At 51.1% G+C, this 50,222-nt stretch carries 89 protein-coding genes, 1 tRNA gene and 1 pseudogene (1 of these 91 running past the window's edge); 5 read left to right on the top strand and 86 right to left on the bottom strand.

Going from position 1 to position 50,222, the window contains the following annotated elements; genetic code table 11:
• The 74 genes and pseudogenes from NE547_RS07430 to NE547_RS07065 form a co-directional block, all read right to left on the bottom strand.
• Positions 1-353, bottom strand: the 5' portion of a protein-coding gene (locus NE547_RS07430; RefSeq protein ID WP_195328397.1) for a hypothetical protein. The gene continues 163 nt to the left of window position 1, outside the view; only the first 353 of its 516 coding nucleotides appear in the window; it begins with the start codon at positions 351-353; its stop codon lies off the left edge, out of view.
• The gene (locus NE547_RS07425; RefSeq protein WP_055178654.1) at positions 343-729 is read right to left on the bottom strand and encodes a hypothetical protein; all 387 of its coding nucleotides are present in this window, start codon (positions 727-729) and stop codon (positions 343-345) included. Before NE547_RS07425 ends, NE547_RS07430 begins: the two co-directional genes overlap by 11 nt.
• 10 nt (positions 730-739) lie before the next feature.
• Positions 740-952: an SH3 domain-containing protein gene (locus tag NE547_RS07420; protein WP_256175194.1), complete on the bottom strand. Its 213-nt coding sequence runs from the start codon at positions 950-952 to the stop codon at positions 740-742.
• Positions 953-965: 13 nt separating this feature from the next.
• Positions 966-1,382 carry a hypothetical protein gene (locus tag NE547_RS07415; protein ID WP_195328335.1) on the bottom strand — a complete coding sequence of 139 codons (417 nt, stop codon included), beginning with the start codon at positions 1,380-1,382 and terminating at the stop codon, positions 966-968.
• A complete protein-coding gene (locus NE547_RS07410; protein WP_009258513.1) occupies positions 1,372-1,713 on the bottom strand; it encodes a hypothetical protein in 342 nt (113 codons plus the stop codon). Before NE547_RS07410 ends, NE547_RS07415 begins: the two co-directional genes overlap by 11 nt.
• Before the next feature lie 449 nt (positions 1,714-2,162).
• Positions 2,163-2,426 (bottom strand): hypothetical protein, encoded by a 264-nt coding sequence (locus tag NE547_RS07405; protein ID WP_055178660.1) that lies wholly within the window; start codon positions 2,424-2,426, stop codon positions 2,163-2,165.
• A gap of 18 nt (positions 2,427-2,444) precedes the next feature.
• On the bottom strand, positions 2,445-5,165 hold the full coding sequence (locus tag NE547_RS07400) for a winged helix-turn-helix transcriptional regulator (protein WP_238068170.1): 2,721 nt from the start codon (positions 5,163-5,165) through the stop codon (positions 2,445-2,447).
• Between the two features lie 3 nt (positions 5,166-5,168).
• Entirely contained in the window at positions 5,169-5,726 is a 558-nt protein-coding gene (locus tag NE547_RS07395; RefSeq protein ID WP_195328338.1) for a DUF2800 domain-containing protein, read from the bottom strand.
• Complete coding sequence (locus NE547_RS07390) at positions 5,698-5,997, bottom strand: hypothetical protein (RefSeq protein ID WP_242957253.1); 300 nt, start codon at positions 5,995-5,997, stop codon at positions 5,698-5,700. Before NE547_RS07390 ends, NE547_RS07395 begins: the two co-directional genes overlap by 29 nt.
• A 156-nt stretch (positions 5,998-6,153) precedes the next feature.
• Complete coding sequence (locus NE547_RS07385; RefSeq protein ID WP_055178666.1) at positions 6,154-6,336, bottom strand: hypothetical protein; 183 nt, start codon at positions 6,334-6,336, stop codon at positions 6,154-6,156.
• 103 nt (positions 6,337-6,439) lie between these two features.
• Complete coding sequence (locus NE547_RS07380) at positions 6,440-6,565, bottom strand: hypothetical protein (protein WP_256175192.1); 126 nt, start codon at positions 6,563-6,565, stop codon at positions 6,440-6,442.
• The gene (locus tag NE547_RS07375; RefSeq protein ID WP_195328340.1) at positions 6,552-7,142 is read right to left on the bottom strand and encodes a hypothetical protein; all 591 of its coding nucleotides are present in this window, start codon (positions 7,140-7,142) and stop codon (positions 6,552-6,554) included. Before NE547_RS07375 ends, NE547_RS07380 begins: the two co-directional genes overlap by 14 nt.
• Positions 7,143-7,925: 783 nt before the next feature.
• Positions 7,926-8,192 carry a hypothetical protein gene (locus tag NE547_RS07370; protein WP_195328342.1) on the bottom strand — a complete coding sequence of 89 codons (267 nt, stop codon included), beginning with the start codon at positions 8,190-8,192 and terminating at the stop codon, positions 7,926-7,928.
• Between the two features lie 238 nt (positions 8,193-8,430).
• The gene (locus NE547_RS07365) at positions 8,431-8,559 is read right to left on the bottom strand and encodes a hypothetical protein (protein ID WP_256175190.1); all 129 of its coding nucleotides are present in this window, start codon (positions 8,557-8,559) and stop codon (positions 8,431-8,433) included.
• 5 nt (positions 8,560-8,564) lie between these two features.
• Complete coding sequence (locus tag NE547_RS07360; RefSeq protein WP_172694864.1) at positions 8,565-8,861, bottom strand: helix-turn-helix transcriptional regulator; 297 nt, start codon at positions 8,859-8,861, stop codon at positions 8,565-8,567.
• Positions 8,851-9,123, bottom strand: a complete 273-nt coding sequence (locus NE547_RS07355) for a hypothetical protein (RefSeq protein ID WP_238068172.1) — start codon at positions 9,121-9,123, stop codon at positions 8,851-8,853. Before NE547_RS07355 ends, NE547_RS07360 begins: the two co-directional genes overlap by 11 nt.
• 271 nt (positions 9,124-9,394) lie before the next feature.
• Entirely contained in the window at positions 9,395-9,607 is a 213-nt protein-coding gene (locus NE547_RS07350) for a hypothetical protein (protein ID WP_195328344.1), read from the bottom strand.
• Positions 9,608-9,627: 20 nt separating this feature from the next.
• Positions 9,628-9,981 (bottom strand): nucleotide modification associated domain-containing protein, encoded by a 354-nt coding sequence (locus NE547_RS07345; protein WP_195328346.1) that lies wholly within the window; start codon positions 9,979-9,981, stop codon positions 9,628-9,630.
• A gap of 24 nt (positions 9,982-10,005) precedes the next feature.
• Positions 10,006-10,257: a hypothetical protein gene (locus NE547_RS07340; protein WP_195309091.1), complete on the bottom strand. Its 252-nt coding sequence runs from the start codon at positions 10,255-10,257 to the stop codon at positions 10,006-10,008.
• Positions 10,258-10,280: 23 nt separating this feature from the next.
• Entirely contained in the window at positions 10,281-10,811 is a 531-nt protein-coding gene (locus NE547_RS07335) for a hypothetical protein (RefSeq protein ID WP_195328348.1), read from the bottom strand.
• Entirely contained in the window at positions 10,808-11,350 is a 543-nt protein-coding gene (locus NE547_RS07330; protein WP_195328350.1) for a hypothetical protein, read from the bottom strand. The genes NE547_RS07335 and NE547_RS07330 overlap by 4 nt, the downstream gene beginning before the upstream one ends.
• A 37-nt stretch (positions 11,351-11,387) precedes the next feature.
• Positions 11,388-11,669: a hypothetical protein gene (locus NE547_RS07325; RefSeq protein WP_195328351.1), complete on the bottom strand. Its 282-nt coding sequence runs from the start codon at positions 11,667-11,669 to the stop codon at positions 11,388-11,390.
• A gap of 22 nt (positions 11,670-11,691) precedes the next feature.
• Positions 11,692-12,087, bottom strand: a complete 396-nt coding sequence (locus NE547_RS07320) for a hypothetical protein (protein ID WP_195328353.1) — start codon at positions 12,085-12,087, stop codon at positions 11,692-11,694.
• Between the two features lie 22 nt (positions 12,088-12,109).
• A complete protein-coding gene (locus tag NE547_RS07315) occupies positions 12,110-12,436 on the bottom strand; it encodes a hypothetical protein (RefSeq protein ID WP_195328355.1) in 327 nt (108 codons plus the stop codon).
• 2 nt (positions 12,437-12,438) lie between these two features.
• The gene (locus NE547_RS07310; protein ID WP_195328357.1) at positions 12,439-12,603 is read right to left on the bottom strand and encodes a hypothetical protein; all 165 of its coding nucleotides are present in this window, start codon (positions 12,601-12,603) and stop codon (positions 12,439-12,441) included.
• Between the two features lie 112 nt (positions 12,604-12,715).
• Positions 12,716-13,750 carry a hypothetical protein gene (locus NE547_RS07305; protein ID WP_195328359.1) on the bottom strand — a complete coding sequence of 345 codons (1,035 nt, stop codon included), beginning with the start codon at positions 13,748-13,750 and terminating at the stop codon, positions 12,716-12,718.
• 23 nt (positions 13,751-13,773) lie between these two features.
• Positions 13,774-13,989, bottom strand: a complete 216-nt coding sequence (locus NE547_RS07300; RefSeq protein WP_195328360.1) for a hypothetical protein — start codon at positions 13,987-13,989, stop codon at positions 13,774-13,776.
• 78 nt (positions 13,990-14,067) lie between these two features.
• Complete coding sequence (locus NE547_RS07295) at positions 14,068-15,270, bottom strand: RtcB family protein (protein WP_195328362.1); 1,203 nt, start codon at positions 15,268-15,270, stop codon at positions 14,068-14,070.
• A gap of 24 nt (positions 15,271-15,294) precedes the next feature.
• On the bottom strand, positions 15,295-15,525 hold the full coding sequence (locus NE547_RS07290; protein ID WP_195328365.1) for a hypothetical protein: 231 nt from the start codon (positions 15,523-15,525) through the stop codon (positions 15,295-15,297).
• Positions 15,522-16,403: a DUF5662 family protein gene (locus NE547_RS07285; protein WP_225123358.1), complete on the bottom strand. Its 882-nt coding sequence runs from the start codon at positions 16,401-16,403 to the stop codon at positions 15,522-15,524. The genes NE547_RS07290 and NE547_RS07285 overlap by 4 nt, the downstream gene beginning before the upstream one ends.
• Before the next feature lie 9 nt (positions 16,404-16,412).
• Entirely contained in the window at positions 16,413-16,613 is a 201-nt protein-coding gene (locus NE547_RS07280; RefSeq protein WP_195328367.1) for a hypothetical protein, read from the bottom strand.
• Positions 16,614-16,624: 11 nt separating this feature from the next.
• Complete coding sequence (locus NE547_RS07275) at positions 16,625-16,822, bottom strand: hypothetical protein (RefSeq protein ID WP_195328369.1); 198 nt, start codon at positions 16,820-16,822, stop codon at positions 16,625-16,627.
• A 10-nt stretch (positions 16,823-16,832) separates the two neighbouring features.
• The gene (locus tag NE547_RS07270; protein ID WP_195328371.1) at positions 16,833-16,997 is read right to left on the bottom strand and encodes a hypothetical protein; all 165 of its coding nucleotides are present in this window, start codon (positions 16,995-16,997) and stop codon (positions 16,833-16,835) included.
• Between the two features lie 11 nt (positions 16,998-17,008).
• Positions 17,009-17,629, bottom strand: coding sequence for a hypothetical protein (locus NE547_RS07265; protein ID WP_195328373.1), 621 nt, complete (start codon positions 17,627-17,629; stop codon positions 17,009-17,011).
• 9 nt (positions 17,630-17,638) lie between these two features.
• On the bottom strand, positions 17,639-17,830 hold the full coding sequence (locus NE547_RS07260; RefSeq protein WP_225123359.1) for a hypothetical protein: 192 nt from the start codon (positions 17,828-17,830) through the stop codon (positions 17,639-17,641).
• A gap of 68 nt (positions 17,831-17,898) precedes the next feature.
• A complete protein-coding gene (locus NE547_RS07255) occupies positions 17,899-18,102 on the bottom strand; it encodes a hypothetical protein (RefSeq protein ID WP_009258481.1) in 204 nt (67 codons plus the stop codon).
• A 99-nt stretch (positions 18,103-18,201) separates the two neighbouring features.
• The gene (locus NE547_RS07250) at positions 18,202-18,432 is read right to left on the bottom strand and encodes a hypothetical protein (protein WP_195328376.1); all 231 of its coding nucleotides are present in this window, start codon (positions 18,430-18,432) and stop codon (positions 18,202-18,204) included.
• Positions 18,433-18,897: 465 nt separating this feature from the next.
• Positions 18,898-19,587: pseudogene (locus tag NE547_RS07245) on the bottom strand (hypothetical protein); the annotation flags it as partial.
• 174 nt (positions 19,588-19,761) lie between these two features.
• On the bottom strand, positions 19,762-19,932 hold the full coding sequence (locus NE547_RS07240; RefSeq protein WP_195328379.1) for a hypothetical protein: 171 nt from the start codon (positions 19,930-19,932) through the stop codon (positions 19,762-19,764).
• Positions 19,919-20,383, bottom strand: a complete 465-nt coding sequence (locus tag NE547_RS07235; protein WP_195328381.1) for a hypothetical protein — start codon at positions 20,381-20,383, stop codon at positions 19,919-19,921. The genes NE547_RS07240 and NE547_RS07235 overlap by 14 nt, the downstream gene beginning before the upstream one ends.
• Before the next feature lie 3 nt (positions 20,384-20,386).
• Positions 20,387-20,572 (bottom strand): hypothetical protein, encoded by a 186-nt coding sequence (locus tag NE547_RS07230; protein WP_195328383.1) that lies wholly within the window; start codon positions 20,570-20,572, stop codon positions 20,387-20,389.
• Positions 20,569-20,790: a hypothetical protein gene (locus NE547_RS07225; RefSeq protein ID WP_195328385.1), complete on the bottom strand. Its 222-nt coding sequence runs from the start codon at positions 20,788-20,790 to the stop codon at positions 20,569-20,571. The genes NE547_RS07230 and NE547_RS07225 overlap by 4 nt, the downstream gene beginning before the upstream one ends.
• 592 nt (positions 20,791-21,382) lie before the next feature.
• Positions 21,383-21,568 (bottom strand): hypothetical protein, encoded by a 186-nt coding sequence (locus tag NE547_RS07220; protein ID WP_195328387.1) that lies wholly within the window; start codon positions 21,566-21,568, stop codon positions 21,383-21,385.
• A 63-nt stretch (positions 21,569-21,631) separates the two neighbouring features.
• A complete protein-coding gene (locus NE547_RS07215; protein WP_195328389.1) occupies positions 21,632-22,417 on the bottom strand; it encodes an ADP-ribosylglycohydrolase family protein in 786 nt (261 codons plus the stop codon).
• 40 nt (positions 22,418-22,457) lie between these two features.
• On the bottom strand, positions 22,458-23,075 hold the full coding sequence (locus tag NE547_RS07210) for a hypothetical protein (RefSeq protein WP_238068174.1): 618 nt from the start codon (positions 23,073-23,075) through the stop codon (positions 22,458-22,460).
• 12 nt (positions 23,076-23,087) lie between these two features.
• Positions 23,088-23,417: a hypothetical protein gene (locus NE547_RS07205; RefSeq protein ID WP_238068176.1), complete on the bottom strand. Its 330-nt coding sequence runs from the start codon at positions 23,415-23,417 to the stop codon at positions 23,088-23,090.
• Complete coding sequence (locus NE547_RS07200) at positions 23,383-24,654, bottom strand: hypothetical protein (RefSeq protein WP_009258469.1); 1,272 nt, start codon at positions 24,652-24,654, stop codon at positions 23,383-23,385. Before NE547_RS07200 ends, NE547_RS07205 begins: the two co-directional genes overlap by 35 nt.
• A 6-nt stretch (positions 24,655-24,660) precedes the next feature.
• Positions 24,661-25,626, bottom strand: coding sequence for an N-6 DNA methylase (locus NE547_RS07195; protein WP_238068179.1), 966 nt, complete (start codon positions 25,624-25,626; stop codon positions 24,661-24,663).
• A gap of 74 nt (positions 25,627-25,700) precedes the next feature.
• Positions 25,701-26,060: a hypothetical protein gene (locus tag NE547_RS07190; protein ID WP_009258467.1), complete on the bottom strand. Its 360-nt coding sequence runs from the start codon at positions 26,058-26,060 to the stop codon at positions 25,701-25,703.
• Between the two features lie 78 nt (positions 26,061-26,138).
• Entirely contained in the window at positions 26,139-26,636 is a 498-nt protein-coding gene (locus NE547_RS07185) for a hypothetical protein (protein ID WP_009258466.1), read from the bottom strand.
• Positions 26,637-26,638: 2 nt separating this feature from the next.
• Entirely contained in the window at positions 26,639-26,839 is a 201-nt protein-coding gene (locus tag NE547_RS07180) for a hypothetical protein (RefSeq protein ID WP_009258465.1), read from the bottom strand.
• Positions 26,840-26,844: 5 nt separating this feature from the next.
• The gene (locus NE547_RS07175) at positions 26,845-31,047 is read right to left on the bottom strand and encodes a DUF5906 domain-containing protein (RefSeq protein WP_238068181.1); all 4,203 of its coding nucleotides are present in this window, start codon (positions 31,045-31,047) and stop codon (positions 26,845-26,847) included.
• Positions 31,048-31,055: 8 nt separating this feature from the next.
• Positions 31,056-31,304: a hypothetical protein gene (locus NE547_RS07170; protein WP_195328488.1), complete on the bottom strand. Its 249-nt coding sequence runs from the start codon at positions 31,302-31,304 to the stop codon at positions 31,056-31,058.
• A 1-nt stretch (position 31,305) separates the two neighbouring features.
• Entirely contained in the window at positions 31,306-31,863 is a 558-nt protein-coding gene (locus NE547_RS07165; RefSeq protein ID WP_195328490.1) for a hypothetical protein, read from the bottom strand.
• A 16-nt stretch (positions 31,864-31,879) separates the two neighbouring features.
• Positions 31,880-32,494, bottom strand: a complete 615-nt coding sequence (locus NE547_RS07160) for a hypothetical protein (protein WP_195328492.1) — start codon at positions 32,492-32,494, stop codon at positions 31,880-31,882.
• Complete coding sequence (locus tag NE547_RS07155; protein ID WP_009258460.1) at positions 32,487-32,651, bottom strand: hypothetical protein; 165 nt, start codon at positions 32,649-32,651, stop codon at positions 32,487-32,489. The genes NE547_RS07160 and NE547_RS07155 overlap by 8 nt, the downstream gene beginning before the upstream one ends.
• A gap of 118 nt (positions 32,652-32,769) precedes the next feature.
• A complete protein-coding gene (locus NE547_RS07150; protein ID WP_225123363.1) occupies positions 32,770-33,360 on the bottom strand; it encodes a cell wall hydrolase in 591 nt (196 codons plus the stop codon).
• A 10-nt stretch (positions 33,361-33,370) separates the two neighbouring features.
• Positions 33,371-34,336: a DUF6353 family protein gene (locus tag NE547_RS07145; RefSeq protein WP_256175178.1), complete on the bottom strand. Its 966-nt coding sequence runs from the start codon at positions 34,334-34,336 to the stop codon at positions 33,371-33,373.
• A gap of 2 nt (positions 34,337-34,338) precedes the next feature.
• The gene (locus NE547_RS07140; protein WP_195325145.1) at positions 34,339-34,863 is read right to left on the bottom strand and encodes a hypothetical protein; all 525 of its coding nucleotides are present in this window, start codon (positions 34,861-34,863) and stop codon (positions 34,339-34,341) included.
• 123 nt (positions 34,864-34,986) lie between these two features.
• A complete protein-coding gene (locus NE547_RS07135; protein ID WP_195325146.1) occupies positions 34,987-35,601 on the bottom strand; it encodes a hypothetical protein in 615 nt (204 codons plus the stop codon).
• Positions 35,602-35,616: 15 nt separating this feature from the next.
• Positions 35,617-35,979: a hypothetical protein gene (locus tag NE547_RS07130; protein WP_195325147.1), complete on the bottom strand. Its 363-nt coding sequence runs from the start codon at positions 35,977-35,979 to the stop codon at positions 35,617-35,619.
• A 78-nt stretch (positions 35,980-36,057) separates the two neighbouring features.
• Complete coding sequence (locus tag NE547_RS07125) at positions 36,058-36,339, bottom strand: hypothetical protein (protein ID WP_195325148.1); 282 nt, start codon at positions 36,337-36,339, stop codon at positions 36,058-36,060.
• A 72-nt stretch (positions 36,340-36,411) separates the two neighbouring features.
• Entirely contained in the window at positions 36,412-37,176 is a 765-nt protein-coding gene (locus NE547_RS07120) for a DUF6353 family protein (protein WP_195325149.1), read from the bottom strand.
• 30 nt (positions 37,177-37,206) lie between these two features.
• Complete coding sequence (locus tag NE547_RS07115) at positions 37,207-37,509, bottom strand: hypothetical protein (RefSeq protein WP_009258450.1); 303 nt, start codon at positions 37,507-37,509, stop codon at positions 37,207-37,209.
• A gap of 34 nt (positions 37,510-37,543) precedes the next feature.
• Positions 37,544-37,720 (bottom strand): hypothetical protein, encoded by a 177-nt coding sequence (locus NE547_RS07110; RefSeq protein WP_195325150.1) that lies wholly within the window; start codon positions 37,718-37,720, stop codon positions 37,544-37,546.
• Between the two features lie 62 nt (positions 37,721-37,782).
• Positions 37,783-38,613 carry a DUF6353 family protein gene (locus NE547_RS07105; RefSeq protein ID WP_195328496.1) on the bottom strand — a complete coding sequence of 277 codons (831 nt, stop codon included), beginning with the start codon at positions 38,611-38,613 and terminating at the stop codon, positions 37,783-37,785.
• Between the two features lie 13 nt (positions 38,614-38,626).
• Entirely contained in the window at positions 38,627-39,199 is a 573-nt protein-coding gene (locus NE547_RS07100) for a DUF1153 domain-containing protein (RefSeq protein ID WP_238068187.1), read from the bottom strand.
• A gap of 22 nt (positions 39,200-39,221) precedes the next feature.
• Positions 39,222-39,539, bottom strand: a complete 318-nt coding sequence (locus NE547_RS07095; protein ID WP_195325153.1) for a hypothetical protein — start codon at positions 39,537-39,539, stop codon at positions 39,222-39,224.
• 4 nt (positions 39,540-39,543) lie between these two features.
• Entirely contained in the window at positions 39,544-40,002 is a 459-nt protein-coding gene (locus NE547_RS07090; protein ID WP_195325154.1) for a Bro-N domain-containing protein, read from the bottom strand.
• A 29-nt stretch (positions 40,003-40,031) separates the two neighbouring features.
• Positions 40,032-40,106: transfer RNA gene (locus tag NE547_RS07085), tRNA-Phe, on the bottom strand.
• 64 nt (positions 40,107-40,170) lie between these two features.
• Entirely contained in the window at positions 40,171-40,386 is a 216-nt protein-coding gene (locus NE547_RS07080; protein WP_055178742.1) for a hypothetical protein, read from the bottom strand.
• 96 nt (positions 40,387-40,482) lie between these two features.
• Positions 40,483-40,632, bottom strand: coding sequence for a hypothetical protein (locus tag NE547_RS07075; RefSeq protein ID WP_172694868.1), 150 nt, complete (start codon positions 40,630-40,632; stop codon positions 40,483-40,485).
• A gap of 49 nt (positions 40,633-40,681) precedes the next feature.
• Entirely contained in the window at positions 40,682-41,041 is a 360-nt protein-coding gene (locus NE547_RS07070) for a hypothetical protein (protein WP_238068189.1), read from the bottom strand.
• Between the two features lie 65 nt (positions 41,042-41,106).
• On the bottom strand, positions 41,107-41,442 hold the full coding sequence (locus tag NE547_RS07065) for a DUF2321 domain-containing protein (RefSeq protein ID WP_238068191.1): 336 nt from the start codon (positions 41,440-41,442) through the stop codon (positions 41,107-41,109).
• 138 nt (positions 41,443-41,580) lie between these two features.
• Between NE547_RS07065 and NE547_RS07060 the strand changes: the two genes are divergently transcribed.
• Complete coding sequence (locus tag NE547_RS07060; protein ID WP_238068193.1) at positions 41,581-41,787, top strand: hypothetical protein; 207 nt, start codon at positions 41,581-41,583, stop codon at positions 41,785-41,787.
• Between the two features lie 270 nt (positions 41,788-42,057).
• On the opposite strand, the gene NE547_RS07055 is transcribed toward NE547_RS07060, so the two are convergent.
• From NE547_RS07055 to NE547_RS07000, 12 genes are all read right to left on the bottom strand, one after another.
• A complete protein-coding gene (locus tag NE547_RS07055; RefSeq protein WP_238068195.1) occupies positions 42,058-42,498 on the bottom strand; it encodes a hypothetical protein in 441 nt (146 codons plus the stop codon).
• Positions 42,499-42,546: 48 nt separating this feature from the next.
• Complete coding sequence (locus tag NE547_RS07050; RefSeq protein WP_238068197.1) at positions 42,547-42,780, bottom strand: hypothetical protein; 234 nt, start codon at positions 42,778-42,780, stop codon at positions 42,547-42,549.
• Positions 42,781-42,897: 117 nt separating this feature from the next.
• Positions 42,898-43,071, bottom strand: coding sequence for a hypothetical protein (locus NE547_RS07045; protein WP_238068199.1), 174 nt, complete (start codon positions 43,069-43,071; stop codon positions 42,898-42,900).
• An 85-nt stretch (positions 43,072-43,156) separates the two neighbouring features.
• Entirely contained in the window at positions 43,157-43,408 is a 252-nt protein-coding gene (locus tag NE547_RS07040; protein WP_238068201.1) for a helix-hairpin-helix domain-containing protein, read from the bottom strand.
• A gap of 26 nt (positions 43,409-43,434) precedes the next feature.
• Positions 43,435-43,632 (bottom strand): DNA-directed RNA polymerase, encoded by a 198-nt coding sequence (locus NE547_RS07035; protein ID WP_334261901.1) that lies wholly within the window; start codon positions 43,630-43,632, stop codon positions 43,435-43,437.
• Between the two features lie 11 nt (positions 43,633-43,643).
• Positions 43,644-44,066 carry a hypothetical protein gene (locus NE547_RS07030; RefSeq protein WP_238068205.1) on the bottom strand — a complete coding sequence of 141 codons (423 nt, stop codon included), beginning with the start codon at positions 44,064-44,066 and terminating at the stop codon, positions 43,644-43,646.
• Positions 44,066-44,317, bottom strand: a complete 252-nt coding sequence (locus tag NE547_RS07025) for a hypothetical protein (protein WP_238068207.1) — start codon at positions 44,315-44,317, stop codon at positions 44,066-44,068. Before NE547_RS07025 ends, NE547_RS07030 begins: the two co-directional genes overlap by 1 nt.
• A 110-nt stretch (positions 44,318-44,427) precedes the next feature.
• Complete coding sequence (locus NE547_RS07020) at positions 44,428-44,625, bottom strand: hypothetical protein (protein WP_238068209.1); 198 nt, start codon at positions 44,623-44,625, stop codon at positions 44,428-44,430.
• Positions 44,626-44,700: 75 nt separating this feature from the next.
• The gene (locus NE547_RS07015; protein WP_256175168.1) at positions 44,701-44,895 is read right to left on the bottom strand and encodes a hypothetical protein; all 195 of its coding nucleotides are present in this window, start codon (positions 44,893-44,895) and stop codon (positions 44,701-44,703) included.
• A gap of 321 nt (positions 44,896-45,216) precedes the next feature.
• Complete coding sequence (locus NE547_RS07010; protein ID WP_227123535.1) at positions 45,217-45,453, bottom strand: hypothetical protein; 237 nt, start codon at positions 45,451-45,453, stop codon at positions 45,217-45,219.
• Positions 45,454-45,473: 20 nt separating this feature from the next.
• On the bottom strand, positions 45,474-45,800 hold the full coding sequence (locus NE547_RS07005; protein ID WP_238068212.1) for a DUF6431 domain-containing protein: 327 nt from the start codon (positions 45,798-45,800) through the stop codon (positions 45,474-45,476).
• Positions 45,801-45,939: 139 nt separating this feature from the next.
• Positions 45,940-46,164 (bottom strand): hypothetical protein, encoded by a 225-nt coding sequence (locus tag NE547_RS07000; RefSeq protein WP_195325166.1) that lies wholly within the window; start codon positions 46,162-46,164, stop codon positions 45,940-45,942.
• Between the two features lie 36 nt (positions 46,165-46,200).
• Between NE547_RS07000 and NE547_RS06995 the strand changes: the two genes are divergently transcribed.
• The 4 genes from NE547_RS06995 to NE547_RS06980 form a co-directional block, all read left to right on the top strand.
• The gene (locus tag NE547_RS06995; RefSeq protein ID WP_370866829.1) at positions 46,201-47,481 is read left to right on the top strand and encodes a tyrosine-type recombinase/integrase; all 1,281 of its coding nucleotides are present in this window, start codon (positions 46,201-46,203) and stop codon (positions 47,479-47,481) included.
• Positions 47,482-47,577: 96 nt separating this feature from the next.
• On the top strand, positions 47,578-47,778 hold the full coding sequence (locus NE547_RS06990) for a hypothetical protein (RefSeq protein WP_009258422.1): 201 nt from the start codon (positions 47,578-47,580) through the stop codon (positions 47,776-47,778).
• A 552-nt stretch (positions 47,779-48,330) separates the two neighbouring features.
• Entirely contained in the window at positions 48,331-49,254 is a 924-nt protein-coding gene (locus tag NE547_RS06985; RefSeq protein WP_186908796.1) for a LysR family transcriptional regulator, read from the top strand.
• 110 nt (positions 49,255-49,364) lie between these two features.
• A partial coding sequence (locus NE547_RS06980; RefSeq protein ID WP_256175162.1) for an IS256 family transposase occupies positions 49,365-50,222 on the top strand: 858 nt, incomplete at its 3' end.

Below are 50,222 nucleotides of genomic sequence, written 5' to 3'. Positions count from 1 at the left end.
AGCTCCCGGTTGATCTTATCCCGCATCTCCTTGTCGGTCATCTTGCTCAGATCCATCCGTTTCGGAGCTGGCTTGGACGTGCTGGTCTGCTCCAGCTTTTTCATCTCCTTCACCAGATCCGAGCTGGAGTCGACGGTTTTCTTGGTCCGCTCCAGGTCCTCCTTAGCCCAGCGCTTCGGGTCCGGGTTGGACAGGTCGATGCGGTTCTCCTTCTTCTTGGCCGCGTTTTCCCGTTTATCCCGGTCATAGCGTTTTTCACCGGCGGCGGTCAGGGTGCCGTCTTTGTTCTGGTAGCGGCGGACGCCCCACTTCATGCCTTTGATGCCGTAGTGCAGGAGCATGCTATTCTCCATTTTGACTTTCCTCCTTCCCGCTAGTGTTCTTCACGGGGTCCGCTGCAACAAAAAGCCGCCACTCAAACTCACTGATCTGCCGGTTGATGGACTCAATGGCAGCGGAGCTGAGAGGCGGGTCAAATAACAACCGAACCTTCATGTAAACGTAGGATTTGACTAAGGAAAAGATGTTCGGCTTATCCTGAATAAATCCGGACCAGACTTCATCTTTTCCTGAGATTGAGAAACCGTTGGCAGGTCCAACGCCCATTTGCGTCAGGATGGAAAACACACTGTTGATGTGGATGATGATGTCCGGGTCAAAGTGCGTGTAACTCTCGTCGATGCCCAACAGTTTCTTGATTGATATCAGGATGCTTTCGGAAATCTCCATAACAGCCTCCTCACCGGCGGACTGCGATGAACTTCTTCATGCAGTACCCCTGGGTGCCGTTGGAGGTCGATACTTTATAGAAAGCATCTGTTGGCTCGTCCATATTAACGGAAACTCTGGTCAGAGCCGTAATGACTGTAAGGACTTTGGAATTTGCTCTCGGCTCTTGATAAAGCGCCGCTCTCAGACAATTCGTCACAACACCGGCAGCATGATTCTCCATTTCGAGTCCTCCTCTACTTTTTCCAAGGACAGGTATCATTGGGTCTGCGTGTAATCGGCTCCTTGAACAACCGGTTCTCGTCGCCATAATGGATGGCCAGATGCGTCTCATGAATTGTGGTGATCAGAAACTCGGGATCGAGGATGATCCCTCTTCGCTCCCGGATGTCCTCCGGGCGGATCGGGTTCATGTGGTGGATAAGTGGACGGCGGTAAATCTCCCGTCCGGCAATTCCCAAATCACACCCCATGTCCCGGGCAATCACAACATCCCGGATCTGCTTCCACTCCGGGGAGCGATAAAAGACCTGATTCATGTACCGGTCAAAGCCGAAGGTCTCCTCTCCGACAACACCGTTCAAACGAAGATAGCGGTAGCGCTCCTCGAAGGTGGGGAGAAGGATCAATTCCGAGTAACATCTAATACTCATCCCCGTCCTCCTCGTCCTGCCCGCTGTACCGCTTAAAGGCGGCCATGGCCTTTTCGTAGAGCTCATCCATCCGGACTCCGGATTTGTACGCCTCGGTCTTGGCCTGGACCAGCTCCACCTCTTTGGCAAGCCGCTCATTTTCCAGACGCGCCCTGGTGGTTCCGAGCTTCAGGATGGTGGTGACCTCCTGGGAAGAAGCCGTCCCCTCCAGCAGACGCTTTTCAATCAGGTTGACGGCCAAATCGATCAGCTGGTTCTCTCTGGCCTCCGGTGTCAAGGCGGCCCGGCGCTTCCTCGGTTGAATGCCAGAAGGTTTCGTTGCTTTTGCCACACTTGACACCTCCTCTCACTTAGAGTTGTGGCAGTTTCTGTGATGTTTGGACCGGTTTTCAGCGGTGCTTGAAGAAGCCCGCATAAGCAGCTTACCGACAAGTGGAGAAAAACTCGCGGCAATGGAGGTAATGCATTGCGTACTCAGCCGGAAAGGAGATCACAGCTGAACGAAAAAGAGTCCTCGCCGGTAAACGCCGCCCTGTGGGCTTGTTCAAGCACCGCTGAAAACCGAAGCCATTTTCCAAAAATATCCCCCGGAGAATTTTTGAAGACCATCGCGATGCATAGGGGGGGGTGGTATTTTTAAGGGGTCCCCCTATACCCTTTAACACACCTTGAACCCTAAATCTGGTCGTCATTTCAGAATTTTTTCTCTAAAATGACAAAAAGAAATGCGCTCTGAATCAGAGAACATTTCTTTTTCCTGGTTTTATAGGCTTTTGGGGGTCACATGGTCACGGCAGGCTCGGGTTTCAGCTTCCGCTTCACCTTTTTATAGATCCCCAAGGGGTCATACTTGATGATGTCGTTAATGGCTCGCTCGATTTCTTCCATGTTCTCCTGCTCAGAGAGCTGATCGGAAGTACGGGCGATACGCGCCAAGAAAGCGCAGGAGTGATACCCGTTGTCTTCGTCAAACCGATACCAGGCTTCATACTGGGTAAAGGGGTCATACGGGTTGTCGGTCGTTGTAAGCATACACGTTTCCATTCGCTCTCACTTCCTTTCTTACTCATTGAGATACTTGGAAACAACAGAAGATGAAAGGTTCAAAGCATCAGCAATCTCGGCATTGGTACAGCCAGAGTTTGCCATTGCCTTGATGCGATTGATGCGAGCAGTCGACAACTGCGTCGATGCTCTTGGGGTTGCGCGTTCCCGGACGACATCGGGATCAGAGTAACGAAGAATCTCTTTCAAGGTTGTATCAGAAATTGCGCCAGCCTGAATTGCTTCCCATTCTCCATCAGAGATTGTAATGCGCGTTCCTTTCCCGCTTGCTCCAGTCGTCACACGAGCGTCGCTAATTGCGGAGCGACGAATCTTTGAGATTTCGTCTTTGTCGGTAATGTTGTTAGCCTGAATCTTTGCCTTAACTTGCGCATTGGCAATACGCTGAGCCTCACGTTCACGAGGAGCGTTAAGCTGAGCAGTCTTCAACGCACTGGTCAATCTGGTAACTTCAGGCGCATAAGCCTTTGCTGCACTGGCATTACGAACCAACGTGGGCGTCGCTAAGTATTCAAGCCTTGCCCGATTGGCAAGTGCCTTCATACGATTTGCGTAGTCAGCATAGGCATCTTCCTGGACAGTGCCGGAAGACAGGGTCCGAACATCGTCGACCTTCTCCAAGAGCTTAATCTTTGTCGTGGCCGGAATTGTTTTACCAGACTTCGGGTCCACATAAGTACGCCCGGATTCCTTGTAGATGACCTTTCCCGTCTCCTTGTCGATACGGCCGCTGCCCTGACGCTCCGGAACGTCGACGCTTTGCTTCCGTCTGGAGAGCAGGGTGGATGCCCCGCCCACTTCCTTTCCGGTTTCGGGGTCCGTGTACCCTTGCCACCGTTTGCGGAGGGTGGGGATGTCGTTCTCTACTTCCGACCGCTTATAGTCAAGCTTATGCTTAGCCGCATCGATGACCACCATGCTATGCTTGACGGCCTTAGTAATTTCCTCCTCGGGGGCCCCTTTTAAGGTCATATCCGTGATGAGGTTGGAGATTTTACCCATCTCTATCTGGGTGGCGGCTTTTGAGAGGAGCCGGACACCAGTCTTTCCCTCGGTGGAGTATTCAACTTTTGGGTCGAAATCCTTCAAACCATCCAAGGCGGGGGTGGATTTCACCGACACCTTTCCGCCCACGGGGATGACCACCACCTGATCGCCGTCAAAGTCCGCTCCGGACAATCGCTCCGCCACCTTCGGATTGATGCCGACGGCGTCACGGATGTTCTTGCCCAGAATTGAGATCGCCGACTGATTTTTATTGTTGACCGTCAGCTCCGGGATCTCAAACGTACCCCCATGGGGGTAACGAATCAGGACGACCTTCTCTCCGTTCCGGTAGTTGGGGGCATAAATCTCCGTCTCCTTCATTTTGGTGATGGGGAGGATCACTTGCGTACTCTGCCGGGGGAGGGCCGCCGCTTTCAAATGGACAACTGCGGAATCGCATTCGTCTGCAAAGTCCATCAGCAGTTTCCGCTTGATGGTGGGGTTATTGAGAGAGCAAATTTCCGCGAATTCATCGGCGGCATCGGCATAAGTCAAGTCGAGCTGCTTCTGAATCAACTTGATGGGCTGCTTAGAAAGAAATTGGGAGGATAAGTTCTTGCTCATCTTGTCCCAGTCTCCCTCTTCCTTCAGCTTGTTGATGGCGGATAGGGACTTCTTTTCTCCGGTGATGGGATCGGTGTACTTACCATTCGGGTCAGGGTAGTAACTTTGACCATTGGCCTTGATGAACGCGCCAAAGGGGTTATCGGGGGCATCCTGAATTTTCTTTAAGACATCCATCTTTGGCGTTCCGGAATGTTTGTTCGTGTTGAACACGATGTCTGCACCATCCGGCATATCATCAGAATACATGGCCATGCCTTTTAGATAATGAGTCCCGTCCACAAGGATGCGAACCTGAGCATAGTGAGAATCCCCCAAGTCGAGGTCTGCCACACCACGGCGAAGTTCAATAACGCCATCCTTGGAGGTGCCACCTTCGTCGCCATAGCGAATCTTCACCCGACCGGAATCAATGCTGGCCGGATATTCCCGCTTATCCCAAGACGCACCTCCGTCAGCAGAATGATAGTCGCCTACCGACTTGATGATGTCCAGGTTCTGGTAAGCATCACGCTGCTCAATGTCAGGAACGGAGATAACCGGCGTGATAGTCCGTTTCTTCGGGTCGTTTACCTGAGGGACGCCGACACCATAGCGGTTATAGCCCTCGGTCTCCAGAATGAATAGCGCCTCCTGGAGTACGCCTTTGGACACGCCAAGCTGCTGCTCCACACCCTCGCCCACGTCAAGAGCCCCTTTGACCGCCAGCTCCTTCTTCAGAGCCTCGGCGGTGGCAAGAGCCTTGTTTTTATTGCTCGCGGTGTTCTCGTTGAGCAGGGCACGGACAGAGGAGTCATTATTATACCCCATGATCTTGGCGATCTCGTCCAGTGTCTTTCCCTCTTCCCGAAGGGACTTCGCTCGCTCTGCCTGTAAGGCGCGCCGTTCATGTTTCGCCACACGAACCTGCATACGGAGATCGGTGGTAGACATCTTCAGCTCCTCAGCAATTTCCTTTTGAGATTTGCCAAGCGCCTCAAGTTCTTCCACACGGGCCAGGAAGTCTCCGCCGTGTTGATAAGGGTTCTCGCCAGAACCCCAGGGGTAGCGCCCAGAGCGCCTCTTGACGCCATAGTGCATCAAAATATCATCCACAATGGGGTCCATGGCTTATTCCTCCTCTTCCTTGATACTGTTGATGATTTTGTCGAAGGTAACAATGCGGTCCATGATGGGGAAAATATCCTCGATGGTAGGCTTGTGGTAAAGGACGGTATCGTTCTGATAAATACGCAACTCCATCTCAATCTCGTTTGGCTTGTAGTCATACTCCAAACAGAAGAGGGCCGCATAAACCATAAGCTGTTCCATATGCGTCGGGGCCTCGCCGGTCTTCAGATCGTGAATCCGAAGAATATCTTTCCGAAAGGAAATGGCGTCGGCGGTCCCGAAACAGTTTGGAGAATAATACAGGATTTGTTCCGGGGTCATCTTATACCCAATGGCGTCGTTCACATACATGTTCAACGTCTTCTGAGATTTTGGCAGTCGCTGACCCAGTTTGATGCATTGGGCCGCAAAAGCGTGAAGAGCCGTCCCACGCTGAGCCGCCCGGTATTTGGCGTAAGCGTCGGCGAGCTTATCTTCTGAGTAATTGATCCAGTGATAGCCACTGGCGCTAAGAAAGGCATGCTGCCCCTCAAGGTTGGAGTGTTTTGCGAAGTTCATCCAGCACTTCCTCCTTGTTCTCCGGGGAAATGAATCTGGAGAAAGACATCTCGTTCATCTTCCCAACATAATATTCTTGGTTTGGCTGTCTCTTAGCGCGTGCAGATTTCTTACACTCAAGGGAGGCCCATTTCTTTCCATAAAGAATGAGCAGGTCGGGGATGCCCTGGCGCTGATCCATCTTAAAAACCATACAGCCGGGAAATATCGTTTTCAAATTGGCAATAAGCCGGTCCTGAAAACCACTTTCCAATCTTGCGCTTCTGGCCACGAAACGGCCTCCTTTCCGATAAAAGTGATAGAAAGAATAGGATATGCGCGACATATCTCTCTCCTCTCCATAAAAGAGTCTGTTTTTTTTGCGGAAAGAAAAACAGCCCTAAAATATCAATTTGGAGCAAAAAGAAAAGAGCCGCGGATGACGGCTCTAATCTTCAATGATAAATCCAATTTTTCGTTTCGGCTTACTATTTTCCTCAGCAATCTTCTCGACCTTTGGTTTGCCAAACGATTGCCAGATCGTGGCGCCGGCAGCACTTCCAATCGCCGCCACCATCGACATGGTAAACGTCATCAATATTTGGGTCGAGTTTCCAATGTTGAGTTTCATACTATCGCCTCCCATAAAGGGGACTGCATTTTCAGCGGAAATGAAAAGAGCCGAGACACCCACAAGCGTCCCGGCTAAGCGTAAAATATCAATGTTGTGTTCATCAGCTGTTGTTCCGCAGATACCGGATCAGAATCCAAATCAGCCAGAGACCTCCGGTACAAAGGGTGAGGATAACGTCCAAGATCAGCCCGGCCGTACCCCGTTTCTTTCCGCTATTCCTGCTCATGGGAGTTCTCCTTTCCAAGTTCTTTCTTTTTCTTGACGTCACGGTGGACTATTTTCTCGACACCGGCTCTTGCTTTAGCGGCGGTATCGCCTGCGACGGCTTTGGCACGCTCCACCTGTTCAGCTCGCTTGATTGCTCGCTCCTGTTTCAACGCGGCCTTCTGCTGCTCGGTCTCTTCAAATATCCGCCGGCTCTCGTCGATGACTTCCTGGGTCACATACTGCACAATCACAGTGTCTCCGGGTTTTAGCTTCGAGTTTGGTTTGCGGTCAGAGCCAACTACCTGGAGTTCAAAGCAGTCTTTGTATTTGACGCACGCATCCCGAAAGCGAACCTCGATAGGCAGTGCTTTTAGACCGCGGCTATCCAAAAGTTCTTTTGCCTCGTCCAATTTTAGAGGAAACTTCTTAGAGCAGAGCTCCGGCATAAATATCAATTCTTCAGAAGGGGCGAGTTCTTCCTTTTTGGGAATCCGGTCGATAAGCTCGACGGCAAGCGGAGTCACGGCGCCGACAATTCCGGCGACAAATCCAAGCGTACCACCGATGTTACCGTTCGGCTTCTTTGATTTGGCCATCGGCAATCCCTCCTTTGAGCAAAATAAAAGAGTGCGCCCCAATGAAGAGACGCACTCTTGCAAAAGCGAATCTCTCCATTGTTGCCACACAATCTCATTTTAGCCTACGGGCATAACGAGGAAGAGAGAAAACACCTTTTGCCAAAGTATTTTCCCCGTAGACTAAAAAATATATGAAACTGTGTGGCATTGTCAGTATAGCACATTAAGTTTTGAATGGAAAGAGTATTTTTATAGCCGCGAACGACATTTTGAGGCGCTGATAGTAGCAGCTGGCCAGTTGGCCACTTTTTTCTTCCACTTATATATAAATTTTAATATTTTTTTTCGCATTTAAGTGAAGAGAAAAAGTGGGAAAGTGGCCAGAAAACCCGCAAACCCTTGGGGCGCAACGGTTTCAGCCTGGCCACTTTTGAAAATAAAAGTGGGCAGAAAGTGGGCAAATGGCCAATTTTTCGTCATTTTCGGTCCTTTTTTCGTGCAAGAATCAAAAGGTTTCTGGCCAGTTCCGAAACAAAAGTGGGCAAATGGCCAGTTTTCGGACTAAAAGTGGCCAGCAAAACGCCCCAAAATTGACCTGCTACTAACAGTAATAGTAGCAGCTTTTGGCCTATTTTCAGGTCGAATCCTGCTTCAAAATTGGAGACGTCCGTACCCTTCGCTACCCGGCTATACCGTTCTCCCCCCAAATATTAAGGGTCTAATCAGTGTCGTCCGTACCCTTCTGTACTTCTTCGCCACCTATCTACACACAAAATATCAATCTCTGACTAGGTTTGTTCCTCAAAATGCACGCCGCTGGTAAGGCCGAGTTCGAGGTGCCACGGGGACAAACTGGTAGCGAGGAGGAGCTGGACGAACCCGCCGATGAAGAGACATGCCATACTTTTTCGGAGGTATCCCATTCCGCTTAGGCCAGAGTTCATCGCTCTCTCCAAGGTTGCGAAACATATCCTCAAGTGCCTGTGCAGCCTCCGCCATCGACTGGCCAAATGCCACCCAAGCATCCTTGATCTTTTGAACAACCGCCAGAATCTCTTCCATGGTCATGAGTCATCACCTCTCGAATATTATTTTGGGACTTGGAAACGCCTGCTTGCATATTGGTATAACAGCAGTTGAGTGCAGTTAAAAGGTTGTCGATCTGAACTGACCGGTCTGTCCGAATCTCAACCGTCGGCTCCGACATCGGTAAATATCCAAGCGCCTCCATCTGCTTATGTTCGCAGGTGGATACATATGGACACGCCCTACATTTTGCTACAAGTCTGGATAGGCCCAAATCTCATCACCTCCAAACCTTTCCGGAGCGCTTGTCCACCAGAACAATCCGCCCCTCAATCTCAAAGTCCGCCAACTCACAAATATCAAAGATGGCATAGAGCAGCTTATGGAACCGCTCCTCCTCGGCATCCATGTTCTTCAGAGCTTGGTAGGCTGTGGGGTCTGAGTAGCCCTCTGCGTTTTTTCGATCATTCCAGGACAATTTTTATCACCCCGTTCATTCATATATTTGATAAGCGATTGAGCGTGCATATCGCTGATACCGTATGTTTCTTGTAGTTTAGAGACGAACCAGTCTGGAACATTTTTTCTTCCGCATTCGATGGCAGACAACTCAGCCGGAGAAATATCAAGATCCTTTGCCATGTCATAGAGCAGGAGCGCCCGAACCAGGCGGATATCCCGCACCATTCTTCCAAAAGCGTCAAGTCCCATAGTCGCTCTCCTTATGCCACGCCTCAATGTCGACACCAATCCGCTTCAGCATCTGGGTACAGAGCCAAATATCATCCTGGTCCTCCATCTCATATCGGCTGACCAGCTCCTTGATGCGGTCGTGGAAGGCATCGTAATAGGTTCGGAGCCGCTGAGCCCCGAACCCAAATTGTTCATGCAGCACCCACAGAATGGTCGCATCGATTTCGGCGATGTGTTTTCTGTCGTACTCGGCCAGTTCCCGCTGGATCTCTAAATCCATCGCTTTTTTCTCCGCTGCGGTAAGTACAGCGCCGTACACTTTTCCTCCGGCTTTCTTGAGTTACATAGGTGCCTCCCATAATCCAGTTTTCCTTAGCAAAGAACATGGGGACGGCGAAGAACAGCATCAAAACTGTCGCAGTCGCGTCCCCATCGAGAAACATGATTGGTAAAGAGAGCCCAACCAGCAGCAGAGCATAGAGTTTGTTTTTCAGCAGTTCTCGTTTCCACATAGAATCGTGAGTCCCCCTCCTTGAAAATATCAATTTTGTTCAGTACACAAAGAGGTGATAAGTGTGTCCCTTCGGATACTTCTTCTTACCATGGAAATTCTTTGCCATTGGTTTGCCCGTGGTAAGGCTGGTCGGGTACGCCCCGATAAGACTACGCCAATCACCGTAAAGACGATGCATTTGGCGGTTCACTTTGGGATAGCCGCGACGAACCATCTCGGCCTTGGCCATATTTCTCAGCAGACTACGCATGATTTTTACCTCCTAAAATATCATTGCGGGCTTCGCAAGCGCTCAATCGCCATACAGGCGGCATTGGGGTCAAGCATTTTTGCCCCCTTCTCCATATCCATCTCCAGAATGGTCATAATGGCATAGTTGGCCAGATCCATCAAAGTGTCCCGAATAGACTCATCAGTGACCCGCTGCTGGCCGGCGTCATTTGCAGAAAGGCGGGAAAGAGTTTTGAACCGGGAGAACTTGTCCCCCAGCCGAATCCGGGTCATGGCTAAACCCTCTTCTACGAAGGTCTGGTGGAAACTGTCGCCATAGTCATGGTTCTTCCGCTCGTACAAGCTATTCAGCTCATCGCAGATTGTCTTATGGCGCATCACTTTCTCATTCATAAACAGATTTCTCCTTTCAAAATATCAATCTGAATTGCAGTTCACTTTGATCGTTCGGTCTGTTTCATCGGCTAAGTGTTTGAGAAGCATGGTCATAAACACTTCAAAGCCGCCGGAGCAACCGATTTCTCTAAACGTAACCCGGTAATTTTGTTTATGCCACTGCTGCTTGTATCGTTTTTCCATATGGACAATGATGGAGTTGGTCATTGCTTCATATCTCCACATAATTTCAAAATGGCGATGCGCAAGATCAATCAGCGTTTTCTCAAGCATCAGGTTTTCCTCCCGGATTCCGATTACCGAACTGTTCCTGTACTCTGATGGAAATAACGGCACTTCAGCTCTGTCGGCTCGATCCAGGAAATATCCCGAAGCCGAATGCTTCTGATAGACTTGTCACCCTTTGAGGGTAAGTTGACACTGACTTCATCCACAGCAGCCTGGGCCGCCAAATACTCCTCTTTGTATTGGCACACATCCCTATGGCCGCATTTAGTGCAGCAGGTTTCTTTTACTCCGAACATACGAACCATCTCCTTATAATTTTCATCCAGCGTTGCGGCCTCAACATTCAGCTGGTGCAGCATCATTTGCAGCTCGTCAACCAGATAAGTTTTGTCATGGCCTTCGCGCTGGCGGACGAGGCCTCGAATCCAATCGGCGACAGTAATAGGAGGCGGGATCTGCAAACCGAGGTCGCGAGCCATACGGTCGATATACCCCACCATCTGGTAGGTCGGTGCTACAATGACAGCGCCGGTTCTTGCGGATTGCTGAATCAGAAATACAGTTTTACCTGTCTGTCTCCCGGCGATGTAGACTGTCATGGTGTTTTTTCCTCCTTTTGAGCTTGGCGACGTGCCTGTTTAAGTGCCAGTTCCATAGCGTCGCCGCCTATGTCATCGTCCTTATGCGGCTTTTTCTTTTTCGCTTCGCACCTAACCAAAGTCGCGTCGTAATCATAGCCGATCCCGGCTTGATACTTTTTCGCAATGGCGCGAAGCTTTTCAGCATGATATTCATAAGTGGCACGATGGAACCCTTCCAATCCCCACTCATCACAGGCCAATTCCAGCAGTCTGGCATAATCCATCAGAGCATTGACGATTTTATAAATATCGCCATAGCAGGTTTTGATTTCGCGTTCACCATCTGCATCATGAAGGTGAAGGGTTACCTTTTCCAGTTCTATGGGCCTGGAAATAATCGGCTCAAATCGTTCCCGTGGACTGAGTTTTCTCTGAGTGGTTTCAGAATTTGATGCTTGAGGTTGGGGGACTTTTTGCACAGGAGAAGAGGGGTAGGGAGGCTTCCATGACTTAGGCGATGATTTCCCAAATAGTTTCTTGGTAAACTTCTCCTTCATAGTTCGGTCTTTCTCCTTTTTCAGATATCAATGTGAACTACTCCTCAGCAGACTCAACGATAGTCACGGTGCCCTCAAACACTCCGAACTCGGATGACTGTTGGAAAGTATGTGTTTCCGGCTCCTCTCCATCTTGCATTGGCCGAGTGAGATACCACAAAGAATCATCTTTCCAAGTGATCATCTCCAGTTTTTGGCCGGGTTCCAGTTCCAAAGTCATATCGCCACCAAAAGAGCGAGCAACGCCTTGGTCGCACCCAGTCAATAGCCCTAACGACAAAATAGCGCACAAGAGTGCGCCGACGTAAATGCGTTTCATGTTTTCTCCTTTTCCGAAAATATCAAGGCCTGATTTCAGCGATGGACTCTACAAAGCAGTTGTAATAGGTATAGCGCTTCCCCTCATAGTCAAAGAGAACATAGCCGCCGTCATTGCCCTCTATATCAATTTTCCCGGTGTACTGTGCAATGATCTCTCCGTCGGCTGTATAAATTGTCACCGTCCGTTCGAGTCCATTGTCTAAATCGCTTTTCTGATCCGTCATGGCCCGCTGGCCAGATGCGGTGTTCTGGAAGTACCAGCGCATACCGAAGAACAATCCCAAAATCAGCAGAATGGCAACCGCCACACTGATAATCTTTCCGAGGACGTTCTCAATCAGACACGCGCCCGCGATGCCGGCACATAAAATGAGTGCCGCAAATAACACAAATGCAATCCAACCGCCGATAGTCATGCTTTTTCTCCTCCTTCAAATATCAAAGAACCTCCGTAAGAATTCGGAAGTCCTTAAACACGCCATCTTCCAAAGTTACTTCGACAGGTTTTCCAAGCAACTCGGAAACATAGTTCACCTTTGCATCCTTGAGGATTCTAGTCACGTGGTCAAGGGATTCTGCAAGATTGCTGTTGCGAGTTTCCATTTCCCAGTGGCAGTCGGGAGACATATTCACCGTATATTTACCAGCATCCATAACGCCACTGCCAGACATCGAGAACCCAAGTTGGAGCCCCAGTTGAAATGAATAATCTCGCATAGTACCAAACTCAGCAAAGTCAATTTTGCCAAGCCTTTTCTCAAGCATTTTTATTCCTCCCCAACAAGTTTCTGATACAGTTCCTCAGCCTCTTTGCCTTGGAACTGGTTGATGATGCGAACATTATCGCCAGGTGCTTTCCGCCCGACGATCAATACCGCGGGGTCGCCGTGGCTGTGGTCAAAGCCGACCAAAACCGTGTCAAAATTTTTCACAGTACCCACCTCACAAAGTCAAAGAGTAATTTCACGAGGAATAGAAGACCGATGATGGCCAGGATCAAAACAGCATTGAATAGAAAACGCAAAATGTCATCCCAGCCATGCTTCATTTTTTCTTCACCCGTTTGGCCTTTCTCTCCTCATACTCAGCTTTCTCGATGGGGACCATCTTACCATCCTCTTCTTTGAAGTAACGGTTCAGCTCGATCCGCTTATCGTCGGGTGTGAGAATATAAAGATAAGCGACAGTATCATAGTCGCCATTCTTTGGGTCAACCAGGAAGTCCTCGGAGAAGACGCGATACTTCTTGGTAGAGGGCAGATAGGGCATGGTAATAGGGAAGATCGTGTCGATAAGACGAGTCATCATCCCATTACTAAACGCCGCACTAGGATAGTTGACGTTGATGCCGCAAACCCGGTCTATATCGGAATAAGTAGCCGTCCCGTCCGGAGCGATTTCTTTGAACAGGGAGGACATACGTTTACACTGGTACTTCTGATACCCTTCTTTCCAGCTACACTCGCCGGTGATATCGCTCCAAATATCCGGAGTGTCTTCGATGGGGGTCAGACACTTACCATCGATCAGGCGGTTTAGAATGCTCTTGGTGATCTGGATACTGAATCCGGAGTGGCCATCTCGGGCCAGCGTTTGATAAGCCCGAAGGGCGCTCTCATAGCAGAGCACGCCATAGGCCCAGTCGTCCGTACCCTCCGAAGCCTCCCGCTCACTCTGACAGGCAAGGGCAACCTCCTGAGCAGCCCAGGAATCTTCTTCCTCGGCCATGTAGACCGCCCGGTCATCCCAATACTCATTGGCGAATATCTTTCTGGTATCGCCCCCAAAGGCCTTGATGATCTCCGGCAGATTCTCATTGACCGCGTCCAGATGGATACCCTGCTCTTTGCAGAATGCCAGCGCCTTTTCCAAAGCCTCTCCGACTCGATTGGTCCAGAGGATGACCTTGGCGCCATTGGCTTGCTCCTGCTTGAGCCGAGAGATGGTCTTGTTGATCGGATCGCCGACCTCCGGGAACTTGTTTGTGACCAGACAGCCGTCGAAATCCACCGCGATGATCTTCGGCCGGGACTCTTTGTTTTCCGTAGTCTCAACTGCTTTTACATTCATCTCATCCATGTGTGTTTCTCCTTTTCAAAATATCAATCCGTAATAGTGAGTTCATTAAGCGAAACTGTTGCCAGTGTGCCGTCCGGTCGCTTGACAACCGCCTTGTTTGCGAAGAGCCCAACGCCGAGCTGTAAAATATCGACCTCTTCACGTCGCAATCGCTCACACTCGGCACAGCTTTCAGGGGTCATCCAATCCATGTCGATGCAAGGGGAACAACTAACTGGTCTTTTATAAATCCCTTTCATGCCGCTCCTTTCCAGAAAATATAAATGCCCCGAACTGCTGCTACACAATTCGAGGCATTCTTTTTTTTCGTATTTGGTTTAATCCGAGGCTTTGAAGTTGTAAACGGGGTGGATGCGCTCCACGATGATTGCAGTGGGGCCGATTTGGGAAACGATCTCCTCTATGCTCTTGTAGGCCATCGGGGACTCGTCCAAGGTGTCAGGCACTACGCAAGTTGTGTAGATGCCCTTCATCTCATTCTGGAACTCTTCTATGGAAAGCATATTGAGTGCTGCTCGACGGCTCATGAGGCGCCCGGCTCCGTGCGGAGCAGAGCAGTTCCACTCCTCATTCCCCGTGCCAATGCAGATCAAGCTGCCATCCCGCATGTTGATAGGAATGAGCAACTTTTCTCCCTTCTTGGCAGAAACAGAGCCCTTCCGAAGAATCATGGCGTCCGTATCAATGTAGTTGTGGATAGTGGTGAAAATATCTACGGCAGTGAGACCCATACCATCTAGGATAACGTCCACCATGGCTTTTCGATTGAGTACGGCGAACTGCTGCGTCAACTTCATATCGTGGATGTAGTCGTCAAACAGTTTTCCCTCCACGTAAGCGAGGTCTTTGGGGATATCCAGCTCATGTTCCTTCTTCAGCGCTGTAATGGTCTTCTGGATCTCCTGGAGCCGTCCTTCAGCTTTGAGCTTTGCGATGGTCTCCTGGATCTGATGCTTGGCTCCGCCCCAGAGTGCGCGGCGTCCCTCATTCTGATAGTAGTCGGCCACTTCCGTTCCGAGGTGCCGGCTCCCGGAGTGGACGACCAGAAACAGCCGTCCGTCCCCGGCTTGGTCTACCTCAATAAAGTGGTTACCACCACCCAAAGAGCCGATGCTGCGAACCGCTCGGTCAAGATTGATCTGGTCAGCGCACCGGAGCTGGGTCAAGTCGATTTCGGAGTTAAGAGAGTGGGGAATATCACGAATTTCCCGGCCATAGGGAATCTTCTCCCGGATCAGCGCGTCCAGCTTGGCGTAGTCGATTTCACGTTCGGCCAACTCCACCGTTTCCATGCCGCAGCCAATGTCCACACCCACCATACCGGGGACGATTTTATCCCGGATGGTCATAGTCGTGCCAATGGTACAGCCTTTTCCGGCGTGCACATCGGGCATGATACGGATTTTACAGCCCGCAAACTCGGGCCGGTCACACACTGCCTGAATCTGCTCCCGAGCCGCTCCTTCCAGCTCATTGGTGTAGCAAATAGCAGTGTTGTATTGCCCTTGAATAGTTATCACAGTTTTTCTCCTTTCCTGCGAGATTTAGAAGTCCAAATCAGTCACATCGTCCCAAATATCCGTCAGCGATCTTCCGTCAAAGAGTTCGTCATTCAAAACCTCATCGACAGAGCTGACAGAAAAGGCATCGTCTCCGCACCATACCTCAAATAGATCTTTCGCCAGAGGATCAATGCCGCAGGAGAAACCGTTATAGATGAAAGTGACATGACCGACCAAATTGGTAAGATGGTCTTTAAGTTCCTGAATCGTCATAAAATATCATCATTCTCCTCTCGTTCTTCGTCTGTCAAATCTCGAATAGGACGCTCAATTAAGTCGCCGTTTTCGTCATAAATATAATCATGGGCGTGTTCGCCGTGTTTTCCAAAGCCATGTTGCTTAGGGTGCCCATGATCGTTATTGCTAATTTGTTTTGTTTGCTTGCCAGCACCGTCGTAGTAATTACGATCGATTCCGCCCTTACCATTCGTCGTCTGTGTGATTCCATTTGGCGGTCCGGTCAGTTCGGTATGTTCAACCGCAATTATACTCTGCCCACCGGCATTTTTCAATCTGTCAATAGGATACGGTGGCCCATTGCGCACACCCCACTTTTGGCCCTTGACGCCGTGGTGAGCCAGGACATTGAACCCAAGCCGGCCCCGGAGCTCCCAGAGAATATCTTCCACTGTCGCTCGGGTTTTGGGGTGAAGTTTGATGTAGGCCTGGTGGTCATCATACCAGGAGAAGATCTCACTCAGGTCACCTTTCTCCCAGCTGAAGGCCCACCAGTCGCAGATCATCTCAATAATATAATTGTAGGGCATCTCCAATAGGACTTCGCCTTCACCGGGGTCGTCGTTGATCAGGACCCAGTGCTGCCAATGGTGAGGATTGCGGTGGATATGTAGAAGCCAAGCCCGATTAAACGCCTCCACAATGGCGTGAGAGCGGTTGCCGCCGTAGAAGTAAGCGTCATAGGCCTCGTACTCGTCGGGGTTTGACTTGGAGGCGTCGTGTTCAAATTCGGTTTGCCAAGCGGCACTCGGTCGGCCTTCAAACAGCCAAGGCATGTTGGTCTGAAGCCAATCAAAGCCCTTTTTCACATTTGCTTTATGCTTTTTCAAATATAAATCATATTGTTGACTCATCGGGGCACCTCAATTCTTAATACCAAGTTTCATCTTGGCCTGCTTGAGCGTGAGCCCGACAAAGCTCTCCGGCTGAAGACTGATGGGTGCCTTAGAACGAGAAACGACTTCTCCATACTTCAGAATACCCTGCGTTCCGTCGTCATAGAGAAGTCGCATCCGATCGTTCAAAATATCATGCTGAACCATCTTAATTCGTTTTTGAGCCATATCGGTCCTCCTTATTTAGAATTGTATCGTGGCAGCTCCCAATTTTGTGCAAATGACTGCGTAGAAATATAGGGGCAAGATTTTACGGTGTAGAGATTGACTTTCCATTCGACCCATAGGCATTCTCCTTTGATGAAGATGCGGGTATCATAGACTTCACCAGTTCGCAATCCCATAGAACCGTCTTCCCCAATAAATTTCAGTTTCATCTTGGCCTCCTCAATCGTTCTTATCTTCATAATTGATGGGCTTATGGGAATTCAGATTGACCGGATGCTCCAGGCACTCGTCGCAAGGCGGTTCGTTCTCCTCCAGTTTTTCATGCTTGCAGGATTTACAATACTTGCCGAAGTAGACAAGCAGGTCGTTATCTCTGATAGGCATGGCGGCGCTCCTTATAATTCTCCAGAATTTTCATACCGTTCCAAAGCTCGACTGCACTTGGCAATAATGTTTTGCCGAATTGTCTGCTCATCCACCCCATATTGGTGCAGCATAACAAGAATTGTGGTCAGAACGTCGCAGGCTTCATCGATGATTTCCGCATCATTTCCTTTCTTTCGATGCTTTTTCATCAACATTTTAATAAGTTCTGAGCATTCTTTGATAAGCTCCGAACATTCTTCCACAACATAGACACTTTGCGGAACACCGGAAGTAGAATCCAATTTTGCCACTGCGGAAATGGCATTCTTCAAAGAATCGTCCGGTCTGGGATGGAAGTCACAGCAGGCAATCTCTCCGGACTGAACTTGTTTACGATACTTCGGGTCTTGAGCCTCTTTGCATACTAGGGCACAGACACAATCGTTACAATTCACGTTAGAATGGACCCCTCTTTCTACGAAATAGGTATAAGGGCCGCAGCCGATCTCCTCAAAGCCGCCCGGAAAGGTGGGGGCATTAACGGCATGCGAAATATCAGTGGTATGCCGGCAATCGAGATAGTGGCACCGGTCTCCACATTGTTTTCGATCGCATAGATAGAGTTTATCTCCCGAATTGATCTTTGGCATTGGGCCCTCCTACAACTCAATAATTTTGAGAAAGTCGGATTTTGCCTTTTCCTTGATCGTCTTCCACAGGGTCTCACTGGCCAGTTCATGCGTCCAAACCGACCGCCCCAGGAGCTTTTCGATGTACTTATGAACCTCAGACATATCGCACATCAGAATGCCGGTATAAGCGGAAAGAACTACTTTTTCATGGAGTGTCATCTTTGTATTCCTCCTAAATATAAAAGAAGAGAGCCCACGTTTCCGTAGGCTCTCCCTTTGGTCGAGGTTTAGAACTTCAGCTTTTCATTGATTTTGCGAATCTGTTTCTCGACCTTTTCCTGGATTTCGGTGTTCCCGGCCTTGATTGCCAGATCCAGGACCTCCTGCCAGTCTTCTAACTGGTCAAGGAGCATTCCCTTGTACTGGTTGTCCGTCATGCCCATGGGATCATCACCACCATCCAGAAGGTGAGAATTGTTGCGTTCAGCCATAGCTTAACAACCTCCTTCCATAATAGGAGCTGCACTTTTTGCGCATAGTCGATTTGGCTTATCCGAGTTCATCATACCATGTGCGCCGGAGGGTGTCAATTAAGTCGTGGCTGGGGCAAGGCCAATCTTTTTGCGATAGTCATTGTAGGTGATTTTGCCGCGCTCCAGAGCCTCTCGAAGTGATTCCTCGTCCGGCCAGGGATAGACATTGAGCGTCATACCACTATCGGGCGAAATATAAATTGCTACCGACCGATCGCGCTTTTCTACGGCGTCGTCGATAATGGTATGTGCCTCATTCCAAAAGCTGATAAAATCTCGGCGTTCCACGAAATATCAATCCTCCTTAACGCCAAAATAGTAGGTACAGTATCATGATAGAGATATGGACTTTTAACACAAAGACCCAAAAGTCCGCAAACTTCCGAAGGAGCCACCAACAGCAAGGGTGCCGTTTCGTCCACGTCTGTAAATGCTCTTCCAAAATATCAAGTTTGTTTTTCATCACCACTTAATGTCGCAGGCTCCATCCGAACAGTTCTCGGAAGGTTTGTCCTCCTCAAAGATATGGAATGACTTTCCCTCCTGAGTTGCCTTCATGAGAGCGCCCCATGTTTCAGCATCGACATCCTCTTTTCGGATTCGGAACACGGCGCGATCAGCATTCTTATGGCCGCTGTGCATTTCATAAAACTTGTCCCACTGAGCATTCAGTTCCTCACGGACTCTTCGCTTTGCCTCTTCCATAATTTCATTGCTGATAGGAATATCTTTTAGGCTCGGACCCATGATCAGTTTGCTATAAGGCAGATCTTCAATCCAATCGCAGAAGGTATGCCACTCATCCAGCTTGTGGTTCCGCCGGCTCTTGTAGATGTTGGCCAACACTTCATAGTTGAGCATGACCGTCCGCCGCTGGTTATAGGAGGCGGGGAGCAGCTGGATCATCTGCCACCATGCCCTTTTATCCTTCTTGAGACCTGTTTCTTCTCCAGTCAAATATTCATGTCTCCAGAAGTTCAAAGACTCGATTACTAAGTCCAGAATGTAAGTAGAAGACTGATAGTCATGATCGGGGACACAGTTATCGCCGCTTAAATGCTCCCAAGAAAAATCGTCTCTACTAAACTCCTTCGCCGCGATCTTATGCATCGTCGAGCAAGAGTTCGCAACAGTCCCGACCTTATATGTATCGAATTCTTTCCACCAGTACAGCGGTCCGGTCAGATCCGCATACACCACGATCATCCGCATGAATTTCCGGTGATCAGTGCCGGCATTGCGAAGACGAGTCATAAGGTCGAGGTCATTAGGGCCAATCATAAAACGATGTCCATCCGTTTCCCACCGTTCATTACATTCGTCGAAGTAGACCGAGGTATGATATAAATTACTATCACTCTTCTCCCAAGAGTTCATCGGATTGCGCATCCCGCGGATGGCGTGCTCCCAGCCCAGAACCTCGGTGTTTTCAATTTTAAGCATCAGATTTTTCTCCTTTTAAACAAGCGCATATAATTCCGGCCAAGCTGAAGATGTTTTCAACTCCATGTTGTTCAAGCATGGACAAAAGTTCTGAATATTCTGGAGAATCAAAATTGATTGAAATATCGAGACGAGTTTCTAAATCATGCAAAGCAGAATCGATCTCATACTTATTTATGTATTTCCCTCCAATCGAATGAAGACTCCATATTCATTAAAGTTTGGATCGCCAAGGGTTGCCCCCGCAAACAGGGCCACAACTTCTTCCATAGTCAACTCAATGGTGTGGTTACCATAGCAAGATGTGCAGCGCTCACGGTCTTCCTCAGTTTTAATGATCAGCATTGTCTTCTCCTTCTTCTAACTCTCTATAACGACAGACGTCTTCTTCTTTGATGATTTTGGCATGCGGATAGAAATGGTCTATGGCATCAAGCTTCATTCGAGCAACCTCGCGGTTACCATGAACGTCTTCCCATTCATACCACTTTCCATCTATCCAAGAGCCGTCATGTTCTAATTTGCAATCGACATACTGGCAGGGGTGCCATGCATTAGACATCGTTTTTCCTTTCAAATATAATGCCTGCACATCTTCATCCGGAACACATTTGATAATGAATAATTGCCCCCAGACTAAAAATTGTCCGAAAGTCATATGTCCAAGATGGAGAAGCACATGGTCACCAACCATTTCGTCTCCAGTAATACCGATGACAATATCACGGACATTTTTGGCATCGTTGCTTACCATAGTATAAGGAGGGTTCCGTGTGCAGTCTTTTACAATGAACATCGGTCATTCTCCTTTCCCAGATTCGAGCTTTCCTTTCTCTCGGTAGAACTCCGCCACCTTTCGACAATGGCGGATATGTTCGCAAGCGATGACCTGCTGAATAACCCCGTCATCACCATAGAGTCTCTCTACGACCGGTTCTAGATCTGCACAATCCTCACAATAGGGTTCAAAATCAGTCTGAATCATTTCGCACTCTCCCTATATTCTTTAATCAGTTCCAGTTCGCGAGAAATGTCAACCTCGCCAAATGGGCGAAGTTGCTCTATTTCTTTTGGCGCATCTTTCCGTTCAAATATCAAAGGTTCGCCGTTTTCGTCCAAGACAATAGCATCATCATTATCGAGCGCCGCTTTCAACATCTGCTCCAGTCTGGCTATTCGCATGGACTCGGTTTCAACAAACACGAAATATCACCAACTTTTTCGTCTATCATCGCACTGCTTCAGACCAGGATTGATTTTTCCGTTCTTTAATCCAGCATGTTTCGCAGAGCAAAAATAACTGGAGATTGTTCGTTTGCCAGTCTTATCACGGTTTCCATATATTGGGTGGGCGTGAACACAACCCCTACAAATTTTCGGAAGTTTTTTCATCGTTAAAACTCCTACATTGCTCGTTCGTCTCATCTTTGAAACGAATTTTAGATGGATCGACTTTTCGGACCTCTCCGGAAAACTCCACAATGCCATAGACTTGCCCAATCTGGCCTCCGGGATGACCACCCCGCAGAGGACTTGCGTCTATTACATTGGACCAATGCTCCCAGCAGTGGAAATATCCAAACTCGCCGTTTACCTCGCAGAGCCTAGTTTCCAATTTGATGTCCATACTTAAACCGGCCATAACTTACCTCCAAAATATAATTCTGACTACTGATGATTTTTCCCCGCAACGTTCTCAATGAGATATGCGCCGCAGATTCCGAATCCGAGAACCATCAGAGCAAGAATTGCAAATATAATCCATCCACCGATTGTCATAACTTTTTCTCCTTCCTTACTCCTTTCCGGAGTTATCGTTCTTGTTATTGCCGTATAATGTGGCCGCGATAAACGCCTGAGTCAGCCGGATGGCTTCTTCCGGAGTCGCTTTGGCCGCTAGAACGCTTCGATAGAAGACCAGCGCTGTCTCAGCGATCATGCCGAGCGCATTGATGAACTCCTGAAGCTGTGTTTTATCCATGTAGATTATCTCCTGTAAGTAGACAAAGAAAGACCACCCTCGATTTGAGGATGGTCTATTTTCTCAGCCGTATCTCTTTTGAAAATCTCCCAAAATATCAAGAAACTCCTGGGGCAGATAGTCCATAGCTCTTTCCCAGAGCTTATACGGTATGCCGTAATAAGCTTCCGCAATTCCCCCGGCAATAGCCGCAATGGTGTCGCTGTCTCCGCCAATAGAAACTGCAAGCCGAATGGTGTCCTCGAAGCCCTCAGACTCCAGAAACGCCTTGATTGCCTGTGGAACAGAGCCTTGGCAGCTCACGTCAAAGCGATACTTTGGTCTGATCTCGTCGATGGTGAAATCCAAAATATAATATTGGTCTTCCACCACTTTTCTGATCATCTGCTTGGTGGCTCCGTTCCGAGCATCCCAAACGGTCAGAGCCGCAGCCCTTGCCCCTTTCATGCCTTCCGGATGATTGTGCGTAACCTGCGTCACCGCATCTGCAATCGCGATGCATTCTCCTTCTGACCTGGCCACATAAGACACTGGACTGATCCGCATGGCAGCGCCGTTTCCGTAACTCCCATAGGGCTTCGGGTTCTCTTTATGAAGCCACAGCCAGAAGGACTGTCCGAATCCGCAATTCAGGTATCTGCGTCCAATGTCCTGCATGCACCCCACGACTCTATCGCTAAGGTAATCGAATTTGCCGTCACATTCCAGCAAAGCCTTGGCAATGGCCACCGTCATAGCGGTATCATCCGTAAACCGGCATTGTTCTGTGAACAGCTCAAAATCCTTTGACTTGCGGTTATGCCACTCAAACCGGGAACCGACGATGTCGCCGATAATTGCTCCGAGCATGTACTTTCACCTCTTGTTCAGTAGAATATAATAAGGTATGTCACTTGTCAATTTCCAGGATGTGTGCCGCAATCATATCGGCCGTATGCGTCCAAAGCACGTTTGGATACTCATGAATGGCCCGAGTATAGTCGTTCCACTCCTTCTGATCCACAAAGGCACCCATGTGATAGCGAATACACAGGATTTCCTCCATAGTCAGCTGCAAATATTGGGAGAGCAGCATGACGGATTTGTCACCGTGACCCTTGAGAAGCAAGTTTGGGTCATATTCCCATTTGCTTTCGTCAACAAGAGGGATCGGACCACCCCCACCATAGAAAGTTGTGTCGACGGGATGCTGGTATTGATCCTGCTTACAAATATCATGAAACATGCCGATAATGTACGGAGAGTCGGGGCGCTGCCACTCCAAATTATTATTGTGGCTGAGGGTGACCAACACGGAAGTCACATTGTAGCTGTGGTCAAACAGACCGCCTTCGTAGGCTCCATGGTACTTTGTGCTTGCCGGTGCGGTAAAGAACCCACTCTCTGTCAGCTTCTCAGCGATGTCCTGCGGAAACAGATGCAGAGCAGGTGCCATGCAATCATGAAAAGCGCGAATGCGGTCTTCATGAGTGACGAAGTTTGCCGAAGATTTAGTTTCATCGCACATCGTTTTTCTCCTTTAGATTGGAATTTTCAGTTGTTCATACTGGCCGTAAGTACCCTTGTTTTTCAGCGCGATCAACTGCCGGGCCTTATTGACCGCCCAAGGGTCATTCAATGGCAGGTTCATGCCGGTGGAGTGGTCGAAATCCTTGAATTCTTTGTCGTAGGGTACTTTTGCAGCAATCTCCGGATACTCGGCTTGCAGCTCCTCCAATTCAGTGGCCCATGCCGACCATGTGCTATCCGAAATCAGATTGTCGTTCATCTTGTAGTAAATAATGCTATGAACCAGAATCTGCCTCCTCCGACGATTAAGCAGCTCTGCGATGCTTTTCCGGCTCGGCATTGTGGTTCACCTCCAACGGTTTCGTGGCCCAGCCGACGAACTTGCCCTCATTGAAGTTCTTCTTCTTGGACAGGGCCTTGCTGATAGCGAGGTCGATCCCAGAAAAACTCTTCAAGTGATAGTAGTTCAGGTCCCGGTATGGCGTGGTCAACCGATCAATCCGTCCAGCCGCCTGGGTGGCCACTTTATAGGAATACTGCTGTGAGTAAAATATAATGGTGTCCGTGGTGATGCAGTTCCACCCCTCGCAGCCGGCGGTGTATTGAACGAGGTACACCCACTTGTCCCCCGTGGGGATCTCCTGGTGCTTATGCCCATTCCACTCCGCGATTTCCGTGCCCTCCGGATACCCAAGGGAACGCAAAATATCCAGCTCGTAGTCGTAGCTGTAAAAGATGATGGCTTTGGGGTGGTCCTCCAGCAACTCCAATACCGCGACTGCTCTGGACTCATCCGAATTCGTGACTCTGCGGAGCGCCATACACAGTTCCGCTGCCGTCTCAATCGGCCGGTCTTCCCACGGGTTCCACCGGCTCCGCATGATGTCCTTATACTTGGAAATATCATACGACACTCGTACATCCTCATGGTGGGAAACCGTCTGCCGTTTGAAGTCCATGTTGACCAGGATTTTATCCCGAAGTCGGATCAACCGCCCTGTATTGCGGTAACCGTCAATCTTCGGATACTTGGCCCGCCAGTCATAGATCACATGCTGATCCACAAAGTCGGTCTTATTGCGGTAGAACCCATTTGCGATAAAGACCGGAATATAATCCTGCCAAGTATCGCCGGGCGTAGCCGAAAGCAAGATCCAATTATTCGACTTGACGATTTTAAGGAACGCTTTGGTCCAGGCGCCGTAACCAACCACCCGCTGCTCGTCAAATATAAAGAAGGCATTCTTAACGTCCACATACTTGGTAATGTTGTTCCAGGAGTCAATGACCACTTTGTTTTTGTAATAATTGGCATCCGGATTAGGGGAGAGCAGGAACGGAGCCAGATCGCCTTGCCATTCGCAGGTATCCCGTTTGTGCGCCGTGGTGATGATATAGAGATCTCTGGGTTTCTTCATCGGAATATAATCATCCGTACCCAGCTGGCCGCCCTCATGCAGATAGTAGTAAGCGAGGCCGGTCCTGGATTTCCCAGAGCCGACCCCGCCGCAGAGAATGCACCCGTTTTTCATCCGGCCCAGGGCTTCGCGCTGATAGTCATAAAGCTGGATCGCCACAGGGCATCACTTATCCTCTTTCTCAAATAAGTCCATAAATCTATGGATCATCCTTCTCGTGTGCCATACATCTGAGAAGTACATAGGTGTGAACCAGTAGTTCTCCATGCTATCATCGGAAGTCATCGGCTCCGTAAGAGCATTTCCAACCTTGATATAGCCGGCTACTCCCAGCAGAGAAATTTGAATGTAGCACATCAGGGCCACCAGCTCCTCAATATCTTGACCGATGACCAGAATGTGGTTCTGAAAGTTCAGCCCAGCATCTTCCAGCATATGGCGTGCCGAATTGATTGCCGCGATCAGGTTTGCGCCCGCACCGCAGCAGCAGTCGTTGATGGAAACATACCCTTGCTCCTCAACTTGCTGAACAAGGTCGCCCATCGTGACGTCCGCCATCAGTTGGCACACATGGTATGGTGTAAATATCTGTTTCAGCTCCTCGTAGTCGAGGTGCAAATCCATGAACATCCTGCCGAGAAAGTCCTGCTCTGGGTTCTCATCCAGGGCCATGACCACATCGGCATAGAGTTCGGGGAAAATATGCTGCTGAGATTTTTCGTATTTGTTGATCGTTTCAAGATACCGCTTCTCGCGTTCATCATAGTGGGATTTGTCCACGGTATTGGACATTGCACAGGCCGACATGACGATGAAGTCTCTCCAAATATCAATCGGGCGACTCCTTGGAGAAAGCAGCTGCTGAAATTTAGAGCGAAACTCATGATAATACTCGCTTTTCCTCATGGTCATCCTATGCGGAAGATACTCTTTCTTAACAGACCGAGCGGATTCCAGCATCGGAACAATCGGCGTTTCCTTTGTCTGTACTGCCTTTGGCGGAACAGCCATAGGCGGTTTCCATGGCTCCTCCATCGGTTTTGACCGCGTCTGTATCCTTGGTTTCTGCTGAGAAGGCTCGGAATGTTTCTTCGATTTTTTCTTCCGGGTATTTTTCCAGAATGGTTTCATTCCACGCCCTCCTTAAATATCATGTCGTAAATTACCTCTTTAGCCACGATTTTCTCCTTTCGTGCGTAAAACGCTTATGGATATACTCCGTCTTCTGTTCGGAAGAGACCGATGACCTCCTTGTCGATAAACTCTGCCGCAACGCCAAACACATTCCGCATCTTTGCATCAAAAGAAGTGCATGCATAGCCGTACAGCTTCAGCGCAAACCGATAGGCGACGTCCTCGACGGGATTGTCTGGATCTTCCACAATGGTTTTCGCCAGCTCTGAAATCGCCCATCTCTGAATGCACCGTTTCTCAAATTCTTTTTCTTTGTCTTGAGCACGTCGGCATACCATCAGACCTTCTTTGATGTTGTTGCGTAAATTGTCCGGCTCGGTATAATCCAAAAATGCATACATGCCATCGACAAACGCTTGATGTTCGTACATAGTAATGCCTCTTTCTCAGGGGGGGGGGGATAAGGGAGCGCCGGCTATCTCCTTATTCACCGACGCCCCCATGGATATTTACTCCTCCGGATACTCTTCGCCGGCGTATTTCTCGGCGAACCTATCCTCCTCGATGACGACATACATATTCCGCAGATAGGCCTTAACACCGCGCTTTTCGTTCGTGGTGCCCTCCTGAATGACCCAGTTGTAGGGACGGATGGTCAGATCCACGTGCCGGATCTCCGCAAAATCGAGGACATCAATGGCCTCCTCGTCCAGTTTGGTCTTTTTCTTTTTCCCTTCAGGAATCATATAGACCGTAGGCGGAATGTTCCCAAAGCTGACCGCCACCTGAATATAATAGCGGGGGTCTTCGCCCTCCTCACGGGGCGGGCGCTCCCGGATGTTCCAGCCATCATCCATGAGCTTTTTCGCATCCTGCGGGTTATCGATTTGGACACAGAAGTTACGCTGGCCGGCTCGGTTATACTTACCCTCCCGTCCGGAGAAGTTCCGAAACATAATATGGGCGTCTTCAATCACGAGGTTGTCATTTACTCTGGAATTAGCCATAATCAGAATCTCCTTTTCAAATCTTCGATTTCTTCTTCGAGCTTTTTTACGCGGTTAAGCAGACGGCCCTCATAGCCCATAGCCATGAGAGCCATCAGAACTGCCAATACGATATTGACCACACACCAAAACGGACGGCCAGTGACGCCTGAGATGAAGGCAGCCACAACATTGAACCAAAATATCGTCAGTAAAATGGTCATACCCGTCACCTCACATCAAAGGGCGTCGCAGCGTCTTCATGGGGTTCCCCGGCACTGAACCAGGGCGGCATATCATCCTCGGCCTTCACATAGGGATCATCTGAGATAAACCATTCAAAGTCGCCGTATTTGGAAATATCCGCGACAGCGGCATCCACCATAGCGTCGTAGTAGCCCCGGTCAATGCCGTCCTCTTTACCGAGCTGTTTGACCATCTCAGACTCCAGCCAGCGATAGCCCTTGGTCCCACCGGCCAAGGCGTAGCTCTTCTCGCCGGTCTTCTTATCCACGACTTCCCGCAGCAGCAAGCCTCCATTGTAGCCGGGTTTCATGGGGCAGAAGGAGCCGACCTTTCCCACGAAAATATAATTGTGACCCTGCTCGATCAGTGCGCCAAGTTCTTCATCGGAAACATGCCCCCATGTCTCAAGTAAGGCTTGATCCTTTTTGCTGGTATGCTGATCAAGGAACTTTTCGCCAGTTGTAGGATTCAAAATATAAGCTGTTTTCCGAAGAACAGAAACTCGCTCATACTCGGAAACATCTGGCAAAGTCTCGTTCGTATCCAAATACAGCGCGCTGGTGACCGACTTGGTCTCGCACATATCCTCGAACAAGATTTCCTCTTTGGAGAACAGTTTCTTGAACACATACGGAATCTGGAACTGGGTGCCGGTCGCCGTCCATTCGCCGGGGTGCTTCCGAATATCACCCGGCACATACCCATACGCCTGCTGGCATTTCTCCTCCGTGGCATATTTGGCAATGTAGACCGCGTTGTTCACCAGGCACATCCGGTCATAGGTGGCCTCGTGCTCAAAGACATAACCGTACTTTTTGCCGTAATCCATGACGAACTGAATAATCTCCGGCGTTGCGTCCGGGATTTTAATGGAGTCCGTCTTGATGTGGGCAACAGTAAAGCCCTGTTTCTGGACCTCATGCTTGAGGTTGACCATGAACAGGGCTCCGCGCTTGGCGACGATATTATCTTTGTTCCGGGTGTCCCGGAAGGGATTCTCAAAGTTGGCCGAGGTCAGGCCATAGACCGAGTTGATGGCGATCTTCAGCGCCTGGGCCAGAGCATCCGCCGAACTCTCGTCCGTCAGGTACTTGGCCAAAGCGCCGTTCAGCATCTTTTTCGCCTTGTCGAAGTTCTTATGCTTAATCTCCACCCGGGCGTCCTTGATCTCCTGGAACCGTTTGGTGTATTCCGGCCCGAACAGCTCCTCGGCGATGATGCTGCTGGGATGCATGGAGGCGATGTCCAGCAGTGCGATATCGCCGTACATACCCGGCTCGGCGTAGACGTAACCGCCTTCGCCCACCTCCTCGCCGCGATAGATGGATTTGCCGCCTTCAAACTTGTATCCGGGGAAGATGGGACGGCCCTTCTTGTCAAAGACCGTGAATTCATCGAACTCTGGTTTCCCCATCGTAAACGGCAAATCCCGGTATGGGTCGTTGATTTGGGTCACATCGCCCATATTCCGGTAGCTGAACTGGTCTTGCGGGTGCTTGTTTCCGCCAAATATAATTCTGGTGGTCAGGGAATTGGTGGTGTCGTTCACCGTCATCCCCGCCACGTCCGCCAGAATCTCCCGAGCCACGAAGTCGGCTTTCCGGGCGTTGAATACCGCCTCGGTGGCAATGACGTCGTTGTCGCAATACTCCGCGACCTTCTGCCACATATTCTCCGGCACCGGCTGGTCCCAGGGAAGCCCCAGCTCCTGATGGTGGATACCCAGCTCGATCTCCCATTTCTTCAGGCTCTGCTTAACCGAGCAGAAGTCATATACGTCCGTATAAGAGACGTTATACGCCTCCCCAAAGAAGCAGTTGTTGCTCCGGGCCTTCTTCTCACTGCTGATGATCTTCTGGGAGAGATTATAGAGCTGCTCATTGGTGTAGCCCATCAGCCGGGCATACAAAATATGGTTGTCGTACCTCCGGCAGTTGAACCCCACCAGACGGAACTTCATCAGCTCCTCGATCTCCGTGGGTTTTGGATTGATCATCCGGACCACGGTCTGCCCGGGGCCTTCGATTTTCCAGTTTACCAGGAACAGGTTAGGGAAGACCTCCACGTCATAGAAGACCAGCTTGGCCTCATCGTTCTTCACCGCGGGGCCGTCTTCGGCGGATTTGAACGGCATCTTGTTCACCAGCTTGATGCAGTAGTCCGCCTGATTGGTACTGTTGGCCGCGAAGGCCAGGACGGCGTTGCGCATATCGGTGACGTCATAGGTCAAACCGCTCTCATACGCATCCGTCAGAATTTTGTAGATAAAGTCGATTGAGGGCTTAGTTGCCGGATGAATCTCCTTATTCAAATTTCGTTTGATCTGAACTCTAAGCCCTTTCTCGCTTTGAATGACTTTGGAATTTACCACGTTGTTTTCTCCTTTCAATGGTAACCCAGAGCTTATCGTAGCGATAGGCAGGTCGTTGCACTTGGACAATTTGCGGCGCAACGAGCTGTTTCCGGTAAACACCTTGACCTCGATATGGTCGTCGTAGACCCGGCTGAGCCTGGTCACATCTCCGGAATAAATATAATGCAGGTGGATGCCGCAGCCGCTTTTACTCACCTCCGCATAGGTTGCCGGCCACTTGCCCGCCTCTTCCAGATTCCGCTCAAAGGACTTTCCGCCCTTGTCATCCGGAATATCAAAGTCGATGACGATGTGGTTCTCCGGCACTTTGACATAGTGAAGTTTTGTGGTGTCAATGGAGGACAGCTTCGTTGCGACCTTCTCCCATTTCCGCCGGGGCGTGCCCTCCTCATTGGCATACTGCGCCAAACAGCCGGCGCAGTCCCGGTCGAAGGCGGAGGTCTGTCCCTCCACAAGATTGATGGTGGGATGGGGCGGTTTATCGGCTGCCGGCTTTTCTTCCGGAGCCTGCTCCTCAAACTTTTCCACCCGAAACCCGCTGTAATAGTTCCGAACACGGGAGCCATCTCCCATGCTGAACCGTTCCTCATACTTTCGGAAGTAGTTTTTCAGCTCCTCCTTAAATATCATGCGGGAAACTGGATAGGGCACTTTTGCGTCGTCGCAGTAGGTCTTATACATTTCCCAGGCCGATTTCAGCGATACGCCGTCCTCCTGCTTGAACACATGGTAGGAGTCCACCACGAAGTTGTAGAAGTCATTGGAGGCCCCCATCATAGAGATGGGAATATAATCGTCATAGTAGTCCGGGTCCTCCAGATAGACCTCCTGGCAGTGGTACGCAATGCCGCCCAGCTCAAAGGGGATCTGCTTGGTCAGCGTCCGGTACTCCGCCGGGGGCACCTTGTCTCCGGTGGGTGTCACGTCGATCAGCCGTCGGATGATGCCCGACTTGGCGTCCGTGATCTTCACCGGCTTGTTAGTTCCCATGATCAGGAACGCCTTGAACCGGTTGGAATAGGCCGAACGGAATTTCTCGTTGACCGTCATCATCTCATGGGAGACCAAGCTGTTGATCCGGGTATTGTCCTCAATGCGGGAAAGGTCGCCGTCATGCTGGATCGCCACCAGCGGATTGGAGCGAAACGCCTCCAAAGCGAACGCGTTGCTGGAGGAGCCCAGATCCTTTGCGTTGAAGCTGGTGTAGTAGCCCTCGAAGAGCTGCTGGATCACATTGATAATCGTGCTCTTTCCCGTTCCCACCGCACCATAGAACACCAGGAACTTTTGAATCCGCTTGGACTCTCCGGAGACGATGGCGCCAATGCTCCATTCGATTTTGTGGCGCTCCTCGGGAGAATATAATGTGGAGATCAGCTTGTCCCACGCCGGTGTATCTCCGGGCTCCAAGGGGTAGGGGAGGGCTTTGCTGGCAAAGTCCCGTTTCCCTGATTTCGTGTTGGAAAAGATCAGTTTCTCGTCCAGCATATGAAACTGGTCCTTCATCTGCTTTTGGCAATACTTGTGCCAGGTGTCGATCATACCGGTCTCCGCGTCCCACATATGGAGAACGCGGATGTTGCCGTCAAAACGCTTGCGGTTTTCTTCTGCGTATTGGTCCAGTTCACGGTCGATCAAGTCGACCGCATCCTGTTCATCAGTCGACCATATTCCCCGTTCGTCAATCCATATTGCATAGAAGTCGCCGCCTCTGATCATGAGGTCGTTACTTTTCTTGATGATAAACTTGGGATAGATCTCGATGATACCGCGTTTCCCGCTGCGCGTTGAAATCATCAAGAAGTCCAGCATCGGGCCGATTACTCTCCTTCACCATACTCCAGCTTTTTTACTCTGACAGAAAGCTGATAGACCTGTTCCTCCTGTTTCCGGCGCTCCATCTCCGACCACACTGCGTATCCGAACGCGGCAATGGCGAGTACGGCAACGCCGCGGTTTCTCCGTGCAAGCTTTGTCAACCGCTTTTCCAAAGCCCGGCAGTTGTGATTCAGCAGGTCTGTCAAATCGCCCAGGGTGCTCACCGGAACGAACTTTCCCTTCTTGCCCATCTCAAACGCTCCCTTCCTTCATCATTTCGCTGAGGTAATAGTTCATCTGATACCAGATCTCCGTGCGCCGCATATCACGGCCGTTGTTGACCGTGAAAAGGCCGCCCTCTCCATTGCGTTCGTACCCCCGGTCCAAAAACCGTTCCAGCGTGGCGTCGACCAAATATCGGTCGAACTTCCGGTCTTCCATGCCGCCAAGCCCCAGGCTCACCAGCATGCTCCAGAACCACTGCCCAGTCCGGTCTCCCACGTCCGGGTCATCCATGATGTGCTCCTCACAGCGGATGGAGAGGGCGATCATCATCTCTAAAATGCTGCATGGCCGGTCGTCCAGACAGGACGCCACCATGACGTCAGAATATAATTGCTCGCAACCGAACCGATATCTAAGATTGATGCCGTCTTCGGCCCGGTTGCCGTCCATCGGAATCGTATAAGTGAATTCCGTATCGTAAAGTCTGGCAAACAGCTTACGATAGGACTTGTTAGAATATCGGTCATCAACCACGAGCTGATACATCCAGTCAAAATACTGGTCACTCAGTTCATCCCGGGTCAAATGTTAGACCTCCCTTTCAAATTTTCGGAGGCAGAGTGCTGCGGAACTCCGCATAGCTGCGAAGATCCCGAAGGATCTCATAGTCGCACCGCTTGGGGTCGCTCCGGACAAAGACAGAGTCCTTCTCATACTCCCCAAAGTGGTTCAGCGCATCACCGACAATGTCCTCCGGCTCGTCGATGATGACTCCGTTCTCGTCAGACAGAATGCCGTCATCAAAGTAGGTCAAGCTGATCTGTGTGTACCCCTCTATCTCGCCAAACTCGTCCGGGGAGATAACGTAGGGCGCCTCCACCTCATGCTCAGGAGGCTGCGGCACCGAAGTCCTGGAATACTGCACACGGTTGACCATCTTGGCATAGTCGTTGATGTCGCCCTTCTCCCGGTTCTTGGCGGCCGATGCCTGAATGGTTTTGGGCTCCTCCGTATCCATGTCCGGGCTCTCCAACCGCTCCTTGAGGTTGTCAATTTCCCTTTGCAGTTTTTCCTCTCTGGCCCGGAACGCCTGCTTGGCGGAGCAGATATCCTGCTCGGAAATCTCTTCGTATCTTGCCTTTAGAACATACCAAACAGAACCCCCGCCAACAGCGGCCCCGGCGAGGAACGCCAGGACGGTTCCAAGTTTACTCATTGTATTCATCCTCCTCATCCCGCACGCTCATCACTGTAATGGCAAGGCCCCCGAACAGCAGCGCGGCACTGATCAGGAGCCCTCCGGTGATGTGGCGTTTTCTTCTCGTGTTGACGGCATAGTCCAGCATGGACACCAGATTCGCAAATCCCTCCATGCTCACTGCCTCCCGGATGACAAAATGGTGACGCCGCCGACAAGGCACAGCCCGGACACAGTCGCCAGGGCATAGGACAGCAAGGTTTTGAGACAGTTTTTCATGATGCGCGCCTCCTTTAATCATAACTTGAAAAATAATGCGCCCCGACCTGGAACATCGGAACGCCGTAGGAATGGTAATGGCCGGTGCGGAAGAAGACCGCGTCGTAATTTGTGCGGCTCTCCAGCTCTTCCCGCACCAGCTGCACCAATTCATCCTTCACATAACAGCGGGTGATGCGGTCTCCATACATACCGGAAAACTGATTCTTCTGGTAAATCACATCGTAAATTGTGTCGGGAAAGTGGGGGTCGTCCACCCGGTTCAAAATCACATCAATTACCAGCCGCTGGCCATACTCGCACTCTCCCTCGGCTTCCGCCATAACACAGAGGGCAATCAGTTCGATCTCCTCCTGGGAGACGGAAGGAACCTCCGGCTCCGCGGCGACGGCCTCCTCAACGACCGGCTGCTCCACAGCAGGGGCCTTTTCTTTCGGCATATCGGCCGAAATATCAGTTTTCTGGGCAGGCTTGACGCTGTTTACGACCACGGCTTCGTATGTATCCGCCGCTTCATAGGCGGAAGCCATCTCCGCTTTCCCAGAAAAGGATATGCCGGTCAGCGCCATCACCACGACCAGCAGGGAACATATCAATTTCTTCATGGTTCAGCCCTCACAGGGTCTGGTGGGTAGCCAGGGCGTCGGTGATGTCGCCCGCCACGTTGAAGTCCAGAACGAAGGAACGCTCATACCCATTCACAAAGTCCACGGCCTTCTCGCGGCAAACCTCGAAGATGCCGAAGTCCACGAAATTGTCGCCCATAGGCTCCTTGTCGTCATAAATCCACCCTACCACGGCGCCGGCCTTGGTCAGCTGGAACCCGAGCATCTCATAGACTTCGTTGAGGAACAGATGGCCGCGGGACTTGAGCCGGTCGTTCGCCTGGGACTGCCGGGCAAGCAGATAGAACCGGTTCTGCTCCGCGTTCTTCATATAGGCGGGGTGCCCCTCGTCGAAGATGCGGGCATAGGGGCTGTACTTGGAGGGGTCCCAGCCCTCGTCCACGACGTCCACGGTCTCCTTGACCTTCTTTTCCTTGCCCTTTTCATCCACAACGGTGGTCTCGATCTCCTTGGCCTTGAGGTTGTACCGGAGCTCCTTCTCCACCTGCTCGCCGAACCGCTCCAGCACCCGGCCGCGATAGTCCTTAAAGGACTGGTCCAGCGTCGCATAGGCCGCCGCCAGCGCCATGTTGCGCTTTCTCAGGATTTTGTGGCTGGTGAGAATGCAGGTGATGGACGCCGCGCCCAGCAGAACGGCGGGGGCATACAGCTTGACATACTGGAACCCGGTGTGGGAGTAGACCTGAATGCGGTCATTGCGGGCGTCCTCCTGGGTATAGAGCTCACCCGCCAGGGTCACGCCGGACTCCTCCGCATTCTGAATCCGGTCCATATCATCGCCGGTCTTCTCCGCAACCTTGAGCGCCTTGGGGGTGGCCTTGCAGGCCATGACGGCGCTCACCACCACGCCGACCACTCCGGCTGCCACCAGAATCTCCGGGCTCTTCTTCTGGAGCTGGAACCCAATCTTGTTGAACGTCAGGTTCATGGACTTGACAAGTTCGTTCTTTTTCATGATCAAATGTCCTCCTTAGAGAATGATTTCGCAATGGATTTATAGATTTTTCCGACATTCTGAAGGTTTCCGTTGAACTCCTCCAAAATATCATCGAGCTTATCGTCAAACTTGTCGGCGATCTGCTCCTTGGCCTTCTGCACAACCTCTTTCCTGAGGCGGCTTTCATCGATTTTGGCCACACTTTTTGCAATCTGGTCGGTTACCCCGTCCGAAATCGCGTCATAGTGCTCCTTCACGGCGGCGCCGACCCGGGTTTCAATTTCCCGCTTAACGTCGTCCACCACCTCGTCCGTAGCCCGCTTTACCGCGGAATAGGACTCCCGGTCCACCGCACGCTGCACCGCCTGGTCGATGACCTTGGCCGGAATATCGACCTCGGTTTCGTTTGCCAATCGGTCAATGCTGGTGTCCAGCTTGTCACATACCGCCTTCATCCTGGAATGGACGCCGATGGCATAGCCAACACCCAGCAACCCCACGATACAGATGCCGACGCCAACGAAGGAATCGGTATTCAGCTTCATGCCTCTTCCATCTCCCTCACGTATTCGTGGTACTCGGCGTCCGTGGCAAACAGCATCCACTTGCCACAGACCATGCCCTTGTACCCAAAGGAAGTCTCGTAACCATACATGGCTCGCGCCTCCCTAATTGATTTGAACCGCCCGCGGGAGCCGGATCACATAGCCCTCCGACGTCCGAACCACCTTGGCCGATTGAATATCCGACCAGCCGTAGCGGTTGGCCGTGTAATTCCGGCAGGTAACACCGGCCAGATCGTAGAGATCCGCCACCGAGGCCACCTCATACTTGGCGATGGCCGACTCCAGCTGGTCCAGCACCAAATCGGCGTCCCCCCGGGTTTCAAATATAATGTCGTCATACTCAAACCCGACCGCCGCCCTGGGCCGCCCATACTCTCTCCGGTCGTCCCGCCGGTCATCGTAATACTTCTGGTAGGCAATTCTGGAACCGCCGCTTTTCCTGCTGCCGATGCGCCCCGTGTCCCCGAACAGGACAATGCTGATCACATCGGCGATGGCGGCCTTGACGCCCGGAACGATGACGTCGGAAAGAATGGAGCTCTTGACGTTCTCTGCGTCATCCGGCGCAAAGATGTTGAGGAACCTCCGGGCCTCGCTTTTCTTTTTCGTTTTCGCCGCTCCGGTGACCACCTTATCCAGTTTTTTCTCCGTCTTTCCGGCAGCAGTAGCGGTCGATTTTTCCCGTGCGCTGTGGGAATTGTTGGGGTATTCCGCCATTGTGTCTCCTCCTTGTTATTTGAGAGACGTCGCTCTCGGCAGCTCGATGGCGTATCCATTCCGGGTACAAACGATTTTTGCGCCCCGAAGCGACGTCCACCCGAATTTGCAGTCCTCATAAAGAGCCCGCACCCCGGCCAAATCATAGAAATCAGCCAGCGTGGCATGTCCGTATTTCGAGATAACCCAGCGTAGATTGTCAAGCACATCGTCCGCGCCTTTTCTGTTTTCAAACAGAACCTCCTGGCACTCGCGCCAATTCTGCCGCATGGCAATCTCCTTACTGTGCAGAGTGTCAACAATCGCCTTCTGGGTCACCATACTTCCCAGAACAACGCCGCCCACCACCAGCAAGCCGTTTTTCAGAAAACCGTTCATGGTTTCTCCTTTCCGAAAATGAAAAAAGGGAAAGCACCTTGTTTCAGGTACTCTCCCTTTGGCGAACCTCTTGCTCGATTACTTTTCAGAGTCTTCCTCGTCGGAATCCTCCGCAGCGACTTCGGTGCACTCCGCGTCCACCACCTCGGCCTTAGCCTTCTCCGCGGCCTTGCGCTCAGCCAGCTTGGCGCCGACGAAGCCCCACAGCCTTCTGACCCCGCCAATCATGGCGTAAGCCAGGAAACCGCCGACAACTCCGGCTACCAGCGCACCGGCGCTGCCGCTCTCCTCAGCCTCTTCGGCCTCCGTGATGTCTTCGAGTTCCTCGTTCTCCATCACTTTCGCGTTCATTTCTTCCATCGTAAAGTCCTCCTTGTCATATAATGTTCCATAGATGGTTCTCCATAATAGGAGATGCAATTTTTGCGGATGTCACCAGCCGAGGTATGTGGGCGGGACATGGTGGCCGATGACCAGATATGGAACGCCGTCCACCAGCTGCGAACTGAAGTCCAAATCAATGTACCCTTTGTCGATGTCCCACCCCATGGTTTCTCCGATGGAGCTGTCGCACGGCTCAAGGCCGATCTCCTGCATAAATTCGTTGACCGTGACCTTTACTTCATCCCGCATCCGTTTGTTCAGCGTATTTTCCGCCCTTCGGAGCGTCTCAATGTCCGATTTGAAGCAGGTATTGGTCAGCGGGTCAAAGCAGGGCGTCTCGCCCCGGCCGGTGGGGATGAACTTTCGCTCCGGCACCCCGGCCTGCTCCAGCTGTTCCTTCGCCACGGCGTCCCGAATGGCCTGCTCTTTCTTCGGCCCTACGACTTCCACCGCCTTATCCTTGTACTCCTTCAGAGCAGTCTCGGAAATGGTATAGGCCGTGACCAGGGCCGCGTTCCGCCGTGCGCTGATGGAGCTGGCCCCAATGATGCAGGCGGCGGAGCATACGCCGGTAACGGCGGCCGGAATATAACATTTCCAGGTGGTTTTGACGATCTCGGAGGTGGTCAGGCGTTTCTCGTCCTCAATCTCCCTGTCGTCCACCATCCGAAGCGCCTTGGGGGTGGCCCTTACCGCCATAACGGCCGCCGCCGCCATCCCGGCAATGCCGATGCCTGTCAAAATGGCCGGGCTGTGTTTTCGCATGGTCTTTTGCAGTGATTTCAGTGTGTTTGCGATGGCCTGTTTGTTCACAATGCCTTCTCCTCTCAAATATAATTTTGCTCAACGCTCGATCGCTTTGATGTCGTCGAGGAATTCCCATATGGTCTCTGCCGCAATCTTGAAAATCCGGTACTGGGCGTCCGTGTTGCATGTCTCGGAGTAAATCTCCAGCTTTGACGCGAACCGCTCCACGGTCTCCGAGGCCAGCGTCCACGGGTGGTCCCAGACCTGCTGCAACAGCTCCTCCAAGGCCCATCTGGAGAATGTAACTTCCTCGGCCTCATGCTGGGGCCAATCAGACCTTGGCGGGTCTTCAAACCCCTTCAAAACCGACATGAGAAACAGAATCGCCCGTTCATTCATGGAAACCGGCCCCTGCAAAAGCAAAGAGCCCCGGTCAGGGCTCCTCGCTTCCAGATGTTCCATGCTCACGGGTGGCAAGCGCTTCGTTCACTTTTTCCTCGATGATCGCGTCCTGTTCCTTATCGTCCGCCCAGCTGGACAGCAATGTTCCAATCCCGCCGAGGGCCAGTCCGACCAGGGACAGCACCTTAAATATCGTTTTCTGGTTCATAAACTCAAACCTCCTGTTTTTCATGGTTCTCCATAATAGGAGATGCTATTTCTGCGGACTGGTCAGATCTCCATGTCCTCCCACTCTTCGTAAGTGACCGGCGGGAACGGGGCGTCGATGATCCAGCACTCCACCTCGCCGTTCAGCCCGTCGTCCACCACCGTCCTCTGATGGTCGAAGTCCACCCAGTAGAGCCCGTCCGAAACCATCCATCCGATCTTGTCCCCCTCCGGCGTCTTGCTGATGCCCAGAAAGTCATAAAAATCATTCAGCGTGATGAATCCGCCGCTAAGAGCAAAATTCCGGTTAAGATGGTATTCGGCCTGCAAGACCTGGCTGATCGTGGCCTGGAAATACCGGCTGGAGATGGCGTCGTAGAACAACCGCTCCTCCTCGTCGGCCTCCTCAAACCCCAGCGAGGTTGTGGCCGCAAAGGTTCCGGCGTAAATGGGGTGCTTTTCGCTCTGTTCCACGGCCAGCGCGGCCATCACCTTTCTGTGGGCCTCTTCGCCGTAGAGCTCTTTCACCTTCTGCTTGTAGCGGTTGAGCGAACGGCTCGCCAGGGCGTAGGCACTGACCAGAGAGGCCTGCTGACGCCGGTTCAGAACATTTGCGCCGAAAATACACCCGATTGTAGCGATTCCCGTGACTGCTGCGGGAACATAGCATCGCCAGCAAGCTCCTATCGTCTCCATCCGGGTCAAATTTCCGCTGTTTTCCACGTTTTTGGCCTCTTTTTCCCGCTCAATGCACTTGAGCGCCTTGGGGGTGGCCCTTACCGCCAGGACCGCCGTGGCTACCACGCCGGCAGTGCCGACGCACGTCAAAATGGTTGGGGCCGCTTTTTGAAGCGCCTTTCCAGCCCTTTTGAACAGGGCGGGTTTTGCTTTCACGTCCGTACCCTCCTTAAATAGAATCGAAGAGATGATGCTTCCGGCAAATCTCACAGAACTCGCCTCTCAGAGCATTATGTACCTCCAAAATCACAGGAACCTCAGGCGGCTCCGGCGTCTGAATGGAATGCCCCAGCACCTCTTCCACGAAATCGACAACCTTCCCGGCCGTACCCTCCAGAACATAGCCGGTATAGGCGGTGATGACCAGCTTTTCACGCTCGGTCAGCCCGGGCTTTCGGTGGAACCGGCGGTATTTCTGATAAAGCTCCGGGATGCCATGCTCCTCGGCCGACCGTTTCCAGTCCAGATGGTGCTTGTCCGCGTCGAGAACCACCATGCCGTGCCTGACCGCCCGCACCAGCTCCGCCTCACTTGCCCCATACCAGCACATATCGGCAATCAGGTTGGAGTTTTTTCCCACATCGATCTGGTGCTGCTTGGGGGAACGGAACACCGGCGCCGCCTGGCCGGGAACGGCATACTCCACCCTGGGGTCGAACTTCCGCAGCGCCTCAAGATTCTCCTCGCTCAGAAAGAGGTCAATTCCTCTTTTGGTCAAAATATCAAGATAGGTCTTCGCCATGACGTTTTTCTCCTTTCAAATTTTAATCTCTGAAATATAATCCGTCCAGAATGGACTGGGCCGCGTCTCTGGCCATGGAAAAGGTAAAGCCGGGGTCTCCGGTTTCTTTTGCCGATGCAGACATCCTCTCCACGAACCGCGCCACTACGGCGGTGGGGGAGACTCCTTCCTCCCGGCCAATCTCCCGAAGCAGCTGCTCCAACGTGAACCTTTGCAGACCAAGCTCCCGAAAATAGGAATCATTTGCCGGGACCAGGCCCATGTTATACTCAATGTCGCCGATGAGGTCCTCGATAAAGTCGCCCATGACCACATCGGGATATCCACGTTCCGCTTTCATGGCGTCAAGGCTCATAGGGGACCTGCTCCACGTCGCCGCCCGGAACCGTCACCGAGCGCATGAGCATGCCGGTCTCCTCGTCGAAGTAGATCGCGTCCGCCCGGTGATCCCAGTCCTCAAACTGTTCCGAGATATTCTTCCCCCGGGACCGCCGCAGGGCGATCAGCTCCTCGGCGATGACGCGCCGCCATGCCCGTGCGATAGGCTTCCGGCTCTGGGCGAGGACATTATACAGGCCCGTCTCTGTGACGAACGTAACCTTTCTCCGCTGCCCGCCCACGATGGCCGGGAGCACCAGCTTCTCGTCGTCTTCACAGACGTTGGTCAGGTTCCAGACGTTGTTGTCCCCATAGCTCAGCAGCTCGGCCACGTCCGTGGCTTTGAACAAGGGCTCGTCCAAATTCCCATACACCGGGAGGGTGCGGTTCTTGAACTGGATACTGCCTACGATTTTGACTTCCATACGTATTCTCCTTTTTCAAAAAAATTTAGAGAGGCGGTACCGGACTCGAACCGGCAACCCACAGGTATTTCAGCCTGTTGCTCTACCATTGAGCTAACCTCCTCTCCATAATAGGAATTGCAAAATCTGCGGAAGAAAGGCAAAAGCCCCTGTCACGGGGCCTCTGCCTCAGAGTCCGACGCTTTTCAGCAATTTGTCAAGCTCTTCCTTTGTGAGTTCCAAATCCACATTCAACTCCACATGCATCTTGTCCTCCAGAACCGTTGTCCGCAGCCGGTTGAGCCGGATGTCAACATCATAGCCCAGCTTGTCGCGGACAAGCTTCTCTGCGAGTTTCGATGCAATCACAGTCGTAAATTTTGATTCAAGTCTCATTTCGTCCATGCTCCTTTACCTCCTTATCGAGCATCGTTCTCCGTAATAGAACCTGCGAAATGAGCGCAAACAGAAAAGGAAAGAGCCCTTGTCCGGGCCCATCCCTCAGTAAATCCAATTTTCCTTCGCAAAGAACAGCGGAACAGCAATCGTTCCAAGAAGCGCCATCGCCGTTCCATCACTTCCCACATAGGCCGATAAGCCTCCGCAGACAAGTAATCCAACCGCGCACAGCTTGTTTTTCAACGTCTCCATAAACCGCAGCTCCCTTCCAAAATTAGTTGGTTTTCCATAAAGGGAGTTGTCAAATCGGCGCATGGTCAAAGACCGTCTCCCACGGCTGCTTTGGCAGAGGCTTCATTTTGAGTGCCCACATCATTTGCCGGATGGTCACTGTGGGGTAGAGGCCGTCCGTACCCTTCGCCGCCCTGCTGTCAAAATACGCCCGGAATCCAGGGTGCAAATATAATGGGTCGGTGAGCCAGTCGTCCACCTCCGTCCAAAAGGTCGCCTTTGTCTCCGGGTCAAACCGCTGCTGAATCACCGCCAGGCCCCGCTCCTCCACCAAGAACAGGGTGCAGGAGTTGTAGACCGGGTGGTCGCAAATATAACACTGTCCATACATAGACAGATAAATCGGCGGTTTCTCGAAATGGTAGCGCATGCTTGCCTCCAAACATAAAGAGGAAAAGCCCCTGTTACAGGACTTCTCCTCCGCGTTGATAATGCTCAGTCGTCGAACATTTTGCACGACGCCTTGCAATAGGGGTAAGGTCCTCCGCAGGCTCTGCAACCGGCGGGCGGCATATCGTCCCTGAAGATCAGGTAGTCGTCGCCTCTTTCGTCTTGTACGAGCTCCATCGGATCTCCGCTTTCATACTCGTACTCCATTTCATCAATTTCCCATCCACAGGACGGGCAGACGTAAATATCACAACCGCCTCTTGGATCTTCTCTCCGGTCCATCACTGCTCCACATTTGTTGCAGATCGCGAACCCCCGGTTCAGGTAGTCCATCAGTTCGGCTCCCTCCGGAATAATGGCCTTTTTGCCCTTCTTACGCATTTGCATTACCTCCTAAGTAGTCCGATGCCTTTCGGCTCCGGCTATTTTGAGGTAAAGAGCGCTCTCTTCCTCATAAAACGCCTTGTAAATTTGGCGCCGGCATGCTATGATTTGGTAAATATAAGGAGGGTGGAATCTATGAAGATTTGCTCAATGTGCGGAGCAGAATTTGACCCTGGGGGTGTGAAACGCAAAATCGGACGCATGTATGGCCCTGGCACTTACAGCGACTATTTCCCCGATGAAGAAGTATGCGCCAGTTGCGCCATTGTCGAAATGAGCCCAGATTACGGAAGCGGCGAAGACCAAATCGAAGATATGGGCTCCGGATGGGACCCAGACTGAAAAAAAAGAAAGGGCCCGATTAGGACCCCTTCTAATGCTTGTAGAATGGTAAATATTTTCGTAAAAGTCCAATGGTGTCAACAACAGTTTGCAATTCTTTCTCCGTAGCTCCTTGCCTTTTGATGTAGCCCAGGAATAAAGTCAACTGTTTCTCAACATTTGATTTTTTCACGCTTATCCACCTCCATAAAACGCCTTGCCGAATGTGCGGATAAAACGAAGAGACTGTGCTGCCTGCACGGCCTCTTCATTTTTTTTTGAGCCTCTCCGTTACTTTGCCGGCTTAAAGCGGCTGAACAGATTCCTGAATGTTGTGGACGAGTATACGCCGGATTCCTCAAATTTGAATCCCCGTTTCATCCAGATTCCGTAGAACACCAACGGCAATATTAATTCCGCGGCCGCAACACCTGTCCGCACATACCGGTCGATCTTCTGCTCCCGGAGTTGACGCGCCTGAGCCACCTCCTCACGGGCCCGGTCAGCATTCTTGGCGGCAAGCTCCTCCTTGCGCTGCCTGCTGTCCATTCCCCGCCGTTCGGATTTCTCCTCCACGTCAGCCTGAGCCTTGATCTCCTCGATGCGGAGCTTATGCAACGACACCAGATCCCGAATCGCGTCGCCTCTCCGTTCGTCCTCGATGGGCAAGGTCTTCAAATTCGAGATCTCCGTTTCGATCACATCGTCCAACAAAGTTTTGATCTCTGCCATGTGCTTTTTCTCCTTTCAAAATTTAAGTTGGCTCCATAATAGCCAGTGTTATTCGTGCGGGATGAAGTCCTCTACCTTGACCCGGAAGGCAACATACTTCTTCGTCATCACCGCAGGTACGTCCTTGTCCAATTCCAAAAATAACTGAGGGGGACTGTCCGGATCGGACTGATCAACCCTCAGATCACCGATGGGCCACTGATGATACTTGGCCTTTCCAATACTGAAACCTATCGCAACACCGATTATCATAGCGCCAATGGCAACAATTACGATCTCCAAAACAATGACCTCCTTGAACTGTTTTTCGGAATTTCCCACCCGGGAATTTTTCAGGGTATAACTGTAACACGATTTCCGGTCGGCTGCGTATGGAAAATATAAAAGCAAAGGGCCTGCTCAGCCCTTGCTCCTGGATTTGATTTTCCATTTCAGCTCTCCCAACTTTCTTGACGCCGTATTCCTGACCTCCGGAATGGATGCGAACGCAACCGCCATCGTGACGGCGGGCACGATCACCTGTCCAATCCAAAGCCGCAGCTCTCGGCTTGCCTCGATTTGTTTGTAAGTCATAATGCTATCACCTCCATAAAAGTCACTGCTGTTTCTGCGTAAAATATAAAAGAAAAGAGCCCGCGTTTCCGCAGGCTCAATCCATTTAGGTCTTGAGAATGTTTTGCATCCTGATGATCTCTGCCATTCGTTTCTCTCCGAATCTTCGACAGCTGCGAAGTTTCTCCAAATCTGCATTACGAAGATCCTCCAGGCTCGTGATTCCGCCCCAATACAGACCGTGAATCACAGCTCCGGGATGTTTTCCGTTATAATGCTCGACGATAAACCTCGCTAACTCTATGTATTCGGTTTCCTCCGGGCAGACATGCTCTAATTGTTTCAAAACAGTGCTCATGGTATCACCTCCATAAAGCACCTTGCCTATTCTGCGGATTTATCCTCATAGACCATTCGTTTCCTCAGAGCACTCCAAGGGACATACCGATCCTTTCGGCAGACAGGGCACCAGAACTGACTCGTCTTTCCGCCGATATCCACCAGCTCGTCGCAATCGGCTTCCAACTTGCTCCCGCAGTTCGGGCAGTTGAACCGGTAGCATTGCCGTACCGCCACATCCACAACTCTCAAACTCAATCCCTCCTCTTGCTCAGCAGCCAGAAGAACCGTCTGTACGCGGCATAATAGACGTCCCGGCAGCACGGAATATCATACTTCATCTTTAGCGCGTCATAGGAGAGCCCTTCGGTCACACCTCGTATCAGGTATTGGTAAAGCTCCGGGTCTGCTCCAATAGCCGCCTGCTCCACCATCTCCATACGGTCCGCAAAGAAGAGCCTGGATTGTACGCAACGCTCTGTTGGGTCGCCCTTCATCTGACCGCTCTTGACAAAAACCTGAAGGTCGGCCGGTCGTCTACTCAAGGCATCCAAAGACAAGTAAGCCTTCTTCCAGATGGGGTATTGCAGGCAGAAGTGCTTCAGCTCGTAATAGCGATGCTTGCCGATCCAATAAGGGTTCTTTTGAGAAACCTCGGGACGAATATCATTGGCCATTATCGTCGCTCTCCTCTCCAAAAGTATCCGGTTTCCTCATACAGTCGTTTCGGGGAGATGTAGAAATTGATCCGTCCGTACCGGGAATCCATCTCCTCGATGCTGGTCACCAGATTACCATTGCGGGTAGCCTTGCCAATAGGCAGCCAGCCGGACACAATACCGGCTCTGACCCAAGATGCGTCTTTTCCATAGATACGGGCAACCACAGCGACAGGAACAGACCCGGGATGAAACTCCTGCTCATTCATCGGCATTTACCTCCTTTCAACGGCTATTCTAAAGAAGGAACTGCTTTTTGTGAAAACAACCTCGGTGGAAATAAAAAGAAAGAGGCCGCCGGAAAGCGACCCCTTTTCTCTTAGAAACGGCTTCTTCGACGAGCCCAACCATTGAACAGCTTCGACACTGTCTTCCGAAACCCGATCCACCAGGCCGGTTCAAACAGGGCGATGCAGTAGACAGCACTAATGATTGTGCTGATTACCGTAAATACGCCGCAGAATTTGAGGTATCCGCCCCAGGTGATAGGTTTCTCGGTCCATTTCTGCTTGTTCATACTGGTCACCTCTCTAAAGTTTTTGGTCTCCATAATAGGCAATGTTGTTCGTGCGGAAAGGGAAGAGCCGCTGTGTTAGCGGCCCAGATCCCTCTTTGCTTTCTTGAAGTCGACGAATATAATTTTGTCTGACTTCGGATGTGCCAGTTTGATTTTGACCATCTGAAATTTCCTGTCCAGAACATTCGTCCACAGAGCAGCGCCCGCTGTTGATACCGCGCCTACAATCGCGAACGTTCCGATCGTGCTCAGAATTTTCCTGGTATTCATAACCATCACCTCCATAAAGGACTCTGCTGGACTTGCGAAAAATAAAAGAGAAGGTGATGACTTCAGGGTCGGCCCAACGAAAACCGTTGCCCGGTGGGTGCCATCTTTGATTAAGTTATTACTTGGCGGCACGCCTTCGTGTCTCACCGCTGGATTTCCACCAGCATCTATCCATCTTCTTCTCCATAAAGGAATTTGCAAAATCCGCGGATAACCTCAGGCCTTCGCTTTCTAACTTAGATTAGACTGGGCTATCCTAAGTTAGAAAAACAATGGTTGGAATAAAAGAAAGAGCCGCTGTAAAGGCGGCTCAATCCCTTGTCAAATATCCTTACTCAGAAACACTTCGTTTCCACGCCTCCATACCTTGACCGAACGCTTTGACCGCTTGATGGCGGCGGCCAAACAAGACCGGCAGACTGCTGGGGACTTGTAGTCGTCTTCAGTAAAATCGACCTTCACGATCTTAGCGTCGCCGTTTACAAATTCCTCAATCAGCTCTTGCAGCTTGTGATAACCGCTCACCTTCGGTATTGCGTCAACAGGTATCAATTTCATGGTTACAAAACTCCTTTCGCTTATGGATACCTCCATAAAAGGAGCTGCGCTTTCTGCGAAAGCCACCGCAGCATGGTCATCTCGCAGGGATAGTCCTCGAACCCAATCGTCTCACAGGTGATCAGCCCCTCCAGCACGCCGATGATAACCTCCGCCTCATACTGCTTGTAAGGGACCAGCAGCTCCGACAGTTCCCGGTGCACCGCCCCGCAGCGGACGCACCGGAACCGACGCATAGACACTCTGGCCGTCTCCCGCCCCTTCGTCCGTACCAGTCTCGGCACGCTGTCGTAGTATTTCAGCTCCCCGCCGCACTTAGGGCAGGTGGTTTGGTCCCGCATCACCATAAGCCGCCCTCTATTCCAAGTCAAAAAATATTGTGTAGGAATATGCTTGACAATTCATACACTATCATATATGATTAGGACGGGCGGTGAAAGGGGCAAAAAGAAAAGGAGCCGCCAAATCAGCGACTCCAATTCTTCTTTAGATCTGTTTCTTGCGCTTCAGATAGGTAAACCATACTACATACGACCAAACGCTTGCAGTTACGATTCCAAGCCCTGTAAAGAGCAATGCGTTGCGCCGTCCTGTTTTCACCCCCTCATGGTATGCGTCTGCATACAGCGCAAGTAATGCCCCAAGGTGCTCTTTCGCAAGCTCATTGAGTTCATAGGTCGTGTATTTCGGTAATACTTTGTCACGTTTCATCGAAGCGACCTCCTTTCATAAAGGAGGATGAATTTCTTGCGAGAAGATGATTTTTATGAAAGATTGGATTATGGAGGAACCATCATGCTGACCCAATGCCCAGAGTGCGAACTGCCGGTGAGCGACAAGGCAACCGCCTGTCCCCATTGCGGCTACCCGATGAAACCCTCTGAAAAACAGAAAAAACCCCGCAAATCCAACAAGCGCCGGCGGCTGCCCAACGGCTTCGGTCAGATCAGCGAAATCAAAAACCGCAATTTACGAAATCCCTTCCGGGCAATGGTAACGGTGGGGAAGACGCCGGACGGGAAACCAATCTGTAAACCCTTAAAACCGGAGTCCTACTTCGCCACCTATAACGATGCCTATGCCGCACTGGTGGAATATAATAAGAACCCCTACGACCTGGAGCCGTCCATCACCATGCAGGAACTCTATGACAAATGGCTCCCGGAGTATGAGAAGACGGTGAAGAGTACCAAATCCGCCACCTCGGCCTGGGCCTACTGTTCCGGCGTCTATAAGATGCGGGTCATGGACATCCGGGCCCGCCATGTAAAAGGCTGCATGGAGGAGGGGGTGGCCGTCATCCGCGGCAAGGAACAGCATCCCACCGCCACCATGAAGAACCAGATCAAATCCCTGTTCAACCTGATGCTGGATTACGCTTTGGAGTATGAGCTGGTGGACCGGAACTACTCCCGCACCTTCAATCTCACCGAGGAGACGGTCAAGGAGATCCAATCGGTGAAAAAGGAGCATATCGCCTTCGCCGACGAAGAGATGGACCTGCTTTGGGCAAATATCACTAACAAGCGGGGCATCGACATCCTGCTCATCCAGTGTTACTCTGGGTGGCGCCCTCAAGAGCTTGGTTTATTGGAACTGAAAGATGTGGACTTGGAGAACTGGACTTTCCAGGGCGGCATGAAGACGGACGCCAGCGAGAACCGCATCGTCCCTATCCACTCCCGCATTCAAGACCTGGTGCTCCAAAAATATCAGGAGGCGGAGGCACTCGGCAGCCCCTATCTGCTCAACTGGGCCGACACCAATAACCGCAACCGGAAAAACCTCAAGCTGACTTATGCCCGGTATCAGAAAGCCTTCGAGCGCATCCGGGACGAGCTAAAGCTGAATCCCAATCACCGCCCGCACGACGGCCGTACTCACTTTGTCACAATGGCCAAACGCTACGGCGTGGATGAGTACGCCATCAAATATATGGTAGGGCACAAGATCTCCGACATAACGGAAAAAGTCTACACCCGCCGGGAGTTCGCCTGGCTCCGGGAGGAGATTGAGAAAATAAAATAGTGTGAGTATGACTTGTCAAACGAAAGGAGATACCTCATACATGGAGAAACGAACTGGCGTGGAGGAACACTATTAAGCCAGAAAGAAGGTGTTTCCATGGCCAGATTGACCAATGAGCAAATTCGGAATATGCCGATTGACGAAGCCGACGCATATACCGATGCTCATCCCGCTGAAGCATGGAGTTTTGCCAAAGCTCACGGTGCTTCCGCTATTGCACAGACAAAGAAAGCGGCAAAGCATGGCTCCAAGACCAAGGTTCTATTTGCAGAACCGGAAACAATCGAACTTGCCTGATAACACACGACCGCCCTTGACTGTTCGCAGCAGTTGAGGGCGGTTCCTTTCTGACTTAATACTATTCCTCCTGTGAAACAGGAGGTTTTGTGCTTTGCTGATATAAGTCACGCCGCCTTCGGCGGGCGCTCCTGGAGGCGACAGCCGACGTAGGAGCTGGAGTACGACGCGCCGTCGTAGCTCACGCAGAAAGGCCCGCGATACTGGTTCCGGTCATAGTAACCGCCATGGCGCAGGCACGGGCCACTACCGTTGAAATCCCAGCCATCCGGGACACAAGTTGTAGTACTGCCAGAGGATTCGGAGGGGTAAAAATTGTTGTGTACGAATGATTTGAACAGGCACACAAAATGTAGGAATATTGATGTGCGAATAATACATAAATAATATATGAGTTATCTACATTCCTACGCTTTTATCCACTTCTATCTAGCTCTAAAACCGTTGGAATAGTAGCAATTAGAGGTACTTAAAAGTGAAAAAACTTCTAATAAGTTTCTATAATAATTTTATATAATTATTTTTATCAATGCGCGCAGGAGGAGAACCGATATGCAGTTTTATAACATCCACTGTTTTATCGTCCTGGCGGAGGAACTGAACTTTACCAAGGCAGCTGAAATTATGAACATGACGCAATCCGCATTCAGCAAGACCATATCTGCGCTGGAAGACGAAATCGGTTGCAGGCTGTTCTATCGTGACCGAAGGCATGTAAGGCTCACGGATGCGGGGGCCGCTTTCCTGACCCACGCCGAGAATATAATGCAAGAGTTCAATAACGGTGTTACATATGCCCGTCACGCAGAGCAGGGAATGCAGGGGCTGGTCCGCATCGCGTTTTTGAGCTGCTCTATGCAGACCATCCTGCCGACATTAATTTCGGCGTTCCGCGAGCGCTATCCGGACATTGAAATTGAGCTGTATGACGGAACACAGCACCAAGTCATCGAATATTTGAACTCTGATCGTGTGGATATTGCCATGTTTGCCGATTTGGGCTTGAATAGTCTGGAAAACTGCAGCTTTAAAACCCTGTACCGGGATGAATACTGCATTGTGGTCAATCAGGATCATCCGCTGGCTGATCGGGAATTCGTGGACTTTTCCATGTTTCAGTCTGATACATTCCTGTCCATTGGACGCAACAGTATTTATAGCCACCTTACGATCTCCGATATTAATGTAATCGTCAAGGCCTGCGCCGCCTATGGTTTTATTCCTAAAATTGTGCATGGCGTCAATTCCCTGACCAATCTTCCGCTTATGGTGGAATGTGGAATGGGGATCGCTGTACTGTCCGAACATATGAAGCTTTACGCATCAGATCATGTACGGTTTTTACGGCTTTCGGATCATAAATTGTTTTTTTCGGGAATTGCCGCTTGGCGCAAGGGTAATCTCAACCCCTGCCTGCAAAAATTTATTGACTTAATCTATGAGATGTATCCAAACCAAGCCTTGTTCGAACCGTGATAAGGTAAAATAAGTTGCGCAAATATAAAAGAGGATAAAAAGAGACATGGTTTGCAGAACTCTGGTAGAATGAAGTTGCGACACACCATTCTGAAAGGAGTCTGTAAACCATGTCCGAGAAAATTGTACAACTGAACGAGGAAGTAATCAAGGGTCAGATCAAGGAATTAGTGCGCGGCAGCGTGGAAGAAACCCTGAACGAGCTGCTGGAGGCGGAGGCGGAGAAGCTGACCCAGGCGGCCCGGTACGAGCGCAATGAGGCCCGCCATGGCTACCGCAGCGGCCACTATGACCGGAACCATACCACCACCTCCGGAGACGTCACGCTCCATGTACCTCGCCTTAAGGGTGTCTCTTTCGAAACAGCCATCATTGAGCGGTATCGCCGGCGAGAGAGCAGCGTGGAGGAAGCGCTCATCGAGATGTACCTTGCCGGTGTTTCCGTGCGCCGTGTGGAGGATATTACCGAGGCCCTTTGGGGCAGCAAGGTATCTCCCTCCACCATCAGCGAACTGAACAAGAAAGCGTATGTCCATATTGAGGATTGGCGCAACCGGCCTCTGCAAGGTAGGCGCTATCCGTACGTCTATGTGGACGGGATCTATCTGCGCCGAAACTGGGGCGGAGAGTTTGAAAATGTGGCCATTCTGGTGGCGATTGCAGTAAACGAGGACGGATACCGTGAGGTCTTAGGTGCTGCCGAGGGTATGAAAGAGGACAAGGCCAGTTGGGTCAGCTTTTTCCAGTGGCTCCGTAGCCGTGGCCTGGACGGGGTAAAACGCATCGTTGGGGACAAGTGCCTTGGTATGCTGGAGGCTGTGGGAGAAGTGTTTCCTGAGGCCAAATACCAGCGGTGTACCGTCCATTTTTACCGCAATGTGTTCTCAGTCACGCCTCGCTCCAAGGTAAAGCTGGTGGCCAAGATGCTCAAGGCCATCCACGCCCAGGAGAGCAAGAAAGCTGCCCGG

Origin of the sequence: Flavonifractor sp. DFI.6.63 (assembly GCF_024462255.1) — a bacterium.
GTDB lineage: Bacteria > Bacillota > Clostridia > Oscillospirales > Oscillospiraceae > Lawsonibacter_A > Lawsonibacter_A hominis.
This window is presented reverse-complemented; position numbering and strand designations above follow the sequence as displayed.

Excerpts from the sequence above, each read along its gene's own strand:
- NE547_RS07425 (WP_055178654.1), bottom strand. The coding sequence starts at position 729 with ATGGAGATTTCCGAAAGCATCCTGATATCAATCAAGAAACTGTTGGGC.
- NE547_RS07420 (WP_256175194.1), bottom strand. The coding sequence starts at position 952 with ATGGAGAATCATGCTGCCGGTGTTGTGACGAATTGTCTGAGAGCGGCG.
- NE547_RS07415 (WP_195328335.1), bottom strand. The coding sequence starts at position 1,382 with ATGAGTATTAGATGTTACTCGGAATTGATCCTTCTCCCCACCTTCGAG.
- NE547_RS07405 (WP_055178660.1), bottom strand. The coding sequence starts at position 2,426 with ATGGAAACGTGTATGCTTACAACGACCGACAACCCGTATGACCCCTTT.
- NE547_RS07400 (WP_238068170.1), bottom strand. The coding sequence starts at position 5,165 with ATGGACCCCATTGTGGATGATATTTTGATGCACTATGGCGTCAAGAGG.
- NE547_RS07395 (WP_195328338.1), bottom strand. The coding sequence starts at position 5,726 with ATGAACTTCGCAAAACACTCCAACCTTGAGGGGCAGCATGCCTTTCTT.
- NE547_RS07385 (WP_055178666.1), bottom strand. The coding sequence starts at position 6,336 with ATGAAACTCAACATTGGAAACTCGACCCAAATATTGATGACGTTTACC.
- NE547_RS07380 (WP_256175192.1), bottom strand. The coding sequence starts at position 6,565 with ATGAGCAGGAATAGCGGAAAGAAACGGGGTACGGCCGGGCTGATCTTG.
- NE547_RS07375 (WP_195328340.1), bottom strand. The coding sequence starts at position 7,142 with ATGGCCAAATCAAAGAAGCCGAACGGTAACATCGGTGGTACGCTTGGA.
- NE547_RS07370 (WP_195328342.1), bottom strand. The coding sequence starts at position 8,192 with ATGACCATGGAAGAGATTCTGGCGGTTGTTCAAAAGATCAAGGATGCT.
- NE547_RS07365 (WP_256175190.1), bottom strand. The coding sequence starts at position 8,559 with ATGGATGCCGAGGAGGAGCGGTTCCATAAGCTGCTCTATGCCATCTTT.
- NE547_RS07360 (WP_172694864.1), bottom strand. The coding sequence starts at position 8,861 with ATGGGACTTGACGCTTTTGGAAGAATGGTGCGGGATATCCGCCTGGTT.
- NE547_RS07355 (WP_238068172.1), bottom strand. The coding sequence starts at position 9,123 with ATGGATTTAGAGATCCAGCGGGAACTGGCCGAGTACGACAGAAAACAC.
- NE547_RS07350 (WP_195328344.1), bottom strand. The coding sequence starts at position 9,607 with ATGCGTAGTCTGCTGAGAAATATGGCCAAGGCCGAGATGGTTCGTCGC.
- NE547_RS07345 (WP_195328346.1), bottom strand. The coding sequence starts at position 9,981 with ATGAATGAGAAAGTGATGCGCCATAAGACAATCTGCGATGAGCTGAAT.
- NE547_RS07340 (WP_195309091.1), bottom strand. The coding sequence starts at position 10,257 with ATGCTTGAGAAAACGCTGATTGATCTTGCGCATCGCCATTTTGAAATT.
- NE547_RS07335 (WP_195328348.1), bottom strand. The coding sequence starts at position 10,811 with ATGACAGTCTACATCGCCGGGAGACAGACAGGTAAAACTGTATTTCTG.
- NE547_RS07330 (WP_195328350.1), bottom strand. The coding sequence starts at position 11,350 with ATGAAGGAGAAGTTTACCAAGAAACTATTTGGGAAATCATCGCCTAAG.
- NE547_RS07325 (WP_195328351.1), bottom strand. The coding sequence starts at position 11,669 with ATGAAACGCATTTACGTCGGCGCACTCTTGTGCGCTATTTTGTCGTTA.
- NE547_RS07320 (WP_195328353.1), bottom strand. The coding sequence starts at position 12,087 with ATGACTATCGGCGGTTGGATTGCATTTGTGTTATTTGCGGCACTCATT.
- NE547_RS07315 (WP_195328355.1), bottom strand. The coding sequence starts at position 12,436 with ATGCTTGAGAAAAGGCTTGGCAAAATTGACTTTGCTGAGTTTGGTACT.
- NE547_RS07305 (WP_195328359.1), bottom strand. The coding sequence starts at position 13,750 with ATGGATGAGATGAATGTAAAAGCAGTTGAGACTACGGAAAACAAAGAG.
- NE547_RS07300 (WP_195328360.1), bottom strand. The coding sequence starts at position 13,989 with ATGAAAGGGATTTATAAAAGACCAGTTAGTTGTTCCCCTTGCATCGAC.
- NE547_RS07290 (WP_195328365.1), bottom strand. The coding sequence starts at position 15,525 with ATGACGATTCAGGAACTTAAAGACCATCTTACCAATTTGGTCGGTCAT.
- NE547_RS07285 (WP_225123358.1), bottom strand. The coding sequence starts at position 16,403 with ATGAGTCAACAATATGATTTATATTTGAAAAAGCATAAAGCAAATGTG.
- NE547_RS07280 (WP_195328367.1), bottom strand. The coding sequence starts at position 16,613 with ATGGCTCAAAAACGAATTAAGATGGTTCAGCATGATATTTTGAACGAT.
- NE547_RS07275 (WP_195328369.1), bottom strand. The coding sequence starts at position 16,822 with ATGAAACTGAAATTTATTGGGGAAGACGGTTCTATGGGATTGCGAACT.
- NE547_RS07270 (WP_195328371.1), bottom strand. The coding sequence starts at position 16,997 with ATGCCTATCAGAGATAACGACCTGCTTGTCTACTTCGGCAAGTATTGT.
- NE547_RS07265 (WP_195328373.1), bottom strand. The coding sequence starts at position 17,629 with ATGCCAAAGATCAATTCGGGAGATAAACTCTATCTATGCGATCGAAAA.
- NE547_RS07260 (WP_225123359.1), bottom strand. The coding sequence starts at position 17,830 with ATGACACTCCATGAAAAAGTAGTTCTTTCCGCTTATACCGGCATTCTG.
- NE547_RS07255 (WP_009258481.1), bottom strand. The coding sequence starts at position 18,102 with ATGGCTGAACGCAACAATTCTCACCTTCTGGATGGTGGTGATGATCCC.
- NE547_RS07240 (WP_195328379.1), bottom strand. The coding sequence starts at position 19,932 with ATGCTGATCATTAAAACTGAGGAAGACCGTGAGCGCTGCACATCTTGC.
- NE547_RS07235 (WP_195328381.1), bottom strand. The coding sequence starts at position 20,383 with ATGTTCATTGTAAAAGACTGCACACGGAACCCTCCTTATACTATGGTA.
- NE547_RS07230 (WP_195328383.1), bottom strand. The coding sequence starts at position 20,572 with ATGATTCAGACTGATTTTGAACCCTATTGTGAGGATTGTGCAGATCTA.
- NE547_RS07220 (WP_195328387.1), bottom strand. The coding sequence starts at position 21,568 with ATGGATAAAACACAGCTTCAGGAGTTCATCAATGCGCTCGGCATGATC.
- NE547_RS07215 (WP_195328389.1), bottom strand. The coding sequence starts at position 22,417 with ATGCTCGGAGCAATTATCGGCGACATCGTCGGTTCCCGGTTTGAGTGG.
- NE547_RS07210 (WP_238068174.1), bottom strand. The coding sequence starts at position 23,075 with ATGTGCGATGAAACTAAATCTTCGGCAAACTTCGTCACTCATGAAGAC.
- NE547_RS07205 (WP_238068176.1), bottom strand. The coding sequence starts at position 23,417 with ATGCCGAGCCGGAAAAGCATCGCAGAGCTGCTTAATCGTCGGAGGAGG.
- NE547_RS07195 (WP_238068179.1), bottom strand. The coding sequence starts at position 25,626 with ATGAAACCATTCTGGAAAAATACCCGGAAGAAAAAATCGAAGAAACAT.
- NE547_RS07190 (WP_009258467.1), bottom strand. The coding sequence starts at position 26,060 with ATGTACGAACATCAAGCGTTTGTCGATGGCATGTATGCATTTTTGGAT.
- NE547_RS07185 (WP_009258466.1), bottom strand. The coding sequence starts at position 26,636 with ATGGCTAATTCCAGAGTAAATGACAACCTCGTGATTGAAGACGCCCAT.
- NE547_RS07180 (WP_009258465.1), bottom strand. The coding sequence starts at position 26,839 with ATGACCATTTTACTGACGATATTTTGGTTCAATGTTGTGGCTGCCTTC.
- NE547_RS07175 (WP_238068181.1), bottom strand. The coding sequence starts at position 31,047 with ATGCTGGACTTCTTGATGATTTCAACGCGCAGCGGGAAACGCGGTATC.
- NE547_RS07170 (WP_195328488.1), bottom strand. The coding sequence starts at position 31,304 with ATGGGCAAGAAGGGAAAGTTCGTTCCGGTGAGCACCCTGGGCGATTTG.
- NE547_RS07160 (WP_195328492.1), bottom strand. The coding sequence starts at position 32,494 with ATGAGTAAACTTGGAACCGTCCTGGCGTTCCTCGCCGGGGCCGCTGTT.
- NE547_RS07155 (WP_009258460.1), bottom strand. The coding sequence starts at position 32,651 with ATGGAGGGATTTGCGAATCTGGTGTCCATGCTGGACTATGCCGTCAAC.
- NE547_RS07150 (WP_225123363.1), bottom strand. The coding sequence starts at position 33,360 with ATGAAGAAATTGATATGTTCCCTGCTGGTCGTGGTGATGGCGCTGACC.
- NE547_RS07145 (WP_256175178.1), bottom strand. The coding sequence starts at position 34,336 with ATGAAAAAGAACGAACTTGTCAAGTCCATGAACCTGACGTTCAACAAG.
- NE547_RS07140 (WP_195325145.1), bottom strand. The coding sequence starts at position 34,863 with ATGAAGCTGAATACCGATTCCTTCGTTGGCGTCGGCATCTGTATCGTG.
- NE547_RS07135 (WP_195325146.1), bottom strand. The coding sequence starts at position 35,601 with ATGGCGGAATACCCCAACAATTCCCACAGCGCACGGGAAAAATCGACC.
- NE547_RS07130 (WP_195325147.1), bottom strand. The coding sequence starts at position 35,979 with ATGAACGGTTTTCTGAAAAACGGCTTGCTGGTGGTGGGCGGCGTTGTT.
- NE547_RS07125 (WP_195325148.1), bottom strand. The coding sequence starts at position 36,339 with ATGGAAGAAATGAACGCGAAAGTGATGGAGAACGAGGAACTCGAAGAC.
- NE547_RS07115 (WP_009258450.1), bottom strand. The coding sequence starts at position 37,509 with ATGAATGAACGGGCGATTCTGTTTCTCATGTCGGTTTTGAAGGGGTTT.
- NE547_RS07110 (WP_195325150.1), bottom strand. The coding sequence starts at position 37,720 with ATGAACCAGAAAACGATATTTAAGGTGCTGTCCCTGGTCGGACTGGCC.
- NE547_RS07100 (WP_238068187.1), bottom strand. The coding sequence starts at position 39,199 with ATGGCGAAGACCTATCTTGATATTTTGACCAAAAGAGGAATTGACCTC.
- NE547_RS07095 (WP_195325153.1), bottom strand. The coding sequence starts at position 39,539 with ATGAAAGCGGAACGTGGATATCCCGATGTGGTCATGGGCGACTTTATC.
- NE547_RS07090 (WP_195325154.1), bottom strand. The coding sequence starts at position 40,002 with ATGGAAGTCAAAATCGTAGGCAGTATCCAGTTCAAGAACCGCACCCTC.
- NE547_RS07080 (WP_055178742.1), bottom strand. The coding sequence starts at position 40,386 with ATGGACGAAATGAGACTTGAATCAAAATTTACGACTGTGATTGCATCG.
- NE547_RS07075 (WP_172694868.1), bottom strand. The coding sequence starts at position 40,632 with ATGGAGACGTTGAAAAACAAGCTGTGCGCGGTTGGATTACTTGTCTGC.
- NE547_RS07070 (WP_238068189.1), bottom strand. The coding sequence starts at position 41,041 with ATGCGCTACCATTTCGAGAAACCGCCGATTTATCTGTCTATGTATGGA.
- NE547_RS07065 (WP_238068191.1), bottom strand. The coding sequence starts at position 41,442 with ATGCGTAAGAAGGGCAAAAAGGCCATTATTCCGGAGGGAGCCGAACTG.
- NE547_RS07060 (WP_238068193.1), top strand. The coding sequence starts at position 41,581 with ATGAAGATTTGCTCAATGTGCGGAGCAGAATTTGACCCTGGGGGTGTG.
- NE547_RS07055 (WP_238068195.1), bottom strand. The coding sequence starts at position 42,498 with ATGGCAGAGATCAAAACTTTGTTGGACGATGTGATCGAAACGGAGATC.
- NE547_RS07045 (WP_238068199.1), bottom strand. The coding sequence starts at position 43,071 with ATGACTTACAAACAAATCGAGGCAAGCCGAGAGCTGCGGCTTTGGATT.
- NE547_RS07040 (WP_238068201.1), bottom strand. The coding sequence starts at position 43,408 with ATGAGCACTGTTTTGAAACAATTAGAGCATGTCTGCCCGGAGGAAACC.
- NE547_RS07030 (WP_238068205.1), bottom strand. The coding sequence starts at position 44,066 with ATGGCCAATGATATTCGTCCCGAGGTTTCTCAAAAGAACCCTTATTGG.
- NE547_RS07025 (WP_238068207.1), bottom strand. The coding sequence starts at position 44,317 with ATGAATGAGCAGGAGTTTCATCCCGGGTCTGTTCCTGTCGCTGTGGTT.
- NE547_RS07020 (WP_238068209.1), bottom strand. The coding sequence starts at position 44,625 with ATGAACAAGCAGAAATGGACCGAGAAACCTATCACCTGGGGCGGATAC.
- NE547_RS07015 (WP_256175168.1), bottom strand. The coding sequence starts at position 44,895 with ATGAATACCAGGAAAATTCTGAGCACGATCGGAACGTTCGCGATTGTA.
- NE547_RS07010 (WP_227123535.1), bottom strand. The coding sequence starts at position 45,453 with ATGAAATTGATACCTGTTGACGCAATACCGAAGGTGAGCGGTTATCAC.
- NE547_RS07005 (WP_238068212.1), bottom strand. The coding sequence starts at position 45,800 with ATGGTGATGCGGGACCAAACCACCTGCCCTAAGTGCGGCGGGGAGCTG.
- NE547_RS07000 (WP_195325166.1), bottom strand. The coding sequence starts at position 46,164 with ATGAAACGTGACAAAGTATTACCGAAATACACGACCTATGAACTCAAT.
- NE547_RS06990 (WP_009258422.1), top strand. The coding sequence starts at position 47,578 with ATGGCCAGATTGACCAATGAGCAAATTCGGAATATGCCGATTGACGAA.
- NE547_RS06985 (WP_186908796.1), top strand. The coding sequence starts at position 48,331 with ATGCAGTTTTATAACATCCACTGTTTTATCGTCCTGGCGGAGGAACTG.